At 71.4% G+C, this 56614-nt stretch carries 54 protein-coding genes (1 of these 54 cut by a window edge); 21 read left to right on the forward strand and 33 right to left on the reverse strand.

The features are described 5' to 3' along the window. Nucleotides 1-590: 590 nt before the first annotated feature. Complete coding sequence (gene tyrS, locus ABGB10_RS19060) at nt 591-1883, reverse strand: tyrosine--tRNA ligase (protein ID WP_347662357.1); 1293 nt, start codon at nt 1881-1883, stop codon at nt 591-593. A 106-nt stretch (nt 1884-1989) separates the two neighbouring features. On the opposite strand from tyrS, the gene ABGB10_RS19065 reads away from it, so the two are divergent. Continuing rightward, complete coding sequence (locus tag ABGB10_RS19065; protein WP_347662358.1) at nt 1990-2373, forward strand: PaaI family thioesterase; 384 nt, start codon at nt 1990-1992, stop codon at nt 2371-2373. Nucleotides 2374-2398: 25 nt separating this feature from the next. On the opposite strand, the gene ABGB10_RS19070 is transcribed toward ABGB10_RS19065, so the two are convergent. The 3 genes from ABGB10_RS19070 to ABGB10_RS19080 form a co-directional block, all read right to left on the reverse strand. After that, nucleotides 2399-3724, reverse strand: a complete 1326-nt coding sequence (locus tag ABGB10_RS19070) for a hemolysin family protein (RefSeq protein ID WP_347662191.1) — start codon at nt 3722-3724, stop codon at nt 2399-2401. A 175-nt stretch (nt 3725-3899) separates the two neighbouring features. Next, nucleotides 3900-4541, reverse strand: coding sequence for a hypothetical protein (locus ABGB10_RS19075; RefSeq protein WP_347662192.1), 642 nt, complete (start codon nt 4539-4541; stop codon nt 3900-3902). 9 nt (nt 4542-4550) lie between these two features. Continuing rightward, entirely contained in the window at nt 4551-5051 is a 501-nt protein-coding gene (locus ABGB10_RS19080) for a GNAT family N-acetyltransferase (protein ID WP_347662193.1), read from the reverse strand. 142 nt (nt 5052-5193) lie between these two features. On the opposite strand from ABGB10_RS19080, the gene ppdK reads away from it, so the two are divergent. The 5 genes from ppdK (at nt 5194) to pflA (ending at nt 12600) form a co-directional block, all read left to right on the forward strand. Further along, nucleotides 5194-7854 carry a pyruvate, phosphate dikinase gene (gene ppdK, locus ABGB10_RS19085; RefSeq protein ID WP_347662194.1) on the forward strand — a complete coding sequence of 887 codons (2661 nt, stop codon included), beginning with the start codon at nt 5194-5196 and terminating at the stop codon, nt 7852-7854. An 11-nt stretch (nt 7855-7865) separates the two neighbouring features. Continuing rightward, nucleotides 7866-8318, forward strand: coding sequence for a hypothetical protein (locus ABGB10_RS19090; RefSeq protein ID WP_347662195.1), 453 nt, complete (start codon nt 7866-7868; stop codon nt 8316-8318). 201 nt (nt 8319-8519) lie between these two features. After that, the gene (locus ABGB10_RS19095) at nt 8520-9530 is read left to right on the forward strand and encodes a zinc-dependent alcohol dehydrogenase (RefSeq protein WP_347662196.1); all 1011 of its coding nucleotides are present in this window, start codon (nt 8520-8522) and stop codon (nt 9528-9530) included. Further along, on the forward strand, nt 9527-11818 hold the full coding sequence (pflB, locus tag ABGB10_RS19100; protein ID WP_347662197.1) for a formate C-acetyltransferase: 2292 nt from the start codon (nt 9527-9529) through the stop codon (nt 11816-11818). The genes ABGB10_RS19095 and pflB overlap by 4 nt, the downstream gene beginning before the upstream one ends. A gap of 65 nt (nt 11819-11883) precedes the next feature. Beyond that, a complete protein-coding gene (pflA, locus tag ABGB10_RS19105; protein WP_347662198.1) occupies nt 11884-12600 on the forward strand; it encodes a pyruvate formate-lyase-activating protein in 717 nt (238 codons plus the stop codon). A gap of 67 nt (nt 12601-12667) precedes the next feature. Here the strand turns inward: pflA and ABGB10_RS19110 are convergent, their stop codons facing one another. After that, entirely contained in the window at nt 12668-12916 is a 249-nt protein-coding gene (locus ABGB10_RS19110; RefSeq protein ID WP_347662199.1) for a hypothetical protein, read from the reverse strand. A 62-nt stretch (nt 12917-12978) separates the two neighbouring features. On the opposite strand from ABGB10_RS19110, the gene ABGB10_RS19115 reads away from it, so the two are divergent. The 3 genes from ABGB10_RS19115 (at nt 12979) to ABGB10_RS19125 (ending at nt 17536) form a co-directional block, all read left to right on the forward strand. Next, entirely contained in the window at nt 12979-15570 is a 2592-nt protein-coding gene (locus ABGB10_RS19115) for a cation-transporting P-type ATPase (protein ID WP_347662200.1), read from the forward strand. Between the two features lie 96 nt (nt 15571-15666). Next, the gene (locus tag ABGB10_RS19120) at nt 15667-16554 is read left to right on the forward strand and encodes a universal stress protein (RefSeq protein WP_347662201.1); all 888 of its coding nucleotides are present in this window, start codon (nt 15667-15669) and stop codon (nt 16552-16554) included. A 103-nt stretch (nt 16555-16657) separates the two neighbouring features. Continuing rightward, the gene (locus ABGB10_RS19125) at nt 16658-17536 is read left to right on the forward strand and encodes a universal stress protein (protein ID WP_347662202.1); all 879 of its coding nucleotides are present in this window, start codon (nt 16658-16660) and stop codon (nt 17534-17536) included. Here the strand turns inward: ABGB10_RS19125 and ABGB10_RS19130 are convergent. The 5 genes from ABGB10_RS19130 to ABGB10_RS19150 all read right to left on the reverse strand — a co-directional run bounded on the left by ABGB10_RS19130 (nt 17529) and on the right by ABGB10_RS19150 (nt 21560). Next, on the reverse strand, nt 17529-18164 hold the full coding sequence (locus tag ABGB10_RS19130) for an FMN reductase (protein WP_347662204.1): 636 nt from the start codon (nt 18162-18164) through the stop codon (nt 17529-17531). The two genes, ABGB10_RS19125 and ABGB10_RS19130, sit on opposite strands and share 8 nt — an antisense overlap. Further along, complete coding sequence (locus tag ABGB10_RS19135) at nt 18161-19303, reverse strand: LLM class flavin-dependent oxidoreductase (RefSeq protein ID WP_347662205.1); 1143 nt, start codon at nt 19301-19303, stop codon at nt 18161-18163. Before ABGB10_RS19135 ends, ABGB10_RS19130 begins: the two co-directional genes overlap by 4 nt. Before the next feature lie 163 nt (nt 19304-19466). Next, nucleotides 19467-19742 (reverse strand): ubiquitin-like small modifier protein 1, encoded by a 276-nt coding sequence (locus ABGB10_RS19140; RefSeq protein WP_196922357.1) that lies wholly within the window; start codon nt 19740-19742, stop codon nt 19467-19469. Nucleotides 19743-19744: 2 nt separating this feature from the next. Beyond that, nucleotides 19745-20830: an exo-alpha-sialidase gene (locus ABGB10_RS19145; protein ID WP_347662207.1), complete on the reverse strand. Its 1086-nt coding sequence runs from the start codon at nt 20828-20830 to the stop codon at nt 19745-19747. Nucleotides 20831-20918: 88 nt separating this feature from the next. Next, the gene (locus ABGB10_RS19150; protein ID WP_347662209.1) at nt 20919-21560 is read right to left on the reverse strand and encodes a DNA-3-methyladenine glycosylase; all 642 of its coding nucleotides are present in this window, start codon (nt 21558-21560) and stop codon (nt 20919-20921) included. Between the two features lie 177 nt (nt 21561-21737). On the opposite strand from ABGB10_RS19150, the gene ABGB10_RS19155 reads away from it, so the two are divergent. Both ABGB10_RS19155 and ABGB10_RS19160 read left to right on the forward strand, forming a co-directional pair. Then, nucleotides 21738-22193 carry a hypothetical protein gene (locus tag ABGB10_RS19155; RefSeq protein WP_347662210.1) on the forward strand — a complete coding sequence of 152 codons (456 nt, stop codon included), beginning with the start codon at nt 21738-21740 and terminating at the stop codon, nt 22191-22193. A gap of 90 nt (nt 22194-22283) precedes the next feature. Continuing rightward, nucleotides 22284-22700 carry a DNA-binding protein gene (locus ABGB10_RS19160; protein WP_347662211.1) on the forward strand — a complete coding sequence of 139 codons (417 nt, stop codon included), beginning with the start codon at nt 22284-22286 and terminating at the stop codon, nt 22698-22700. Between the two features lie 58 nt (nt 22701-22758). On the opposite strand, the gene ABGB10_RS19165 is transcribed toward ABGB10_RS19160, so the two are convergent. Then, a complete protein-coding gene (locus tag ABGB10_RS19165) occupies nt 22759-25764 on the reverse strand; it encodes an AAA family ATPase (RefSeq protein ID WP_347662212.1) in 3006 nt (1001 codons plus the stop codon). A 266-nt stretch (nt 25765-26030) separates the two neighbouring features. On the opposite strand from ABGB10_RS19165, the gene ABGB10_RS19170 reads away from it, so the two are divergent. From ABGB10_RS19170 to ABGB10_RS19190, 5 genes are all read left to right on the forward strand, one after another. Then, nucleotides 26031-27362: an MFS transporter gene (locus ABGB10_RS19170; protein ID WP_347662213.1), complete on the forward strand. Its 1332-nt coding sequence runs from the start codon at nt 26031-26033 to the stop codon at nt 27360-27362. Between the two features lie 67 nt (nt 27363-27429). Further along, the gene (locus ABGB10_RS19175; protein ID WP_347662214.1) at nt 27430-28947 is read left to right on the forward strand and encodes a GMC family oxidoreductase N-terminal domain-containing protein; all 1518 of its coding nucleotides are present in this window, start codon (nt 27430-27432) and stop codon (nt 28945-28947) included. A gap of 176 nt (nt 28948-29123) precedes the next feature. Next, on the forward strand, nt 29124-29972 hold the full coding sequence (locus tag ABGB10_RS19180; RefSeq protein ID WP_347662215.1) for a GNAT family N-acetyltransferase: 849 nt from the start codon (nt 29124-29126) through the stop codon (nt 29970-29972). Between the two features lie 40 nt (nt 29973-30012). Next, a complete protein-coding gene (locus tag ABGB10_RS19185) occupies nt 30013-30870 on the forward strand; it encodes a hypothetical protein (protein WP_347662216.1) in 858 nt (285 codons plus the stop codon). Nucleotides 30871-31050: 180 nt separating this feature from the next. Further along, the gene (locus ABGB10_RS19190; RefSeq protein WP_347662217.1) at nt 31051-31404 is read left to right on the forward strand and encodes an MmcQ/YjbR family DNA-binding protein; all 354 of its coding nucleotides are present in this window, start codon (nt 31051-31053) and stop codon (nt 31402-31404) included. A 43-nt stretch (nt 31405-31447) separates the two neighbouring features. Here ABGB10_RS19190 and argH read toward each other — a convergent pair whose 3' ends face one another. The 8 genes from argH to argC form a co-directional block, all read right to left on the reverse strand. After that, nucleotides 31448-32911, reverse strand: coding sequence for an argininosuccinate lyase (gene argH, locus ABGB10_RS19195; RefSeq protein ID WP_347662218.1), 1464 nt, complete (start codon nt 32909-32911; stop codon nt 31448-31450). 76 nt (nt 32912-32987) lie between these two features. Beyond that, entirely contained in the window at nt 32988-34199 is a 1212-nt protein-coding gene (locus ABGB10_RS19200; RefSeq protein ID WP_347662219.1) for an argininosuccinate synthase, read from the reverse strand. Further along, complete coding sequence (locus ABGB10_RS19205) at nt 34196-34711, reverse strand: arginine repressor (RefSeq protein WP_347662221.1); 516 nt, start codon at nt 34709-34711, stop codon at nt 34196-34198. The genes ABGB10_RS19200 and ABGB10_RS19205 overlap by 4 nt, the downstream gene beginning before the upstream one ends. After that, on the reverse strand, nt 34708-35646 hold the full coding sequence (argF, locus tag ABGB10_RS19210) for an ornithine carbamoyltransferase (RefSeq protein ID WP_347662223.1): 939 nt from the start codon (nt 35644-35646) through the stop codon (nt 34708-34710). The genes ABGB10_RS19205 and argF overlap by 4 nt, the downstream gene beginning before the upstream one ends. Beyond that, entirely contained in the window at nt 35643-36938 is a 1296-nt protein-coding gene (locus ABGB10_RS19215) for an acetylornithine transaminase (protein WP_347662225.1), read from the reverse strand. Before ABGB10_RS19215 ends, argF begins: the two co-directional genes overlap by 4 nt. After that, nucleotides 36935-37840 (reverse strand): acetylglutamate kinase, encoded by a 906-nt coding sequence (gene argB, locus ABGB10_RS19220; RefSeq protein WP_347662227.1) that lies wholly within the window; start codon nt 37838-37840, stop codon nt 36935-36937. Before argB ends, ABGB10_RS19215 begins: the two co-directional genes overlap by 4 nt. A gap of 55 nt (nt 37841-37895) precedes the next feature. Then, the gene (gene argJ / locus ABGB10_RS19225; RefSeq protein ID WP_347662228.1) at nt 37896-39068 is read right to left on the reverse strand and encodes a bifunctional glutamate N-acetyltransferase/amino-acid acetyltransferase ArgJ; all 1173 of its coding nucleotides are present in this window, start codon (nt 39066-39068) and stop codon (nt 37896-37898) included. Beyond that, nucleotides 39065-40066, reverse strand: coding sequence for an N-acetyl-gamma-glutamyl-phosphate reductase (argC, locus tag ABGB10_RS19230; RefSeq protein ID WP_347662229.1), 1002 nt, complete (start codon nt 40064-40066; stop codon nt 39065-39067). Before argC ends, argJ begins: the two co-directional genes overlap by 4 nt. A gap of 511 nt (nt 40067-40577) precedes the next feature. Here argC and ABGB10_RS19235 point away from each other — a divergent pair. Beyond that, nucleotides 40578-41252 (forward strand): hypothetical protein, encoded by a 675-nt coding sequence (locus ABGB10_RS19235; RefSeq protein WP_347662230.1) that lies wholly within the window; start codon nt 40578-40580, stop codon nt 41250-41252. A gap of 220 nt (nt 41253-41472) precedes the next feature. Here ABGB10_RS19235 and ABGB10_RS19240 read toward each other — a convergent pair whose 3' ends face one another. Then, nucleotides 41473-41643, reverse strand: a complete 171-nt coding sequence (locus ABGB10_RS19240) for a hypothetical protein (RefSeq protein WP_347662231.1) — start codon at nt 41641-41643, stop codon at nt 41473-41475. Nucleotides 41644-41675: 32 nt separating this feature from the next. Between ABGB10_RS19240 and ABGB10_RS19245 the strand changes: the two genes are divergently transcribed. Continuing rightward, nucleotides 41676-42440 (forward strand): Crp/Fnr family transcriptional regulator, encoded by a 765-nt coding sequence (locus ABGB10_RS19245; protein WP_347662232.1) that lies wholly within the window; start codon nt 41676-41678, stop codon nt 42438-42440. A gap of 46 nt (nt 42441-42486) precedes the next feature. Here ABGB10_RS19245 and pheT read toward each other — a convergent pair whose 3' ends face one another. The 9 genes from pheT to ABGB10_RS19290 all read right to left on the reverse strand — a co-directional run bounded on the left by pheT (nt 42487) and on the right by ABGB10_RS19290 (nt 51207). After that, on the reverse strand, nt 42487-45066 hold the full coding sequence (pheT, locus tag ABGB10_RS19250) for a phenylalanine--tRNA ligase subunit beta (protein ID WP_347662233.1): 2580 nt from the start codon (nt 45064-45066) through the stop codon (nt 42487-42489). A 40-nt stretch (nt 45067-45106) separates the two neighbouring features. Then, the gene (gene pheS, locus ABGB10_RS19255) at nt 45107-46174 is read right to left on the reverse strand and encodes a phenylalanine--tRNA ligase subunit alpha (protein WP_347662234.1); all 1068 of its coding nucleotides are present in this window, start codon (nt 46172-46174) and stop codon (nt 45107-45109) included. A 219-nt stretch (nt 46175-46393) separates the two neighbouring features. After that, nucleotides 46394-47245 carry an RNA methyltransferase gene (locus ABGB10_RS19260; protein WP_347662235.1) on the reverse strand — a complete coding sequence of 284 codons (852 nt, stop codon included), beginning with the start codon at nt 47243-47245 and terminating at the stop codon, nt 46394-46396. A 29-nt stretch (nt 47246-47274) separates the two neighbouring features. Next, nucleotides 47275-47667: a 50S ribosomal protein L20 gene (rplT, locus tag ABGB10_RS19265; protein ID WP_030488429.1), complete on the reverse strand. Its 393-nt coding sequence runs from the start codon at nt 47665-47667 to the stop codon at nt 47275-47277. Nucleotides 47668-47699: 32 nt separating this feature from the next. Next, the gene (rpmI, locus tag ABGB10_RS19270) at nt 47700-47894 is read right to left on the reverse strand and encodes a 50S ribosomal protein L35 (protein WP_007458415.1); all 195 of its coding nucleotides are present in this window, start codon (nt 47892-47894) and stop codon (nt 47700-47702) included. Nucleotides 47895-47913: 19 nt separating this feature from the next. Further along, nucleotides 47914-48564 (reverse strand): translation initiation factor IF-3, encoded by a 651-nt coding sequence (gene infC, locus ABGB10_RS19275; RefSeq protein WP_278138778.1) that lies wholly within the window; start codon nt 48562-48564, stop codon nt 47914-47916. Nucleotides 48565-49256: 692 nt separating this feature from the next. Beyond that, nucleotides 49257-49730: a PH domain-containing protein gene (locus ABGB10_RS19280; protein ID WP_347662236.1), complete on the reverse strand. Its 474-nt coding sequence runs from the start codon at nt 49728-49730 to the stop codon at nt 49257-49259. A 302-nt stretch (nt 49731-50032) separates the two neighbouring features. Further along, nucleotides 50033-50878 carry an ATP phosphoribosyltransferase gene (gene hisG, locus ABGB10_RS19285; RefSeq protein ID WP_347662237.1) on the reverse strand — a complete coding sequence of 282 codons (846 nt, stop codon included), beginning with the start codon at nt 50876-50878 and terminating at the stop codon, nt 50033-50035. A gap of 47 nt (nt 50879-50925) precedes the next feature. Continuing rightward, nucleotides 50926-51207 (reverse strand): phosphoribosyl-ATP diphosphatase, encoded by a 282-nt coding sequence (locus ABGB10_RS19290; RefSeq protein ID WP_347662359.1) that lies wholly within the window; start codon nt 51205-51207, stop codon nt 50926-50928. Nucleotides 51208-51323: 116 nt separating this feature from the next. Here ABGB10_RS19290 and ABGB10_RS19295 point away from each other — a divergent pair, with 116 nt between their 5' ends. Genes ABGB10_RS19295 through ABGB10_RS19305 form a run of 3 tightly spaced genes read left to right on the forward strand, consistent with a single transcriptional unit; the run spans nt 51324 to nt 53775 of the window. Next, a complete protein-coding gene (locus tag ABGB10_RS19295) occupies nt 51324-52187 on the forward strand; it encodes a transporter substrate-binding domain-containing protein (protein ID WP_347662238.1) in 864 nt (287 codons plus the stop codon). Next, complete coding sequence (locus tag ABGB10_RS19300; protein WP_347662239.1) at nt 52184-53029, forward strand: amino acid ABC transporter permease; 846 nt, start codon at nt 52184-52186, stop codon at nt 53027-53029. Before ABGB10_RS19295 ends, ABGB10_RS19300 begins: the two co-directional genes overlap by 4 nt. A 2-nt stretch (nt 53030-53031) precedes the next feature. Continuing rightward, nucleotides 53032-53775 (forward strand): amino acid ABC transporter ATP-binding protein, encoded by a 744-nt coding sequence (locus tag ABGB10_RS19305; protein WP_347662240.1) that lies wholly within the window; start codon nt 53032-53034, stop codon nt 53773-53775. 28 nt (nt 53776-53803) lie between these two features. Here the strand turns inward: ABGB10_RS19305 and ribH are convergent, their stop codons facing one another. The 4 genes in view from ribH to ABGB10_RS19325 are tightly spaced (at most 2 nt apart) and all read right to left on the reverse strand, a layout consistent with a single transcriptional unit that may run on beyond the window. After that, nucleotides 53804-54304: a 6,7-dimethyl-8-ribityllumazine synthase gene (gene ribH / locus ABGB10_RS19310; protein ID WP_278142249.1), complete on the reverse strand. Its 501-nt coding sequence runs from the start codon at nt 54302-54304 to the stop codon at nt 53804-53806. Between the two features lie 2 nt (nt 54305-54306). Then, a complete protein-coding gene (locus ABGB10_RS19315) occupies nt 54307-55572 on the reverse strand; it encodes a bifunctional 3,4-dihydroxy-2-butanone-4-phosphate synthase/GTP cyclohydrolase II (protein WP_347662242.1) in 1266 nt (421 codons plus the stop codon). Beyond that, complete coding sequence (gene pnuC, locus ABGB10_RS19320) at nt 55569-56252, reverse strand: nicotinamide riboside transporter PnuC (protein ID WP_347662243.1); 684 nt, start codon at nt 56250-56252, stop codon at nt 55569-55571. Before pnuC ends, ABGB10_RS19315 begins: the two co-directional genes overlap by 4 nt. After that, nucleotides 56252-56614: the 3' portion of a riboflavin synthase gene (locus tag ABGB10_RS19325; protein WP_347662244.1), read on the reverse strand. 282 nt of this gene lie beyond the right edge of the window; the window shows 363 of its 645 coding nt (coding positions 283-645); its start codon lies off the right edge, out of view — the gene reads right to left on this strand; its stop codon occupies nt 56252-56254. Before ABGB10_RS19325 ends, pnuC begins: the two co-directional genes overlap by 1 nt.

A 56614-nucleotide genomic window follows, 5' to 3' on the forward strand; every position in this document is an offset into this window, starting at 1 on the left:
CAACCAGCCAGCAAAAACTGACCAGTCCGGGGTATAAATCATAATTGGCACTGGCTTTACAAGCACCCTGTTGAGTTCTCAAAGAACAACCACACACCGACCAGAAGCCCCACCTCAGTGGAACCCCAACCGGGGCTTTACCGCTCTGCGTCCCTAGCGCTTTCAGCGCCAGGCACTTTTACTACGTTACCCGCTGGTTTCCGCCGTGTCAAACCGGTGTTTCGCGGTTCGTCGTGCTTTTTCCAGTAGTGCGGGCACCATGTCTCGACCGGCTTTCGCCGCTCTCGTCACGGATTTGACAGGCCGGCCGCTGCGGTGTCCCGCAAGCTCGCCCGGTGCCCTGCCGGTCGCAAACCTTACCCGGTCGGCTTCGCCGCACCAAATCCGCCTCGCGGCCAATCCGGCGAGCTCCGCCCGGCCGTGTCCCACAGGAGCGAACCCCCGTCTGACCCGGTTGCCAGCTCGTTTCGCGGCCCCAGGACTTTCGTCCCGTTTGCCCCGTTCCGCGCTGGCAGAGAGAAAGTTACGCGTCCGGCGGGATAATCGTCAAATCCGCCGGACGCGTCCCCCGTCACATCGTCGACAGCCGGCTATTCGCCCAGCTCAACGCCCGCGAACGAGCGTTTGCCACGGCGCAGGACCAGGTAACGCCCGTGCAGCAGGTCGGCCGGCGACACCTCGGCGTCCACCTCGGTCACCCGGTTGTTGTTCACGTAGGCGCCACCCTCGGCGATCACCCGCCGGGCCTCCTTGAGGCCACCAACGAGCCCGGAATCCCGCAACAGACCAGCCACGTCCGGCAGGTCGCCGGAGAGTCGCACCAGGCCGGCCTCGGTCAGCGCCGCGCGCAGCGTCTCCGGGGCCAGGTCGTCCAGCGATCCGCGCCCGAAGAGCGCCTGACTGGCCGAGATGGCCTGCCGCGTCTCCTCCGGCCCGTGCACAAGGCTGGTCAGCTCCTCGGCGAGCGCCCGCTGCGCCAGGCGGGCCGCCGGCCGCTCGGCGGTCGCCTTCGCCAGCTCCTCCAACTCGTCGCGGCTCCGGAAGCTGAAGTACCGCAGGTAGCGGTCCACCTCCTGGTCCTCGACGTTGAGCCAGAACTGGTAGAACGCGTACGGGCTGGTCAGCGTCGGGTCGAGCCAGACGGCGCCGCCCTCGCTCTTGCCGAACTTCGTGCCGTCGGCTTTGGCGACCAGGGGCGTGGTGAACGCCTGCACCGGCCCCGCGCCCCGTCGGCGTACGTAGTCGACGCCGGCGGTGATGTTGCCCCACTGGTCGGAGCCACCGAACTGGAGCTGACACCCGTGCCGGCGGTGCAGCTCGAAGAAGTCGTTGGCCTGGAGCAGCTGGTAGCTGAACTCGGTGAAGCTGATGCCGGTCTCCAGCCGGGCCCGGACCACCTCCCGCGCGAGCATCTTGTTGACCGGGAAGTGCTTGCCCACGTCGCGCAGGAACTCGACGATCGACATCTCGCCGGTCCAGTCCAGGTTGTTGACCAACTGGGCCGCGTTCTCCCCCGTGTACGACACGAAGGGCGCGAGCTGTTCGCGGATGCGCTCGACCCAGCTGGCGATCACCTCGGGCGGGTTGAGGGTCCGCTCGGCGCTCTCCTTCGGGTCACCGATCTGCCCGGTCGCCCCGCCGACCAGCAGCAACGGGCGGTGGCCGGCGAGTTGCAGCCGGCGGGCCGTGGTGACCTGCATGAGGTTGCCGACGTGCAGGCTCGGGGCGGTGGGGTCGAAACCCACGTAGTACGTGGCGGACTTCCCACCGTCGAGCAGCTCGCGCAGCTCGTCGAGGCCGGTCGAGTCCTGTATCAGGCCACGCCAGAGCAGGTCGTCGGTGAGGGAGTCCCGCCCGGGCGGCGGAGGGCTGCTGTCGGTCACAGTCACCGATTCTCCCCCATCGCCGGCACCGACCCGTACCGGGTTTGCCGCAACCCGCCACGGTTAGGCTTGCGCCAAGTTGATCGAGGAGGGGTGTGCCGTGGAGATGCCGGACCTGACGGGTGGTCTCGTCGCCCTGCTCGGCCTGACGTTCAAGGAGGCGTCCGCCGACCGGGTGGTCATCAGCTGGCACGTTCGACCGGAGCTGCACCAGCCGTACGGCATCCTGCACGGCGGGGTGTACTGCTCGGTCGTGGAGACCGCGGCGAGCGTGGGCGGCGGCCTCTGGCTGGCCGACCGGGGCACCGTGGTCGGTGTGTCGAACCAGACCGACTTCCTGCGGGCCGTCCGGGACGGGGAGCTGACCGCCGTCGGCACCCCGGTGCACCGGGGCCGCAGCCAGCAGCTGTGGCAGGTGGAGATCACCGATGCCGACGATCGGCTGGTCGCGCGGGGTCAGGTGCGGCTGCAGAACCTCTCACGCGACTGAGCGGCGGCACCCGGGCGGCTCAGGCTCAGCTCCGGGCCTCGTCCAGCACCGGCTCCGCGGTCTGCTCGGCGTCGGTGTCCTCGGGTACGCGGCTGAGCCGTACCTCGGTGATCGCCCGGTGGTCGATGCCCGCCACCATCAGCACCCAGCCGTCCAGGGTGACGTCCTCCCCGGCGACGGTGGGGATGTGCCCGAGTCGGGCCAGTACCAGCCCGGCGACGGTGGTGTAGTCGCCGGCGGGCCGCGACGGCAGCTCGACGCCGATGTCCGTCAGGTCGTGCACCGGGAAGGTGCCCGGCAGCAGCAGCGCGCCGTCGGGATCACGGCGCACCGAGTTCACGTCCCGGTCGGTCTCGTCGTAGATCTCTCCGACGATCTCCTCCAGGATGTCCTCCAGCGTCACGATCCCGTCGACGGCGCCGCGCTCGTCCACGACCAGCGCGATGTGCTGACGTTCGGCCTTGAACTGACGCAGCGCGTCCACGACGGGCAGCGAGTCGGGCAGCAGCATGGGGGGCCGGGCGATCTCGTCGACCGGACGGTCGTCGGGCACTCCCACCAGGTCGCGCAGGTGGATCACGCCAGCCGTGTCGTCCAGGCCGCCGTGCCGCACGACCGGCGCCCGGGAGTGCCCGGTGGCGGCCAGCACGAGCCGCGCGGCCTCCGCGGTGGTCCCGCTGTCGAGCGTGAAGACCTGCAACCGGGGTACGAGGACAGCCCGCAACCGCCGATCCGCGATCTCCACCGCGCCGGCGATGATGGTGCGCTGCTCCTTGGTGAAGCCGTGGTTGCCGGCGACGATGTCCCGCAGCTCGTCCGGGCCGATCTCCTCCGGCTCGTGCTTGGGGTTGAGCCCGACCAGGCGGACCACCAGGTCGCTGGTGGCGCCCAGGGCCCAGACGGCCGGGCGGGTGAAGGAGGCCAGCAGGTCGAGTGGGCGGGCCACCAGCAGCGCCCACCGCTCGGCGGACTGCATGGCGATCCGCTTGGGCGCCAGCTCGCCGAAGACCAGGGTGACGAAGGTCAGCGCGAGGGTGACCGCCACGATCGCCACCGTCTCGGCGGCACCGCCGAACACCCCGAGCAGCGGCACGAGGGGCTTGGCCAGCGAGACGGCCGCCGCGGCGGAGGCCAGGAAGCCGGCGAGGGTGATGCCGATCTGGATGGTGGCCAGGAAACGGTTCGGGTCCTTGGCGAGCCGGGCCAGCACCCGCCCTGCGCGGCTGGTGCGCTCCAACCGCTGGATCTGGCTGTCCCGCAGTGACACCAGCGCCATCTCGCTACCGGCGAAGAGCGCGTTGATCACGATCAGGATTCCGACCAGGGCCAGTTGGCTCCCGTAGCTCTGCACGCCCGGTTCGCTCCCTCTCCGGTGGTGGCACCGGCGGGTACGCGCGGCGCCCGCCGGCGGGCGAGCCCGCCCGGCGTAGGCGTGTCTTTGCCCCGTGCCGTGCCGGCCGAATCCTGCCCGGGCGAGCCTACGCCGAATCGGTGACGCCGGGCCGCCGCACCGGGCGTCGGCGACGCTAGACCGAATCGGACGTCGGCGACGTTGGCAGGTCGAGGACGTACGAGTCGCCGTCCGGGCGGAAGCCGAGCCGGTGGTAGTAGGGGGCGACCATCCGGGGCGGACTGACCACCCGGTGGAAGCCCCGTTCGGTGAACAGGTGGCTGCGCCGGTAGACGAACTCACCCGGGGTGAAGTCGCGGAACTTCGGGGTCACGTAGTCCAGGTCGATCTGGGCGACGCCGCGCGCCTCGGCGTGCGACAGCACCACCCCGACCACCTCGTCGGCGGTGACCACCAGGAACGCGGAGCGTCCCGCCGCGTCCGGGTCCCAGTGGAAGCCCGGGTTGAAGCGGGTGATGTCGGCGGCGTGCACCCGCAGCGTGTGGGCGAGGAACTGGTCGCCGACGCCGACCTCCACCACCTGGTAGGTCTTCTCGTCGTGGCGGGTGGCGAGCATCCCGCGTAGGTACCAGATGTTGATCACCGCGAGCACGATGTTGAGGCCGACCATGGGCCAGACCTCGATCGCGGCGTTGTAGCCGATCAACACGACGCAGCCGACGAGGTTGAGCGCGCGCAGCCGCAGGACGCGCGACTGCAGCAGCGACCAGACCAGCACCGCGGAGCCGGCCCAGCCGACGAGATCCAACCAGTTCACTCCGCGAGACTAGTGCCCGCCCAGGTCAGCGCCATCGGCGGGCAGCTCCAGCAGCCACTCCTCGACGTCTTCGCCACGGCCGTTGGCGTACCCCGAATCCTCACCGACCACCACGAACCCGCACTTGCGGAGCACCGCGAGGGAGGCGGCGTTGTCCTTGGCGGCGCGGGCGTGCACCGGTCGGGGCAGCTCGCGCAGCAGGGCGGCCAGGGCGGCCGTGGCGTGCCCCCGGCCCCAGCGCTGCGGGTCGATCCAGTAGCTGACCTCGGTCTGGTCGTCGGCCGGCCAGGCACTCACGTAGCCGACCACCTCGCCGTCGACCTCGACGGTGCGGACCAGGTTCGCCGGGTTGGTCAGCACCCGTGCCCAGTGCCGGGCGAACTCCCGACGGTCGGAGGGATCTTTGGGGCCGAAGGCGGCCATCCGGTTGGCCTCCGGGTCCTGCTGGTGCAGGAAGAACTCGACGAGGTCGTCCTCCTGGACCGGGCGCAGCCGCACGTCGGAAGTCATCGGCTGAGGGTACGCACTGGCTGTGACAGTGCGGGCCCTCTGGCCCTCGGACCGTACCGTCCGGCCCTGCCGACAACCCTCGACACATTGGTACGAACAGACGGAGAGGTCCGTGCGGTAAACGGAAGTGGAGGCCGGAGCCATGCCCAAGTACGTCTACGACTTCATCGAGGGTGACCGGGGCAGGGCCGACCTGCTGGGCGGCAAGGGCGCGAACCTGAGCGAGATGACCCGGCTGGGGTTGCCGGTGCCGCCGGGGTTCACGATCAGCACTGACGCCTGTCGCGCCTACCTGCGCACCGGTACGCCTCCGGACGGGCTCTTCACGGAGGTCAACACGCACCTGCGCGACGTGGAGGCGCGCCTGGACCGCCGGCTCGGCGACCCGCACGACCCGCTGTTACTAGCGGTCCGCTCCGGTGGCCGGTACTCGATGCCGGGGATGATGGAGACGGTCCTGGACATCGGGCTCAACGACACCACGGTCGGTGGTCTGGTCGAGCACAGCGGTGACGCCCGGTTCGCCTGGGACTCGTACCGGCGGTTGATCCAGATGTTCGGTCGTACGGTGCACGGGCTGCCGGCGGAGGATTTCGAACGGGAGTTGGCGGCGCTGCGCGCGACGGCCGGACCGGCCGGACCGAACGCCGAGCAGTTGCGCGACCTGGTGGAGACGTACAAAAAGATCTTCGCCGCGCAGGTGGGGCACGAGTTTCCGCAGGCCCCGCACGAGCAGCTCTACCTGGCCATCCGGTCGGTTTTCGAGTCGTGGAACTCCCAGCGGGCACGGTTGTACCGTCACCAGGAGCACATCCCGGACGACCTCGGCACGGCGGTCAACGTCATGGCGATGGTCTTCGGCAACCTCGGCCCGAACTCCGGCACCGGTGTGGCGTTCACCCGCGACCCGGCCACCGGCGCGCCCGGCGTCTACGGCGACTATCTCGCCAACGCCCAGGGTGAAGACGTGGTGGCCGGCATCCGCAACACGGTCGGCCTGCCCGAGGTGGCGCGCATCGACCCGGTGAGCTACCGCCGACTGCTCGAGATCATGGCGACGTTGGAGCGGCACTACCGGGACCTGTGCGACATCGAGTTCACCATCGAGCGGGGGCGGCTCTGGATGCTGCAGACCCGCGTCGGCAAGCGGACCGCCGCAGCCGCGTTCGTGATCGCCGCGCAGCTGGTCGACGAGGGACTGATCACGCTGGACGAGGCGTTGCACCGGGTCACCGGTGCCCAGCTGGCCCAGCTGATGTTCCCCACGTTCGACCTGGCCGGCGCGCCGCGACCGCTCGCCCTCGGCCTCGGTGCCTCCCCCGGCGCCGCGGTGGGGCGCGTCGTCTTCGACTCGGCAGCCGCCGAGGCGGCCGACGGGCCGGTGATCCTGGTCCGCCGGGAGACCAACCCGGACGACCTGCCCGGCATGATTGCCGCGGCGGGAGTGCTCACCTCGCACGGCGGCAAGACCTCACACGCCGCCGTGGTGGCTCGGGGCATGGGGCGTACCTGCGTCTGCGGGGCGGACGCGCTGCGCATCGACGCCGAGCGCGGCGAGTTCACCGTCGGCGACCAGGTCGTCCGGGCCGGTGAGGTGGTCTCGATCGACGGGACCACCGGAAAGGTCTACCCCGGCGAGTTGCCGGTGCAGCCCTCGCCGGTCGCCCGCTACCTCGCGGGTGAGCTGGCACCAGAGGCCGACCCGCTGGTCGCGGCGGTGCACCGGCTGCTCGGGCACGCCGACGCGGTGCGCCGGCTGGGCGTACGGGCCAACGCGGACACCGGGGCGGACGCCCGGCGGGCGCGACGCCTCGGTGCCACCGGCATTGGGCTGTGCCGCACCGAGCACATGTTCCTCGGGGCCCGTCGGGAGCTGGTGGAGCGGCTGATCCTGGCCGAGGGCCCAGACGAGGTGACCGCGGCGCTGGACGCGTTGCTGCCGTTGCAGCGGGCCGACTTCGTGGAGATCCTGGCCGCGATGGACGGGCTACCGGTGACGATCCGCCTCATTGACCCGCCGCTGCACGAGTTCCTGCCGCCGCTGCACGAGCTGACCGCGCGGGTGGCCCGCGCCGAGGCGCTCGGCGAGGATCCGGGCCGCGACGGTCGGCTGTTGGCGGCCGTACGCCGGATGCACGAGGCCAACCCGATGCTCGGGCTGCGGGGTGTGCGGCTCGGGCTGGTGATCCCGGGACTGTTCGCGATGCAGGTCAGGGCGATCGCCGAGGCCGCGGCGCAGCGGACAGGCGACTGCGGTGACCCGCGCCCGGAGATCATGGTGCCGTTGGTGGGGGACGTGCGGGAACTCCGCGCGGTGCGCGCCGAGATCGAACCGGTCCTCGCCGGGGTGCCGGACGCGCCAGAGATCCCCATCGGCACGATGATCGAGGTGCCCCGGGCGGCGCTGACCGCCGGGGAGATCGCCGGCGCGGCGCACTTCTTCTCCTTCGGCACCAACGACCTGACCCAGACCGCCTGGGCGTTCTCCCGCGACGACGTGGAGGGCTCGTTCTTCAGCGCCTACCTGGAGCGGGGGATCTTCAGCGTCTCGCCGTTCGAGAGCATCGACGTCGTCGGCGTGGGCCGCCTGGTCCGGATGGCCGTCGCCGAGGGTCGGGCGGCCCGGCCGGACCTCACCATCGGGGTCTGCGGTGAGCACGGCGGCGACCCCGACTCGATCGCGTTCTTCGCCGACGCCGGCCTGGATTACGTCTCCTGCTCGCCGTACCGGGTGCCGATCGCCCGGTTGGCCGCCGGGCGGGCCGCTGTCGACGCCACCACCGGCACGTCCGACTCCCGCTAGGAGGCAGCGCCATGACCGCGATCCTCAACCCCACCGGCCCCGCACCGCTGGGCCCACCCCCCGCCCGGCGGACGCCCGAGCCGGCGTCCGCGCCGGTCACCGTGGGACCGGTGGGGCCGGTGCTGGAACTGCCGGGCACACCGGCGTCCGCGCTGGTGCCGGTGGTCCGCGACGGCCGGGCGATCGGAGCGTACGTCCTCTCCGGCGGGCGGGTCCGGTACCGGCCGGTGACCGACCCGGACCGGCTGCTCGCCGCGGCGACCGGCGCGTTCGCGGTCGCCGTGCTCACCGCCGCCGTGGCGGTGGTGGGTCGGCGCAAGCCGCCGGCGATCGGCGTGGTGACGATGGGGCCGGGCGGCTGGGTCAGCCTGCGCGGCGTACGTCCGCCGGCGCTGCGCTCCGCGACTCCGCGCCCGTGGTGGGCGCGGGCGCTGCGGGCCCGCCGGCTGGTCGTCGAACGCTGACCGCCGGAGCCGCCGGGGCCAGTTCCGCGACCCCGGCGGCCCGCGACGGGCGGTGCCGAGCAGGGAGAGGCCGCCGAGGAAGGCGAGGAGCGGAATCCGTGACTTTGGTCCCGGCCGGTCGCGGTCTCGTGCCCCTGCCCCGCCCCGGCACCGCGGCCCAGGCTGGTCCTGTAAGCGGAGAAACGACCCAGGAGGTCCCCGATGCGCGCCACAGTCGTCACCGCGTTCGACCGTCCACTGGAGATGCTCGACCTGCCCGTGCCGGAACCCGGCCCCGGCGAGATACTGGTCCGGATCGAGGCGAGCGGTCTGTGCCACACCGACATCCACGCCGCTCGCGGTGACTGGCCGGTCCGGCCGAACCCGCCGTTCGTGCCCGGCCACGAGGGCGTCGGCATCGTGGAGCGGGTCGGCCCCGGCGTCACCGAACACGCCGTCGGCGACCGGGTGGCCCTGCCCTGGCTCGGCTGGGCCTGCGGCACCTGCTCCTACTGCGTGACCGGATGGGAGACCCTCTGCGAATCGCAGCGCAACACCGGCTACAGCATCGACGGCGCGCACGCGGAGTACGCCGTCACCTCCGCCCGCTACGCGGTACGCGTACCCGAGGGTGTCGATCCGTTCGAGGCGGCACCATTGACCTGCGCCGGGGTCACCACGTACAAGGCCGTGAAGGTGGCCGGGGTACGCCCCGGCGACCGGGTGGCGATCTTCGGCATCGGTGGTCTCGGCCACCTCGCGCAGCAGTACGCGCAACTCTTCGGCGGCGAGACCGTCGCCGTCGACGTCACCGCCGAGAAGCTCGCGCTGGCCACCGCGCTCGGCGCCACGCACACCGTGAACGCCGCCCAGGTCGACCCGGTCGACGCGATCACCCGCCTCGGTGGAGCCGACGTGGCTGTCGTCCTCGCCGCGAACCCCACGGTGATCGAGCAGGCGCACCGGTGCCTACGTCGCGGCGGACGGCTCGTGCTGGTGTCCCTGCCCAAGGAGAACACGATCAGCCTGCCGGTCTTCGAGACGGTGCTCAAGGGGATCACGGTGGTCGGCTCGATCGTCGGCACCCGCGCCGACCTCGCCGACGTGTTCCGGCTGCACGCTGCCGGACGAACCCGGGTCGCCTACGAGATCCGCAAGCTCGACGAGATCAACACGGCGATCGAGGACGTCCTCGCCGGCCGGGTCACCGCCCGTCTGGTTCTCCAGCCATGACCGCCCTCCGACCGTCACCCCCGAGCGCTCGGGCGGGAGCAGCCGCGTTCGGCACCGCCCCCCGCGCACCCTGGCGGGGGTTCACCCACGGCACGTGGCAGGACACCATCGACGTCGCCGACTTCATCCGGGTCAACCACGAGCCGTACACCGGCGACGGCAGCTTCCTCACCGGGCCGACCTGCCGCACGCTGGAGGTCTGGGGCGCGTTGGCGAAGCTCTTCGTCGAGGAGCGCCGACGCGGTGTCCTCGACATCGACACCGCCACCCCGTCGACGATCACCGCGCACTCCCCCGGCTGGATCGACCGCGACCGGGAGCTCATCGTCGGCCTGCAGACCGACGCGCCACTGCGTCGCGCCATCATGCCGAACGGCGGCCTGCGGATGGTGGAGACCGCACTGCTGGCGTACGGGTACCAACCCGACCCGGGTGTGCACCAGATCTTCACCGACTACCGCAAGACGCACAACGACGCGGTCTTCGACGCGTACCCGGCCGACGTGCTGGCCGCGCGGGGCTCGCACATCATCACCGGGCTGCCCGACGCCTACGGGCGCGGAAGGATCATCGGCGACTACCGTCGGGTCGCGTTGTACGGCGTGGACCGGCTGATCGCCGAGCGCCGAACGGTCCGGAAGGCCCTCGACGACCGGCCGTCGACCGACGACGTGATCCGCGACCGGGACGAGGTGGCTGAGCAACTCCGGGCACTGGACGAGCTGAAGCGGATGGCGGTGAGCTACGGCTACGACATCTCCGGACCGGCCACCACCGGCCGGGAGGCCATCCAGTGGTTGTACTTCGCGTACCTCGCCGCCACCAAGGAACAGAACGGCGCGGCGATGTCGCTCGGGCGCACCGCCACATTCCTCGACGTCTACCTGCGGCGAGACCTCGCCGAGGGGCGGCTGACCGAGATGGCCGCCCAGGAGCTGATCGACGACTTCGTGATCAAGCTGCGAATCATCCGGTTCCTGCGCACCCCGGAGTACGACCAGCTCTTCTCCGGCGACCCCACCTGGGTCACCGAGGCGCTCGGCGGGATGGGCGCGGACGGCCGGCCGCTGGTCACCCGCACCAGCTTCCGCTACCTGCAGACCCTCTACAACCTGGGTCCTGCCCCGGAGCCCAACCTGACCGTGCTCTGGTCGCCGCGGCTGCCCGCCGGCTTCAAGCGGTTCTGCGCTCAGGTGTCGTTGGACACCAGCGCCATCCAGTACGAGAACGACGAGCTGATCCGCCCGGCGTACGACGACGACACCGCCATCGCCTGCTGCGTGTCCGCCCTGCGGGTCGGCCGGGACATGCAGTTCTTCGGGGCGCGGGCGAACCTGGCCAAGGCGTTGCTCTACGCGATCAACGGCGGTCGGGACGAGTTGAGCGGCGAACAGGTCGCCCCGGCCGCGCCACCGGTGGGCGGCGAGGTCCTCGACTACGACACCGTGCTGGCCGCGTACGACCGGACGCTGGACTGGCTCGCCGAGACGTACGTCGACGCCCTGAACGTGATCCACCACCAGCACGACCGGTACGCGTACGAACGGCTGGAGATGGCGTTGCACGACCACCCGGTGCGCCGGTTCATGGCCACCGGCATCGCCGGCCTGTCGGTGGCGGTGGACAGCCTCGCCGCGATCCGCTACGGACGGGTGACGGTGCTGCGGGACGCCAGCGGCCTCGCGGTCGACTACGTCGTGGAGGGTGCGCCCCCCACCTACGGCAACAACGACGACCGGGCCGACTCCATCGCCGTGTGGCTGACCGAAGCGTTCGCGGCGAAGTTGCGCCGGCAGCGCACCTACCGCGACGCCGAGCTGACCATGTCGGTGCTCACCATCACCTCGAACGTGGTGTACGGCAAGCACACCGGCAACACCCCGGACGGCCGACGCGCGGGCGAGCCCTTCGCCCCCGGGGCGAATCCGATGAACGGACGCGACAACCACGGCCTGGTCGCGGCGGCGCTGTCGGTGGCGAAGCTGCCGTACGACGCCGCCCGCGACGGGATCTCGCTGACCGGAACGGTCACCCCCGACGGGTTGGGGCGCACCCGCCAGGAGCGCATCGACAACCTGGCCGGGGTGCTCGACGGGTACACCGACGCCGGTGGGTTCCACCTCAACGTCAACGTCCTGGACCGGGCCACCCTCGTCGACGCGATGGCGCACCCGGAGCGCTACCCGCAGCTGACCGTGCGGGTCTCCGGGTACGCGGTGAACTTCGTCCGGCTCACGCCCGAGCAGCAACGCGACGTGGTGTCGCGTACCTTCCACGGGTCGCTGTGACGACGCGGCCGGTGTCGCCGCCCGGGCGTCGGCCCGGGCGGACCGACGTGGCGACCGTCGGGAGCGTGCACTCGTGGGACATCTCCGTGGGGGTGGACGGGCCGGGGGTCCGCTTCGTGGCGTTCCTCGCCGGCTGCCCACTGCGCTGCCGTTACTGCCACAGCCCGGACACCTGGTATCGGCGCAGTGGTCGAACCCGCACGGTCGACGAACTGATGGCGGAGATCGAACGGTACCGGCGGTTCATCGGCATCGCCGGCGGCGGGGTGACGCTCAGCGGCGGCGAGCCGCTGCTACAACCCCGGTTCACCCGCGAGGTGCTGCGCCGCTGCCACGACCTCGGTCTGCACACCGCTCTGGACACGTCCGGCTTCCTCGGGGTACGCGCCGACGACGCCCTGCTCGACGCCACCGACCTGGTGCTGCTGGACGTCAAGTCGTGGGATCCCGCGACGTACCGGCGGGTCACCCGGACCGGGTCGGTGAGCCCGACCCTGCGCTTCGGCCGCCGCCTGGCGCAGCGGGGCACGCCGATCTGGATCCGGTTCGTGCTGGTGCCCGGCCTGACCGACGCGGTGGACAACGTGGCGGGCGTCGCCGACTTCGCCGCCGGTCTGGCCTCCGTGCAGCGGGTCGACGTGCTGCCCCTCCACCGGCTCGGCGCACACAAGTACGCCGAACTGGGCCTCACGTTCCCACTGGCCGACACCGAGCCGCCCGACCCCGAGTTGCTGGCCCGGGTCCGCGGTCAGTTCGCCGAACGCGGGCTGGCCGTCCACTGAGGCGACAGCCGCACCGGCCACTGAGGCGGCAGCCGCACCGGCTACTGAGGCGACAGCCGCGCCGGCTCTACCGAGTCGGGTAGCCGTACAGCTCCAGCAGCCGGCCCCGCGATGCCTGGAGACGGTCGACGACCACGGCCATGAGCCGCAGGGTGAGCTGCTGCCCGAGGGCGTCGGCTGACCGGCGCGGAACAGCCGTCCTTCCGTCGCGGCCGTCGCCGGCCCTGACCCCATCCGACCGCTCCCGGGTACGCGGCGCGAGGGTCGTTGGTCCCGGGCCGCACGGGCGCAACGCCTCTGCCCGGCGCGGTCGCACAGCCCCATGGTGGGACGAGACGGCGTGCGGGCAGACGCACGCGCAAGACGGGGAGGTCACGGGTGACGACGACCGGAGGACGAGGCGGCATCCTGGAGGACCCCGTCGACCTGGCCGTACCGGTCGGGCTCGACGCGGCCGAGGCCGCCGCCCGGCTGCGCGCCACCGGCCCCAACACGGTCACCCCGCCACCCCGCCAACACCTGGCCGTACGGATCCTGCGCCAGCTCACCGACCCGCTGGTGGCACTTCTGCTTGCCGCGGCGGCCGTCACCACGGTGCTCGGCGACTACCCGGACACCGCGGTGATCGTCCTGGTCGTGCTGGTGAACACCGTCATCGGGGTGGTGCAGGAGGTCCGCGCCGACCGCGCGATCGCCGCTCTGGACCGGCTCGCCGCGCCCGCCGCCCGGGTGGTGCGCGACGGCCGGGAACTGGCGGTGCCCGCCGCCGACCTCGTCCCCGGCGATCTGGTCCGCGTCGAGGCCGGCGACATCGTCCCGGCCGACCTGCTGCTGATCGAGGCGAACCGGCTGCACCTGGACGAGTCCGCGCTGACCGGTGAGTCGGTGACAGTGGGGCGTACCCCCGGCGGGGAGGCGCTGGCCGGGACCGTCGTCACCACCGGAAGGGCAGCCGGCACCGTGCTCCGCACGGGAGCAGTGAGCGCCCTGGGCCGGATCAGCGCGCTGGTGGCCGGCACCCGTCCCACCACCACACCGCTGCAGCGCCGGCTCGCCGCCCTGGGCCGGGTGCTCGGGTTGGTCGCGGTGGCCCTGTCCGGGCTGGTGTTCGCCATCGGCGTGGTCGGTGGCCGGCCGGTGGTGGACATGGCGATCACCGCGGTGAGCCTGGTGGTCGCGGCGGTGCCCGAGTCGCTGCCGGCCGTGGTGACGCTGGCCCTCGCGCTCGGCGCCCGCCGGATGGCCGCCGCGCACGCCATCCCGCGCCAACTGCACGCGGTCGAGACACTCGGCTCGGTGACGGTGATCGCCTCCGACAAGACCGGCACCCTCACCGAGGGGCGGATGACGGTGCAGCAGGTGGTCACGTCCGACGGTGCCCGATATGGAATCACCGGCACCGGGTACGCCCCGTACGGCACGGTGCACCGCGACGGCGCGGCGGTGGCCGTACCGGAAGGGCTGCGCCGACTGGCGCGCGCCGGGCTGCTCTGCAACGACGCCGCCCTGTCGCCGCCGGACGACGAGCGATCCGACTGGGCTGCGGTCGGTGACCCCCTGGAAGCGGCGCTGGTCGCCTTCGCGGCCCGGTGCGGCCTCGACCCGCAGCCGACTCGCGCCGCCTGGCCCCGGGTCGCTGAGCACCCCTTCGACCAGGCGCAACGCCGGATGATCACGGTGCACCGCTCCTGCGACCAGCGTTACCTGGTGGTCTGCAAGGGCGCACCGGAGAGCGTCCTCGGCGCGCCGCTGGTGGACGCGACCGCCGAGGAGATCGACGAGTTGACCACCACCGCGCGGCGGCTGGCGGCCGAAGGGTTACGGGTGCTCGCCGTCGCCGCCGCCCTGGTGGACCGGATGCCCGACCTCGCCGCACCCACCGGGCTGCGTCCGGTGGGGCTGGTCGCCGTCGGTGACCCGCTGCGCGTCGGCGCCCCGGAGATCGCCGGCAGCTTCGACACCGCCGGCGTACGGCTGCTGCTGATCACCGGAGACCACCCGGCCACGGCTGCGGCGATCGGTGGTCAGCTCGGTCTCTGGCGCGTGGGCGACCCCCTCGCCACCGGCGACGACGACCAGACGGCGCACCCGGACACGCGGGTCTTCGCCCGGACCCAGCCGGAACAGAAGCTCGACATCATCGCCGGCCTGCAGGCCCGTGGCGAGGTGGTGGCGATGACCGGTGACGGGGTGAACGACGCCCCGGCGCTTCGGCGCGCCGACATCGGGGTGGCGATGGGTAGTGGCACCGAGGTCGCCCGGCAGGCCGCTGACCTGGTGCTGGTCGACGATGAGCTGTCCACCGTGGCCACCGCCATCGGCGAGGGCCGCCGGATCTACGACAACATCCGCCGGTTCCTGCGGTACGCCCTCGCCGGTGGGGTGGCGGAGATCATCGTGATGCTGACCGGCCCGCTGTTCGGGTTGGCCGTACCGCTGCTGCCCGCCCAGATCCTCTGGGTCAACCTGCTGACCCACGGGGTGCCCGGCGTGGCGCTCGGCGCCGAGCCGGCCGAACCCGGCACCCTGCGCCGCCCGCCGCGCTCACCCCAGCAGTCGGTGCTCGGCGCCGGGCTGGGTCGGGACGTCCTGGTCACCGGCGCGCTGATCGCCGCCGTGGTGCTCGGCGCCGGCGTGTTCGCCGCACATCGGGGCCTGCCGTGGCAGTCGGTGGTCTTCGTGGTGCTCGGGCTCGCCCAGCTCGGTGTGGCGCTGGCGGTCCGAGCGCCCCGGCTGCCCGGAGCCCGACACGGCAACCCCGGCCTCCTCGTCGCGGTGGCGGTGTCGGCGCTGCTCCAGGTCGGTGGGGTGCTGTCCGCTCCGCTGCGGGAGTTGCTCGGCACCGACCCGCTGGGGCCGAGCGTGCTGCTGGCCTGCGCGGCGGTCAGCGTCGTGCCCGGGCTGGCGCTGCGGCTGGCCCGTCGCCGGCCGTCGCTGGCAGCGTCCCGCCCGGACGCTGACGGGGCGTGACGAGTGACGGGACCAACGGCCCCCGGCCCCTTGCCGTACGCCCCTGACCGCCGGGACGACATCGCACGAGGATGGAGACGGATGAAGGAGGACGTGATGACCATCAGATCCGGTGCTCCCGTTGTGGTGGCGGTGGACGGCTCGACCTCGGCGCTGGAGGCGGTGCGGGTCGCCGCCCAGGAAGCGACGGTGCGGCGGCGCCCCCTGCGGGTGGTGCACGCGTTCATCTGGCCCCTGTACGACGTACCGCTGGTTTCGGCGCCGGGCGCTCCCGTCGACGCCGGGCTTCGCCACCAGGCTGAACTGATCGTCGCCGAGGCGGTGACCGAGGCCGGCAAGACCGCGCCGGAGCTCGCCGTCATCGGCGCGGTGATCGACGGCGCAGCCACGCCGGTGCTCCTGGGCGAATCCCGCGACGCGGCGCTACTGGTGCTCGGCAGCCGGGGTCTGGGAGGTTTCGCCGAGCTGCTGATCGGCTCGGTGGCCGTGCAGGTGTCCGCCCGCGCCGAGTGCCCGGTCCTGGTGGTCAAGGGTGAGGCGCGCGCCGACGGCCCCGTGCTGGTCGGCGTCGACGGCTCGGCCCTGTCCACCGAGGCCCTGGCATTCGCCTTCGAGGAGGCCGCGCTGCGCGGCACCGACCTGGTGGCCGTGCACGCCTGGCTCACCCCCACGCCGACCGGCCCCGGCGACATCCTGCCGCTGGTGTACGACGTCGACGCGCTGGCCGCCGACGAGAAGCGGGTGCTCGCCGAATCCCTGGCCGGCTGGTCGCAGCGGTATCCCGAGGTGCCGGTACGCCAGTGTGTGGCGTACGGCGCAGCAGCGCGGGTGCTGGTGCAGCAGTCCGCCGGCGCGCAGCTCACCGTGGTCGGGGCACACGGTCGGGGCGCCCTCGCCGGTGCGCTGCTCGGCTCGGTGAGCCACGCGGTGCTGCATCACTCGCACAGCCCGCTGGCGATCGTCCGGCACCGCCGGGACGCCTGAGCGCCGTACCCCCGTCCGTGCCGGCCGGCTCCCGGCCGGCGCGTTCGGCGACGCGGCTTCGGGTACACGGTCGACAATGACCTGACCAACCCAGGGAGCGCCGATGAACCGACCCGTCGTGGTGGGCGTGGACGGATCGCCGTCCAGCCTCGTCGCCGCCGAGCACGCGGCCCGCGCTGCGCTGCTCCGGTCCAGGCCGTTGCACCTGGTGCACGGCTTCCTGCACCCGCTCGGCTACGGCGTGCCGCTCAACCCGTACGACCTCGGGGTGCCGGCTCCCTCCGAGGAGGCGCAGAAGATGTTGGAGCGTACGGCGGCTGAGCTGGCCGACAGGTGGCCCGGCCTGGTCGTCGAGGTCCGCCAGGTCGCCGGCGGTCCCGGCATCACCATGGTCGAGGAGTCCCGTCGGGCCGACCTCGTCGTGGTGGGCAGTCGAGGGCTGGGCGGGTTCGCCGGGCTGCTGCTCGGCTCGGTCGGCGCGCAGGTGGCCGCGCACGCGCACTGCCCGGTGCTGGTGGTCCGCCCGGACGAACAGCCGATCCCGGTGGACGCCCCGGTGCTGGTCGGCGTCGACGGGTCCGAGTCGTCCCGACTCGCCGCGAGCTACGCCGCCGGCGAGGCGGCGCTGCGGGACGTGCCGTTGGTGCTGGTGCACGTCGGCCCGCCGGACGGGGGCCGGACGGTGCCGGAGGAGATCGAGGAGTCGCAGGCCGCGTACCAGGCCGACGCCGTGCGGCTGCTCGCCGACGCGTCCACTGCGGTCCGCGCCGAGCATCCCGACCTGGTGGTGCGGGAGCATCCGGTCCGGGCGGCCGGCGTGGCCCAGGGGCTCATCGAGGCCAGCGGCACGGCGTCGCTGCTGGTCGTGGGCACCCGGGGCCGGGCCGGATTCACCGGGATGCTGCTCGGCTCGGTCAGCCAGGCGGCGATCCAGCACGCGCACTGCCCGGTGCTGGTCGCCCACCCGTACCCGGTCAGCTGACCGGCGCGCCGTCCCCTCGGCCGAGCATCTGCAGGAAATCGGTGGTGAGGGCGAACGGGTCGGCGGGACCGCTGGTCGGCGGCCGCCGCTCGATCTGGTCGGCCAGCTCCCCGGCGGCGCGCCGGATCCGGCCGCGAAGCGCGCCGTCGGCGGTGCCGTCCGACCAGTCCTCCGGCGCGGCGAACACCGCGGTCGGGACCACCACCGACCGCAGGTACGCGAACATCGGGCGGACCGCGTGCTCCAGAGCGAGGGAGTGCCGGGCGGTGCCGCCGGTGGCCCCGATCAGCACCGGCCGGTCGACGAGCGACTCCTTGTCCAGCACGTCGAAGAAGGACTTGAAGAGCCCGTTGTAGGAGCCACTGAAGATCGGGGTGACGGCGATGAGGCCGTCCGCGCCGGTCACCGTGTCGACGACCTCGCGCAGCGCCGCCGGCGCGAACCCGGTGAGCATGTTGTTCACCACGTCGTGGGCGTACTCCCGCAGGTCGACGACGTGCAGCTCCACCTCGGAGCCGCGCCGGACCAACTCGTCGCGGGTGGCCGCGGCGAGTTGGTCGGCGAGCAGCCGGGTCGACGAGGGCTGGCTCAGCCCCGCCGAGACCACGGCCAGGGTGCGGTGGGTCATCGGGTCGCCCCCTCCGGTGCCTTGCCCGTCACGTCGTCGACGGCGTGCACGGTGCTGTCCTTGGCGCCGCCGGCGGCGGCGACCAGCGAGGCGTGGGTGGGCGCCTCCGGCACGTGCGCCGGACGCAGCGCGGCGAACTCCTTGCGCAGCACCGGCACGACCTCCTCGCCGAGCAGGTCGAGCTGCTCCAGCACCGTCTTCAGGGGCAGGCCCGCGTGGTCCATCAGGAACAGCTGCCGCTGGTAGTCACCGACGTACTCCCGGAAGCCCAGGGTGCGGTCGATGACCTGCTGCGGGCTGCCCACGGTCAGCGGCGTCTCCCGGGTGAACTCCTCCAGCGACGGCCCGTGCCCGTAGACCGGGGCGTTGTCGAAGTACGGACGGAACTCCCGGACGGCGTCCTGCGAGTTGCGTCGCATGAACACCTGCCCGCCCAGACCGACGATGGCCTGGTCGGCGGCGCCGTGGCCGTAGTGCGCGTACCGCTGGCGGTAGAGCTGGACCATCCGCTGGGTGTGCTCCTTGGGCCAGAAGATGTGGTTGGCGAAGAAGCCGTCGCCGTAGTACGCGGCCTGCTCGGCGATCTCCGGGCTGCGGATCGAGCCGTGCCAGACGAACGGGGGCACCCCGTCGAGCGGACGCGGCGTCGAGGTGAACGACTGCAACGGGGTGCGGTACTTGCCCTTCCAGTCGACCACGTCCTCGCGCCACAGCCGGTGCAGCAGGTCGTAGTTCTCGATGGCGAGGGGGATGCCGGCCCGGATGTCCTTGCCGAACCACGGGTAGACCGGGCCGGTGTTGCCGCGGCCCATCATGAGGTCCACCCGACCGTCGGACAGGTGCTGGAGCATCGCGTAGTCCTCGGCGATCTTCACCGGGTCGTTGGTGGTGATCAGGGTGGTCGCGGTGGACAGCAGCAGACGCTCGGTACGCGCCGCGATGTGGCCCATCATGGTCGTCGGTGACGACGGCACGAACGGCGGGTTGTGGTGCTCGCCGGTGGCGAAGACGTCCAGGCCGACCTCTTCGGCCTTCAGCGCGATCGCGACCATCGCCTTGATGCGCTCATGCTCGGTCGGCTCCCGACCGGTGGTCGGGTCGACCGTGACGTCACCGACGGTGAAGACTCCGAACTGCATGACCAGCTCCTCGCGTGTCAACCGGGGGCCGTCGTGGTACCCGGACGCAGCTCTCAACTTATTTGACGACGCAACTATTCCGTCGTCGGGACGCCCCGCAGTGGCGCCGGTCACCTCCACAACCGGACAAGCGGGTCGGGAACTCCCCTCGGTGTCGGCCCGCTCAGCCGCCCGCCACCGAGGGCAGCACCTGCACCTCCGCGCCGTCCTCGACCGGGGTGGCCAGACCGCCGGAGTGCCGGCAGTCTTCCCCGTCGACGAAGACGTTGACGTAGCGGCGCAGCTCGCCGCGCTCGTCGCGGATGCGCCGGGCCAGCCGGGGATGCGCGACGGCCATCTCGTCCAGGACCGCCCGGAGCGTCCCGGCGGCGGTGACGTTCAGCCGACTCGCGCCCCCGGCCTCGCCGCGCAGCGGGCCGGGCAGCAGCACGGTGACCACGCTCAGACCTTCGCGGCGCGAACGCAGAGCACGTCGGGCAGGTGCGCCGCGACCGACGACCAGGAGTCGCCCTCGTCGCGGCTGGCGAAGACCGAGCCGGAGCGGGTGCCGAAGTAGACCCCACCGGGGGTCGCATCGTCGGCGCACATCGCGTCGCGCAGCACCGCCGGATAGAACGGGCCCTCGGGCAGCCCGACCGACAGCGGCTCCCACTTGCCGCCGGCGTCGGCGGACCGGAACACCCGGCAGCGGTGGTCGGTGGGGAACCGCTCGCTGTCGGCCACCAACGGGAAGGTCCACACCATGCCGCCGCGCCCGGGGTGGGCCACCATCGGGAAGCCGAAGTCGCTGGGCAGCCCGTCGGCGATCGAGGACCACGTGCGGCCGTCGTCGTCGGAGCGGTAGACGCCGTGGTGGTTCTGCGCGTACAGCCGCTCGGGGTTGCCGGCGTCCCGGGCGACCTTGTGCACGCACTGGCCGAACTCCGGCCACTCGTCGGGCATGAAGTAGGCGCGGATGCCGGTGTTGCCCGGTGCCCAGCTGGCCCCGGCGTCCTCCGAGCGGTAGACGCCGCCGGTGGACATGGCGACCAGCAGCCGGGCCGGGTCACGCGGGTGCGGCAGCACGGTGTGCACGGCCTGACCACCGAAGCCGGCCTCCCACTGGGGCCGGTGCGGGTGGTCCCACAGGGATCGGACCAGCTCGAAGCTGCGGCCACCGTCGGTGGACTTGAACAGCGCCGAGGGCTCGGTGCCGGCCCAGACCACGTCCGGCTCGTCGGGACCGGCCGGCATCAACTGCCAGACCCGCCCGAGGGAGACGCCGGCGTCGGCCGGAAACGCGACCGGCGCCTGGTCGGGCTCGTCCCAGGACGCGCCGAGGTCGTCGCTGGTGGCGACGCTGGGCCCGAAGTGTGAGCTGGTCACCCCGGCGAGCAGCCGCGGGGTGGAACGACGGGTGTCGACCGCGACCGCGTAGACACCGGTCATCGGGAAGTGCGGACCGGTGATCTCCCAACTGCGCCGGTCGTCGGTGCTGGTGGCGAGAAACAACCCCTTGGCTGTGCCGATCGCGAGCAGTGTTGCCATGACGTCCTCCGAACCGTCGGTGAGCAGGTCCGGTGATTATGGCCACACCCACCGACAGCCTCCGCCGCCCACACGCCGCAGTGCGCGCTCAGCCCCGGATGCGGGGCACGTGCCGGCGGTAGGCGCTGACCGTGGGATCGCCGTCCAGCCAGAACCGCCAGGGCAGGTCGTGCGCGCCGGTCACCCCGACCCGGGGACCCGCCACCACCGTCTCCGGCGGCACCGGCCGCACAGGGGGCCGTAGGCGGACCGGCCCGTCGCCGAGCAGATACGCCCCGTACGCCTCGCGGTCGATGCCGAGCGCGGAGCAGAGCCGGGCGGGCCCGCGGGCCAGATCCACGTCCCGTCGGATGGCCGGCCGACGCTCCCGTGCCGTGGCCAGCCCGTCGACAACCTCCCCGGCGCGCAGCAGCACGGCGGAAGCCTCCCCCTCGACGCCGGTGACCACGTTCATGCACCAGTGCATCCCGTAGGTGAAGTAGACGTACGCGTGCCCGGCGGGGCCGAACATCACGGCGTTGCGCGGGGTGCGGCCCCGATGGGCGTGCGAGGCGGGATCGCCGCCACTTCCCGCGTACGCCTCGACCTCGGTGATCCGGACGGTGACCCCGCCGGCGTGCAGACGGCAGCCCAGCAGTCCGCGCGCCGCCGGCAGCAGTGGGCCGGCGAGCAGGTCCGCCAGCGCCGCCAGGTCAGCGTCGGCGGAGCGGTCGTCCGACACGAGATCCATGGCCCCCAAAGGTACCCAGCCTTGCGCCTGACCATCCCGCCGCCGGATCCGGCCGGGCACCCGGAAGCCCTCCGGTGTTCATCCGTTCGTCATCCACCTGCGGAAACCCGCCGCGCGACCGGCGGGTGTAACGAGTGTCGTCGCAGGGCGCGACGGCGCATCCGGAGAGGAACCACCATGAACGTACGCAGAATCCGTCGGCCTCTCATCGCCATCGTCCTGGCCGCGGCAGGCGCCACGCTTGCTCTCGCCCCGTCGGCCAGTGCCAACGCCCCGCTGAGGGCGGGTGCCGCGGTCGACGGCGCCCCGCTGACCGCGGTCGTGCTCAGCGCCACCAGCAAGATCGACGCCAGCGGCGCGGCGGTCTTCGTCCCGGTCACCCTGACCTGCTCGCAGCGCACCTCGGTCGACCTGACCGTCAAGGTCGCCCAGGCTATCGGGGACACGATGCGGACTGGCACGACCATGCGGAAGGTGGTCTGCGACCCGACCACGCAGAAGGTCCGGATCGCCGTGACCGCGACGGAGCGCCCGTTCGCCCCCGGTGTGGCGTTCGGCGTGGTGACCGGCAACTCCTGCGACGCGTTGTGCAACTCCCTCACCGACGAGCACCGCTTCGAGTTGTCGCTCTGACCATGGCGGGGCGGGGTGGTACGTCAAGACCGCGCCGCCCCGCTTCAACATGTTGTTGACAATCGTTCGTTGATGGGTTGGGATCGGGGTATGACGACGGACGACCTGTTCACCGCGCCGGACCCGGGCCGGGCCCGAGCCCACCGGACGTACGAGGCGTTGCAGCGGATCAGCGAGCGGCACGCCGGCACCGACACCCGGCGGGGCCGCTGGGCCCACCCGTACGTGCTGGACCAGTGGGAGGCCGTCGCCCTGGTCGCCGCTCTGGCCGCCGGCGGGGCCGAGCGCGAGGCCGCGGAGGAGCCGATCGACGCGGCCGACCTCACCGCCGCGCTGACCCTGCTGCCACACGTCCGCGCCGAGCTGGACGCCCTGGAGGCCGGCCTGTTGACGCTGGCCCGCGACCGGGGGCTGACCTGGCAGGCGATCGCGTACGGGCTGGGGCTGGGCAGCGCGCAGGCGGCCCGCCAGCGCTACGAGCGGGTCGCCGCCCGCTCCGCCGGGTAGATGACGTTGGCCTCGTCCAACGCGGCACAGCAGGTGCCGACGACGAGGCGGCCCCGCCTCACTCCGCCCCGGCCAGACCTGCTCGGTGCGCGACCGCCGCAGCCTCGGTCCGGCTGGACGCGCCGAGTTTGGCGAGAATGCTGGAGACGTGAGTGCTCGTGGTCTTCTGCGTGATGAAGAGTTCTTCGGCGATCCGACGGTTGCTGTACCCCCGCGCGACCAGCCGCAACACCTCGGTCTCACGTGGGGTGAGCCCCAGGGAGACGCCGGCGTCGTGCTGAGCGTCCTGCTCGTCCACTGGCCGGCCGTCCGCCACGAACGCCGCCGCGATCCCGGCCCGGGCGGCGAGTACCTCGATGTCGGCAAGGAGCAGTTGAGCGCCGAGCCCGGTGGCGATCCGGTGCGCAGCCGTGAGCCGATCGGCCGCGGCGTCGCGCCGCTGTGCGGCGAGCAGGGCACGCCCCTCGCCGAGGAGTGCGCCCGCCAGCTCGTAGGGACGCTCCAGCGGCTCGAACGCGGCGACGGCCGCGGCCCAACGCCCCGGGTCGTCGTCCCCCTCCGCCCGCGACAACTGGGCCTGCAGGACACGCGCGAACGCGTGCGAGATGGGAAACACGATCTGCAGGTGTTCGGCGGCGTCGCGTACGACGGCGAGCACCTCGGCAGAGCCTGTACCGGCCGAAAACGCATCCGCCTCGATCGCGGCGGCGGCGCAGAGCGCCGGCAGCACATCGCTCACCGGCCCGCTGGCCAGCGCCGCGGCGATACGTAGGAACTCGGCTCGAGCGCCGACGATGTCGCCCTGACGGGTGGCAGTCTCCACGATGTACTGGACCAACGGGATGAGGAACTGCGGCTGGAGATCCTCGGTACCGAAGAGTTCGCGGGCGAGCATCAACTGGTCGGCGGCCTCGCTGACATGTCCCCGCACCAACTGGCCGTAGGCGCGGCGCCCCACGATCGCGGCTCGTGGCTTGTCCGACTGGGCGACCGCCGCGGCTTCGTCGAGCGCCGCCTCCGACTCCGGCCAACGGCCCAGCGAGAACAGGGAGACCGAGCGGTTGCAGTGCACCCACGCCTCGGTATCGGCCAGGCTGAGCGAGCGACACATCTTTATGCCGTGATCGGCCGTCCGGATCGCCTCCTCGGAGCGGCCCATCCCCTCCAGGATCGAGGGAAGGTTCTGGTTCACCCGCCCGATGAGGTCGACCACTCCCAGCTTCTCGGCACGATCTCGTACCTCGTACAGGTCGGCCAGGCTGGTGCCGTCGAGATCGGTCGCGGCGTCGAGCCAGCAGAGCGTGATGCGAGCTCGTAGCTCCAGGTCCTCGGCACCGCAGCCGGCGGCGTACGTCACGGCGAGGTCGGCCGCGGCACGGCTCTGCGGTCCGGGTCGGTGCCGCGCCCCCCAGGTCGCCATGTGCCCCAGGATGTCGGCATGCAGCATCGACGGGGGCAGTTCGGCGACCAACTCCTGCGCAGTCTGCAGCTCCCGCCACCCATCCCCACGGTTCAACGCCTGGACCAGCTGGGAACAGCGCATCCAGAACCACGCCGCACGGACCGGATCTGGCTCGTGTTCTCTCGCGAGGAGTTCCAGCGCGGTACGCGCCAGGTGTAGCGACCGGTCGAGATCCCCGCTGTGCCACCCGGCCGTCGTGGCGGCGGCGAGCAGGTCAAGAAGGCCCGGCCCCACCTCGCCCGCGCCGTGCCCGCGGCGCGGGTACCGCTCCGGCAGGCCCAGGGCGGGCAGGGTGGCGCGTACCCCGTCCGGAACCCGGTCCCACAGCTCGAGCGCGCGTTCCAGCAGGCTCAGCCGCTCGGCGTACGCGTATCGGGTCCACGCCTCGTCGGCGCCGCGGACGCACATGTACAGCGCTTTGGCGTCATCGTGGGCGGCATACCAGTGCTGGGCGAGGCGGCCGGTCAACTCATCGGGCCGCACGAGCGAGGGCTCGGCTTCCAGCGCCTCGCCGTACCGTCGGTTGATCAGGGCTCGCTCGCCGGGCAGCAGGCTGTCGCTGACGGCCTCGCGAACCAGCGAGTGGCGAAATCGGTAGTCCGATCCGTTCGGTTCGGGGACGAGGATCTGGGCGAGCACGGCCGCGCGCAATCCCTCGATCAACTCGTCCTCGGGTAGACCCGTCACGGCCTTCAACAGCGGATATCCGATCGCCGCGCCACTCTCCGCGGCAATCCTGGCGATCCGCTGGCTGGTGTCCGGCAGCGCCTCGAGCCGCGCCAGCAGCACCTCCCGGAGGTTGTGCAGCTCTTCCCCCGCGTGCTCCACGTAGGCGCGGGCGAGCTCTTCGACGAAGAACGCGTTGCCGTCGGAGCGGGCGAAGATGTCGTTGAGGACGACCGGGTCAGGCAGCGCCCCGAAGAGACCGCCGAGTTGCTTGGTCACCTCGACTCGGCTGAACCGGGACAGCTCGACGCGGCGTACCGACCTGAGCCGGTCCAACTCCGCCAGGAGCGGGCGCAGGGGGTGTCGGCGGTGGACCTCGTCGGACCGGTAGGTGCCGACAAGGAGGAGACGTCCGGTGCGCCTGCTGCGGCACAGGTATCCCAGCAGGTTGCGCGTGGAAGCGTCGGCCCAGTGCAGATCCTCGATCACCAGCACCACCAGGCGGCTCGACGCCAGGCGTTCCAGGACCCGCGTGGTGAGTTCGAGGAGCCGTGCGACGTTTTCGCTTCGATGTTCCACGGACGTCCCGGCGTCCAGATCCGGCAGGATCCGGGCGAGCAACGCCTCCTGACCCGCGCTCGCCGCCTGGACCTCATCGGGTAGCCGCTGCCACAGGACGTGCAGCGCCGCGGTGAACGGCGCGAACGGGAACGCGTCGCCGCCGACCTCGATGCAACGACCGACCGCCACGACGGCCTGCCTGTCGAGCGTACGAAGCAGCTCGTCGACGAGGCGGGTCTTGCCGACGCCCGCCTCGCCCCTCACCAGCAGCGCTTGGGGGGCGCCGCGGTCGGCCGCCTCGGCGGCCTGGCGCAGCTCGGCCAGTTCGGCTTCCCGCCCCACGAAGGCAGGGGTGACGGTAGCGGCGAGTCCCACAAGACCAACAATTGCACAAACCACAGAGTGTCGGTTTCGGCAGGCGCCCCGAATCTCCCATCCGGCTCGCGGAAACAATTTCGCGAACCGCTGGCAGGCCACGTTCTAGGAACTTCGTCCGAGCTGTGGCGGCCGCCGCCCGCGAGTCAGGTCCCGGGGCCGGTCAAAGGCCGGAATTTCTCCCGATGCCGCGCCCTTTGCCGGCTGTGATCATCGATAGCGCCCGCCCTGACCTCTGACTCCTGAGCCCTGGAGAAAACTCACCCATGAGGATGTCTCGCTCGCTCTACCGCAGCATGACCGGCTTTCCCAGCGGATTCTGGGTGCTGTGGAGCGCGACCCTGGTGAACCGTATGGCCACCTTCGTCTATCCGTTTCTCGGGATCTACCTGACCACCGAACTCGGGTATTCGGCCACGACCGCCGGGCTCGTGCTGGCGACCTTCGGCATCGGATCCGTCGCCGGATCCCTGATCGGCGGTGAGCTGACCGACCGAATCGGCCGGCGTCCGACGATGGCCGGCGCCCAACTCCTCGCCGCCGTGTCGACCGCGATCATGGGCTTCACCCCGAACGGGGCGACTATCGCCGTGCTGGCGTTCTTCATGGGGCTCGGTGTGAGCGCGTCACGGCCCGCGGTACAGGCGATGATCGTGGATATGGTCCCGCAGAAGGACCGCGTCCGTGCCTTCTCGGTCAACTACTGGGCCGTCAACATCGGCTTCGGGTTCTCCGCCGTGGTGGCCGGTTATCTCGTACACGAGGGTTATCTCTGGATCTTCCTCGGCGATGCCGCCACGACCTTGATCTGCGCCGTGGTCATGTGGGTCCGGCTGCCGGAGACCCGGCCCGAGCGTGCCGACACCGCCTCCTCGGGCACCGAGGCGCCAATCAGTTCTCGGCAGGTTTTCCGAGACTCCCGGTTCATGACGTTCTGCCTGCTCGCCCTCGGCGTGTGGCTGATGATGTACCAGGGGTGGAGCATCCTGCCGGTCGACATGGCCGGACGCGGGATCAGCACCCAGGCCTACGGGTTGATCATCGCCTTGAACGGCGTGGTCATCATCCTGCTGCAGATCCCCGTCACCGCCCTGGTGAAGGGACGCAAACTCGGCCTGGCTCCGGTGCTGACGCTCAGCGCGGTCCTGCTCGGTGCGGGATTCGGCCTGACCGGCCTCGCCGGCACCTCGTTGATCTTCTCCGCGCTGTGCGTGGTGATCTGGACCCTGGGCGAGATCCTGTACGCCCCCGCGTCGTCGGCCGCCGTGGGCGAGCTGGCGCACACGCAGGCCCGAGGCCGCTATCAGGGCGTCTACAGCCTGAGCGGCTCCGTGGCGTCGGTCCTGGCGCCACTTCTGGGCGGACTGGTGCTGGACCACTGGGGCGGATACGCCCTCTGGTCCCTCTGCGCCGCCGTCGGTGTGGTCGCCGCGGCCGGCTTCTGGATCCTGTTCCGCCGGCCCGCCCGGAGCGCTGACGGCTCAGGAGGGGATGTCGGGGACAAGTCCGCGGGCCCACAGGGTCCGGTGTCGAACCCGGCGGTCCGGCTGCCCGCCCGCCCGGTTTCCACCCAGAGCATCACCGCCGGCATCCGCTAGCCGAGCGCGCCGACCCGCCCGGCACCACAGACAGCCCGACACCATTGCAGCTGAAAGAGGATTCATCATGCCTGGTTATGACTACATCGTGGTGGGCGGCGGCTCGGCCGGATCGGTGATCGCGGCACGGCTGTCCGTACGCCTCTCCGTGCGGGTACTGCTCCTGGAGGCCGGGAGCAGGGAATTGCCGCCCCTGAGCGCCGTACCGGCGGCGTGGCCCGCCCTCATGAACTCGCCCGCCAACTGGGGTGACGTTTCGGTGCCGCACGCGCAGACCGGCGCGACGCTCCTGCAGCCACGGGGGCGCGGGCTCGGCGGCTCCTCCGCCATCAACGGCATGATCTTCCTCCGCGCCCACCGGTCGAGCTACGACGCCTGGTCGAAGGCGGGCGCGGACGGCTGGGGCTACGACGACCTGCTGCCGTACTTCCAGCGCACCGAGCGGACGCGGGGCAGGAACGCGGCCAACCGAGGCCAGGAGGGCCCGATGCAGGTAGCTCCTGCGGCTTCCGTGCACCCGCTGATGGCGGCGGCAGGAGAGGCTGCCGTGGAGGCGGGACACCCGCGTGCCGTCGACTTCTCCAACGGACTGGAAGACGGAGTCGGCCTGTTCGACCTCAACATCGTCGACGGCGTACGCCAGACCGCCGCCGACGCCTACCTCCGGCCGATCCTGCACCGGCCGAACCTCCACGTGGTGACGGACGCACTGGTCCACCGGCTTGTCTTCGACGGTAACCGGTGCGTCGGCGTCGACTACACCGTCGCGGGCGAGACGAAGTCGGCGCAGTGCTCCGGTGAGGTGGTGTTGACGGCGGGCACGATCGGCTCGGCACAGCTCCTGATGCTCTCGGGGATCGGCCCCAAGGAGCATCTGCACGAGGTCGGTGTCGACGTGCTGGTGGACGCGCCCGAGGTCGGCGCGAACTACCACGACCACCCCACCACCACCGTCACCTACACCTCATCGCGAGAGGTTCCCGGCAGTGCCGGAAACCACGCCGAGGTGGGTGTACGCCTACGCAGCGACCCCGCCCTGACCGTGCCCGACGTGCAGCTCATCCTCAGCGAGGCGCCGCTGTCGCCGTTGGCTCCGCAGGTCGAGTACGGCCACGGATACTCCTTCCTCGTCTCGCTGATGAACCCACGCAGCCGCGGCACGATCCGCCTCTCCGGCCCCGACCCGGAGGCGCCGCTGCTGCTCGACCCCAACTGCTACGCCGACCCCCGCGACCTCGACGCCATGATCGGGGGACTGCGCGCGGCCCGTCAGATCGGTGCGGCACCCGCGCTCGCCCCGTGGCGAGGCGAGGAGGTGGTCCCCGGACCGATCAACCATGACGCGACCCTGCGCCGGTACATCCAGGAGAGCCTCGTCGTCTACTGGCACCCGGTCGGCTCCTGCCGGATGGGGTCGGACCCGACCTCTGTGGTGGACGAGGAGTTGCGGGTCAGGGGAGTCACTGGGTTGCGTATCGCCGACGCGTCCGTCATGCCCTCCATCCCGGCAGCCAACACGCACGCGACCGTGCTGGCCGTGGCCGAACGGGCGGCGGATCTCATCAGGGGCCTTACCCGTCCGTGAGCCGAGCCGTGGGCCGACCCTGGTCCCTACCGCCACGCCGCCCGCACACCGGGCCCGCTCTGCCGTCCGGCCGGTTGTCCCGATCCCACTGGGACGCCGACCCGCTCCCCTGCCGCCGCCCGGTGGATTCGACGAACCCTCGTGCCAGTGAGTCCAACCCTTGACCGGAGCACCGCATGTCACCAGCTGACCTGACCAGGATCGCCGAACTCGTCGAGGCGGAGGTGAACTACCGACTGGACGCCGCCGTACCCGAGCCGACCCGCCGGGCGCTCGGCATCACCACCGGGCGGATCGGCGGAGGAACAACGGTCTCCGTTCGCAACGACCCGACGGGTGGCATCTTCAACAAGTCCCTGGGGCTCGGTGTCACCGAATCGATCACCGACAAGGTGATCAGCGAGGTGCTCGACTTCCACCGGGCGCACGGCAGCCCGATGGCCCACATCCAGATCGCCCCGGAACTCCTGCCGAGCGACTGGGCCGAGACAAGGGCCGTCCACGGCCTCGAACCGGGCGGCGAGCTGGTCCGATTCGCGGCGGAGGTGGACGACGTCAAGCCCGCCGGCACGGATCTGCGCGTCGGGCTGGTCGGTGCGCAGGAGACCGACGAGTGGGCGGCGCGGCTCTGGGAGTTCTTCGGCGTGCCCGACCAGCACCTGATCGAGGTGTTTGCCGCCGTGGCCCGGACCGACGGCTTCCAGGCGTTCGCCGCCTGGGACGGCGACCATATGATCGGCGTGGCCAACCTCTTCCTGCACGGGAAGTCGGCCCACCTCAACTCCGGAGCGACCCGGGAGAGCCACCGCCGCCGTGGCGTGCAGTCGGCCCTGATCGCCGCCCGAGCCGAGTACGCGGCGGCAGCCGGTTGCCGCTGGCTCGTCAGCGAGGTAGGCAAGCCCGAGGTCGAGGGTACGAACCCATCACTGAACAACATGGCCAGGGCCGGATTCACCCGGCTCTACGACCGCCGGAGCTGGATCTGGCGGCCGGCGAGCACCCGCGTGACGACATCGCGCTCGTGAGCCGTTCACCGGCCCCGAGCGCCCTGACGATTGGTAGGACATGAGCACGAAAGCCGGCGAGACACCGCCGCAGCGGCCTGAGCGGCCCGCTCCGGACCTCAGCGGACTGCACGAGGTCACCGGATTCCCATTCCCCGTCCATGTCAGTCAGGGCGGGGCCGAGCGGGGTGTGCTCGTCGCGCAGCGCGCCCAACAGGTGGCTTCCTGGTTGTCCGAGACGGTCGGCGCCCCGCCGACACCGCCGCTCTTCGTGGTCGGTCCGCAGGACTGGGCGAAGGTCGCCATCTTCCCGATCTACGGCGTGGTGCACGTGTCCCGTGATCGAATGGTGATCAACCAGGAGCTTCCTCCCATGTGGGACGCATTCCTGGACAACGTCATCCCGGAGCTGCCACCGCAGACCAAGGGGCAGTTGAATGCCCGCTTCGGCGACCCGATCGATCTCGCCCCGCTGAACGACCTGTTCGTGGCCCACGAGATGAGCCATCTCTCGCACGACTTCGCGGGCTGGCAAGACCCGGGCAACCTCTGGCTCCGGGAGTTGATCGCGAACGTCGGCATGGTCGGTTACCTCGCGGAGGCCGAGACGGAGATGCTGCCGATCCTCGACGCGGCGGCGGCCTGCTGGTCGGCACCGGTGCAGTGGCCGATACGCGAGCTTGCCCGCATCCGGGAGCCGGCAGACGGCCACGGGCTCGACGGGGTGGCCAACTACATCTGGTTCCAACTCGGACTGATCATCGTGGCCCGGCGGCTGTGGGACAGCCATGGGCCGGCAGCCTTCCAGCGCCTGTGTGAGGTGTCACGGGGCCCGGAGCTGACCCGACCGGACGTTCTCGCGATGCTCGACGAGATCGACCCTGAGGTCGGACAGGCGGTAAGGAACTGGCCCACCTGATGGATCGCCGTCCCGCTGCCGCACTGCGGTAGCGGGGCGGCCGGCGCTCTTCCAGGAGCGACGGCCTGAACCGCCGTGGCGCCGACGGCATGCGCCGACGCCACGCCGGGATCAGCCGGCCAGGTCCCCTGCGGCTGCGCTCGGGGCGGGGCACACTGTGCGCAGGACGAGGAGGCACCCATGGAGCGCGCGGAGATGCTGGCGTACTGCCTGGCCAAGCCGGGAGCATGGCTGGACCGGCCGTGGGAGGGCGACGAGGTGGTGAAGGTCGGCAGCCGGATCTTCGCGTTCCTCGGCAACGGTGCGGGCGAGCCGACGGTCGGCGTCAAGTGCGGGCCGACCCGGGAGGTGGCCGACGAGTGGCTGCACCGGCACCCCGACGACGCCAGCGTGATGGCCTACATCGGCCGGTCCGGGTGGAACACGCTGCGTCTGAACGGCGCGATCGACGCCGAGGAGTTGACCGAGGCGGTCGACGGGTCGTACGAGATGGTGGTTGCCAAGCTCCCGAAGCGGGAGCGCCCGACGGTCTGAACCGACCGCGGCGCCGGCGGAACGCGCCGACGCCGCAGCGGGGTCAGCGCGGTACGACCGACTCGGTGGCCCACTCCCGCCAACTGGTCAACCGGTCGGCGGCGTCGGCGAGCTGGTCGGCGACCGGGCCGGGGCCGGTGGAGCCGGGGGTGGTGCGAGCCGCGAGGGCCGAACGGACCGAGAGCACGTCGCGCACCGACGGGTCGAGGTGCCCGCTGATCGCGGCCAGGTCGTCGTCGGAGACGTCCTCCAGCTCGCATTCCCGGGCCGCGCAGAGCGCCACCAACCGGCCGGTGATCTCGTGCGCGTCGCGGAACGGCACGTTGCGCCGGACCAGCCAGTCGGCAACCTCGGTGGCCAGGGAGAACCCGACCGGGGCGGCGGCGACGAGGCGGTCCACCCGGACCGACATCGTGGAGATCATTCCCGCCAGGGCCGGCAGCAGCAGCTCCAGGGTGTCGACGGCGTCGAAGGCCGGCTCCTTGTCCTCCTGCATGTCCCGGTCGTAGGTCATCGGCAGGCCCTTGAGCATGGTGAGCACGGTTACCAGACCACCGACCAGCCGCCCGGACTTGCCGCGCGCCAGCTCCGCGATGTCCGCGTTCTTCTTCTGCGGCATGATCGACGAGCCGGTGGCGAACGAGTCGTCCAGCTCCACCCAGCCGAACTCGTGCGACGTCCAGAGCACCACCTCCTCGCCGAGTCGGGACAGGTGCACCCCGATCATGGCGGTGGTGAAGAGGAACTCGGCGACGAAGTCCCGGTCGGCGACCGCGTCCATGGAGTTGGCGAACGACGTACGGAAGCCGAGCTCCTTGGCCACGGCCACCGGGTCCAGGGGCAGCCCGGAACCGGCGAGGGCGCCCGCGCCGAGCGGGCTGACGGCCGCCCGGTGGTCCCAGTCGCGTAGCCGCTCCAGGTCCCGCAACAGCGGCTGCACGTGGGCGAGCAACCAGTGCCCGAAGGTGACCGGCTGGGCGTGCTGGAGGTGGGTCATGCCGGGCGCGGCCGTGTCGATGTGCCGTTCGGCCTGCTCGACCAACGCCTCGGCCAGCTCGACGAGGCGGCTGGCCACGCCCCGGGCGTGATCACGCAGGTAGAGCCGCAGGTCGGTGGCGACCTGGTCGTTGCGGGACCGACCGGCCCGCAACTTGCCGCCGAGGCTGCCGAGGCGCTCCAGCAGACCGCGCTCCAACGCGGTGTGCACGTCCTCGTCGTCGACGGTGGGGCGGAACGCCCCGGAGGCGCAGGCGGCTTCCAGGTCGTCCAACGCGGCCAGGATCCGACCCAGCTCGTCCGGGTCGAGCAGGCCGGCGCCGGCGAGGACCCGGGCGTGCGCCCGGGAACCCGCGATGTCGTACGGGGCCAGGCGCCAGTCGAACTGCACGCTCACCGACAGTCGGGCGAGCGCCTCGGCGGGACCGCCGGCGAACCGGCCACCCCACAGGCTCGTCCGGTTGGTGGCTGCGCTGTTCTCGGTCAGGCTCTTGTCGTCCACGTCGCCCATCATTGCTCTGCTCGCCTTTCGGTCGCGACTGCGGGGCTCACTCGCTGCGCTCGCTCACCGCTCGCGCTCGCACATGTCACTGCGCGCCACCGCCCAGCCGGGCGTCCCGTGCGGCGGCCAGCCGGCTCGGAAGCCCCCACAACTGCACGAAACCCTTGGCCAGGGACTGGTCGAAGGTGTCGCCGGTGTCGTAGGTGGCCATCCCGAAGTCGTAGAGGCTCGCCTCGGAGCGCCGGCCGGTGACGGTGGCCCGGCCGCCGTGCAGGGTCATCCGGACCTCGCCGCTCACGTGTCGCTGCGCGTCGTCGATGAACGCGTCCAACGAGTCCTTCAGCGGCGAGAACCACAGGCCGTCGTAGACGAGCTCGCCCCACCGTTGGTCGACGCTCTTCTTGAACCGGGCCAGGTCCCGCTCCACGGTCACCGCCTCCAACTCCTGGTGGGCGGTGATCAACGCGATCGCGCCGGGCGCCTCGTACACCTCGCGGCTCTTGATGCCCACGAGGCGATCCTCGACCATGTCGAGCCGGCCGACGCCGTGGGCGCCGGCACGCCGGTTGAGCTCAAGGATCGCCTGGTACGGGGTGACCGTCTCACCGTCGATCGCCACCGGTACGCCAGCGTCGAAGGTGATCACGACCTCGTCGGCGTCGCGGTCCTGCGCCGGATCGGCAGTGTACGAGTAGAGGTCCTCGACCGGGGCGTTCCAGATGTCCTCCAGGAAGCCGGTCTCCACCGCACGACCCCACAGGTTCTGGTCGATCGAGTACGGCGACCTGGCCGACACGTCGATCGGCAGCCCCTTCTCCTCGGCGAAGGCGATCGCCTTGTCCCGGGTCCAGGCGAAGTCCCGAGCCGGCGCGATGATCTTCAGGTCGGGAGCGAGCGCGTTCAGGCCCACCTCGAAGCGGACCTGGTCGTTGCCCTTGCCGGTGCAGCCGTGCGACACGATCGTGCCGCCGTGCGCGCGCGCCGCCGCCACCAGGTGCTTCACGATCAACGGCCGGGACAGCGCCGACACCAGCGGGTAACGGTCCATGTAGAGGGCGTTGGCCCGGATGGCCGGCAGGCAGTAGTCGGCGGCGAACTCGTCCCGCGCGTCGACCACCTCCGCCTCGACGGCGCCACAGTCCAGGGCACGCTGCCGGATCGCGTCGAGATCCTCCCCGCCCTGACCGACGTCGACCGCGACCGCGATCACCTCGGCGCCGGTCTGCTCGGCCAGGTACGGAATGGCGACGGACGTGTCCAACCCCCCGGAGTACGCGAGGACGACCCGCTCACTCATGACGTGGTGTTCCCTTCGACGTTGTCGTCCCGTCGGGCCCAGCCGGCGAGCTTCTCGCCGAGCGCGGCCCCACCGACGGCCTCGCGGGCCACGACGAGGATGGTGTCGTCGCCGGCGATGGTGCCGACGATCTCCGGCAGGCCCGCTCGGTCCAACGCGCTGGCCAGGTACTGGGCTGCGCCCGGCGGCGTACGCAGCACGGCGATGTTGCCGCTGGAGTCGACGCCGTTGAGCAGCTCGTGCAGCAGCCGCATCAGCCGGGCCGGTGCGGCCTCGGCGTCGCGCAGCGGTCGTTTGCCGTCCTCGGGGATCAGGTAGACGGCCGGGCCGTCGCCGCCGCGCACCTTGACCGCGCCCAGCTCCTCGAGGTCCCGCGAGAGGGTGGCCTGGGTGACGCCGACACCGTCGGCGGCGAGCAGGTCGGCAAGCTCGGTCTGCGACCGGATGGCCTTGTCGCGGATCAGCTCCACGATCCGGGCGTGCCGGGCGGCCCGGGTCAGCGGGGCGGTCATCGCGGCTCTCCCGTCGCGACGTCCAGCAGGAACGTCAGCAGTGCCTTCTGCGCGTGCAGCCGGTTCTCCGCCTGGTCGAAGACCGCGCTCTGCGGGCCGTCGAGCACCTCGTCGGTGATCTCCTCGCCGCGGTGCGCGGGCAGGCAGTGCAGCACGATCGCGTCCGGCGCGGCCTGGCCGAGCAGCTCCTTGTTGACCTGGTACGGCAGGAACGGGGTGATCCGGTCCAGTCCGTCGGACTCCTGACCCATCGAGGTCCAGGTGTCGGTGGCGAGCACGTCGGCGTCGCGTACCGCCTGGGCCGGGTCGGTCAGCACCCGTACCGACCCGCCGGTCTCCGCGGCGATCTGCGCAGCCCGTTCCAGCACGGCCGGGTCAGGCGCGAAACCGGCCGGCCCGGCGACCCGGACGTGCATGCCGGCCGTCGCGCCGGCCAGCAGGTACGACTGCGCCATGTTGTTCGCGCCGTCCCCCACGTACGTCAGGATGCGACCGGCCGTGCCGCCACACCTCTCCCGGATGGTGAGCAGGTCGGCCAGCAGTTGGCACGGGTGGAAGCCGTCGGTCAGCGCGTTGACCACCGGCACGCTGGCCCCCGCCGCCACCTCGGCGATCCGGTCGTCGCCGTGGGTGCGCAGCACGATGGCCGCGACGTAGCGGGACAGCACGCGCCCCGCGTCGGCGAGGGACTCGCCCCGGCCGAAGTGGGTGACCTGCGTGTCCACGACGAGGGGGTGCCCGCCCAGCTCGGCGATCCCGGCGTCGAACGAGATCCTGGTCCGCAGGCTCTGCTTGTCGAAGAGCACCGCCACCGAGCGGGGGCCGACCAGCGGCCGGTGGCCGAACCGGTCCGCCTTCATCCGCGCCGCCAGGTCGAGGACCGTGGACTGCTCGGCGGGCGAGAGGTCGTCGTCGCGCAGGAAGTGCCGGGTCATGCGGTCGTCCCCGTCGTGGTCGTGGTGATGGGTGTCGGCGTGGGTGTCAGCGTCGAGATCTTGGAAGATTTCGGCCCCTGGAGGGGCGCTTTCCCTCCAAGATCTGCGTCGGTTCCGGCGGCGGCCACGGTGGTCGCGTTCAGGGCGGCGGGCAACGCGGCGAGGAAGGCGTCCGCCTGGGCGGCGGTGAGGATCAGTGGCGGGGCCAGCCGGAGCACTCCCGGCTGCACCGGGTTCACCAGGAAGCCGGCCTCCCGCAGCGCCTCGGCCAGCACCGACGCCACCGGCGCGGTCAGCGCCACGCCGAGCAGCAAGCCTGTGCCGCGTACGTCGGCGACCAGTGGGTGGCCCAGCGCCTCGACGCCCCGGCGCAGCCGCTCGCCGACCCGCTTGACGTTGTCGAGCAGCCCCTCGTTGGCGATGGTCGCCACCACTGCGAGCGCCGCCGCGCAGCTGACCGGGTTGCCGCCGAAGGTGGTGCCGTGCGAGCCGGGGGTGAGCAGGTCGGCGGCCGGGCCGAAGGCCAGCGTGGCGCCGATGGGCAACCCGCCGCCCAGACCCTTGGCCAGGGTGACGACGTCCGGCTCCACACCCTCGGCCTGGTGCGCGAACCAGTGCCCGGTGCGCCCGATGCCGGTCTGCACCTCGTCGAGGACCAGCAACGCCCCGTGCCGGGCGGTGATCCGCCGCGCCGCGGCGAGATATCCGGCCGGCGGGACGACCACACCGTTCTCACCCTGGATCGGCTCCACGATCAGCATCGCGGTGGCGTCGGAGACGGCCGCCTCCAGTGCGGCGACGTCGCCGTAGTCGACGTGGGTCACGTCGCCGGGCAGCGGCCGGAACGGGTCAGCCTTGGCCGGCTGGCCGGTCAGGGCGAGCGCGCCCATGGTGCGTCCGTGGAAGCCGCCCCTGGTGGCCACCACGTGCGTGCGGCCGGTGCGCCGGGACAGCTTGAACGCCGCCTCGTTGGCCTCCGCGCCCGAGTTGGCGAAGAAGACGCGGCCGGGCCGGCCGGCGAGCGCCAACAACAGCTCGGCCAGGGCGACCGGCGGCTCGGCGACGTAGAGGTTGGAGACGTGCCCGAGGGTCGCGACCTGCTTCGACACCGCTGCCACCACCGCCGGATGGGCGTGCCCGAGGGCGTTGACGGCGATGCCACCCACCAGGTCCAGGTACTCCCGGCCGGCGTCGTCGACCACGACGGCACCCGCGCCGGAGACCAACGCCAACGGCGGAGTGCCGTAGTTGTCCATCATGGACTGCTTCCACCGCTGCGCCAACGTGCTCACGACGCGACCATCCCGTCTCCCGGCACCACCATCGTTCCGAACCCTTCCGAGGTGAACACCTCAAGCAACGTGGAGTGCGCCACCCGACCGTCGACGACGTGCGCGGCGGGCACTCCCCCACGCACCGCCCGCAGGCAGGCCTCCATCTTCGGCACCATGCCCGACTCCAGGCTGGGCAGCAGCTTGGCCAGGTCGTCCGCGCTGATCTCGGAGACCAGGCTGGTGGTGTCCGGCCAGTCCGCGTACAGGCCGGCGACGTCGGTGAGCACGACCAGCTTGCGAGCCTGCAACGCGATGGCCAGCGCCGCGGCGGCGGTGTCCGCGTTGAGGTTGTGCAGCACCCCGTCCACGTCCGGCGCCACCGTGGAGATCACCGGGATCCGACCGGCCTCGATCAGGTCGGTCACCGCGGAAACGTCGACCGACTCGACGTCCCCGACCTGACCGACGTCGACCGGCAACCCGTCCACGTACGCCGGACGCCGCACCGCCGTGAACAGCCGGGCGTCCTCGCCGGAGAGACCGACGGCGTACGGACCGTGCGAGTTGATCAAACCGACCAGTTCGCGGCCCACCTGCCCGACCAGCACCATCCGGACCACGTCCATCGCCTCGGCGGTGGTCACCCGCAGGCCGCCCCGGAACTCGCTGGCGATGCCGAGCCGGCCCAGCATGGCGGAGATCTGCGGGCCGCCGCCGTGCACCACCACGGGCTTCAGACCGGCGTAGCGCAGGAAGACCATGTCGGCCGCGAACGCCCGCTGCAACTCCGGATCGGTCATCGCGTTGCCGCCGTACTTGACCACCACCGTGGAACCGGAGAAACGCGCCAACCAGGGCAACGCCTCGATCAGCGTCTCCGCCTTGACCTGGGCGCGAGCCAGGTCGCTGCTGAGACTCACCGTGCCGGCCTTTCGTTCGCGACTGCGGGACTCCGCTGCGCTGCGTTCCTCGCGCTCACGTGGAGTACGCCGAGTTCTCGTGCACGTACGCGTGGGACAGGTCGTTGGTCCAGATCGTCGCCGCCGCCGTGCCCGCGTGCAGGTCGATCCGGATGGTCACGTCCCGCCCGGTCAGGTCGACCTTCGAGCGGTCCTCGGCGGCGGCGCCGCGCCGGCACACCCACACCCCGTTGACCGCCACGTCCACCTCGTCCGGCTCGAACGCCGCGGCGGTGGTGCCGACGGCGGCGAGGATCCGACCCCAGTTGGGGTCGTTGCCGAACAGCGCGGTCTTGACCAGGTTGTTGCGCGCCACCGTACGGCCCACCTCGACCGCGTCGTCCTCGTCGGCGGCGTTCACCACGTCGATCGCGACCTGCTTGGTGGCACCCTCGGCGTCGGCCACCAACTGCTGGGCCAGGTCGTGACAGGCGGCGGTGACCGCGGCGCTCAGCTCGGCCGGTGTCGGCTCGATGCCGCTCGCACCGCTGGCCAGCAGCAACACCGTGTCGTTGGTGGACATGCAGCCGTCGGAGTCGACCCGGTCGAAGGTGACCCGGGTCGCCGCGCGCAGCGCCTCGTCCAGCGTCGCCGGCCCGGCCACCGCGTCGGTGGTGAGCACGCAGAGCATGGTGGCCATCCCCGGAGCGAGCATCCCGGAGCCCTTGGCCATGCCTCCGACCGACCAGCCGCTGCCCCGGGCCACCGTGGTCTTCGGCCGGGTGTCCGTGGTCATGATCGCCTCGGCGGCGGCCGCGCCACCGTCGCGGGACAACCCCTTGATCGCCGACCGGACGCCGGGCAGCAGCTTCGGCATCGGCAGCCGCTCACCGATCAGGCCGGTCGAGCAGACCGCGACCTCACCGGCACCGAGGATCAACCGTGGGCTCACCGAGGTCAGCGCGGCGGCGGTGTGCTCGGCGGTGGCGTGGGTGTCCTGGAAACCGGCCGGGCCGGTGCAGGCGTTGGCACCGCCGGAGTTGAGCACCACCGCGCGGACCACACCACCCTGCACGACCTGCTGGCTCCAGAGCACCGGCGCGGCCTTGACCCGGTTGGTGGTGAAGACACCGGCGACACCGGCGTCCGGGCCGTCGTTGACCACCAGCGCGACGTCCGCGCCGCCGCTGGCCTTGAGGCCGGCGGCCACCCCGGCCGCCCGGAACCCCCGAGGGGTGGTGACACTCACGGGCTGACCCCCCAGATCGACAGGCCCGTCGTCTCCGGCAGGCCGAGCATGAGATTGGCGTTCTGCACAGCCTGACCAGCGGCACCCTTGCCCAGGTTGTCGAGCGCGCTGAGCACGATCAGCCGACCCGAGTCGACGTCGACGGTGGCCTGCAGGTGACACGAGTTGGAGCCCAACGTGGCGGCCGTGTGTGGCCAGCGGCCCTCCGGCAGCACGTGCACGAACGGCGCGTCCGCGTACGCCTGCGCCAGCACCTCCTGCGGGTCGACGCCGCGCGCCGGCACCGCGGTGACCGTGGCCAGGATGCCGCGCGGCATCGGTGCCAGGACCGGGGTGAACGACAGGCCGGTCGCGCCGGTGGCCTGCTTGATCTCCGGCACGTGCTGGTGGGTGCCCACCCGGTACGGCGACAGGTCCCCCATCACCTCGCTGGCCAGCAGGTGCGCCTTGGTCGACCGGCCGGCGCCGGAGGTGCCGGAGGCGGCGACCACCACCACGTCGGCCGGGTTGGCCGCGCCGTCGGCGATCAACGGCGCGAGCGCCAGGGTGATCGCCGCGGCGTAGCAGCCGGTGTTCGCCACCCGGGTCGAGCCGGCGATCAACTCCCGCTGACCGGGCAGCTCGGGCAGGCCGTAGGTCCACTGCCCGGCGTGCGTGCCGCCGTAGTACTGCGCCCAGGCGTACGGGTCGGCCAGCCGGTGGTCCGCGCCCAGGTCGACGATGCGCACCTCGGCCGGCAACTGCGCGGCGAGGGCCGCCGACTCGCCGTGCGGCAGGGCCAGAAAGACCAGGTCAGCGTCGGCCAGGCTGATGGGGTCGGTCGTGCCGAGCACCAGGTCGAGGCCGGTGAGCTGAGGGTGCACCGCGTCGACGCGGTGCCCGGCCTGGCTGTGCGCGGTGGCGGCGACCAGGTCGAACTCCGGGTGCCCGGCGACCAGACGGAGCAACTCACCGCCGGCGTAGCCGCTCGCACCGGCGACCGCGACTCGGATCCCCATACTCACCTCCGCATGACTATGCAGAGAAGATTAACAAGGACGACTCGCGAGTGCAAGTTCATGCAGTGCACTGCATCGACATAAGGAAGCGATCTGGATTGTAGGTGCGCTGCGATCAGCAACCGAAGCGCACTCTGACCTCTCACCTCCCAGTCCGGCAACGCCCGATCGCCAGCTCACCCGCTGCCCCGCCGGCAACCGATCGCCAGTCCATCCCGCTTGCGGATGGGGCGACAGGCGTCTCGAGGAACCTCGCCGCAGCGGGAGGGCGCTGGCGGGTGACTCCGTCATTCAGCTCTGGGTTCCAAGTCCGACACAGCTGGGCACGGCAAGGGTGCTCGCAGCAGCCCTTGCTCCAACTGGGTACCGTCGCCGCAGAAGGTGCCGCTCCGACGTGTAAGGGCAGATATTGGAACTGACCCGGCTTGTATTCGGGCTTCTTGTCGCAGTCCTGTTGCCTCTGAGCCTAAACGTCCTGCGTCCTCGACCATGGGCCGCACAGATCTTCACCATGCTCTACGCGACCTATGCGGTTCTTCCGGTACTGGACGGCTGGAAAGCCGCATTCGTATGGGCTGCGGCGGCACTGTCGGGACTCCTCCACAACGTCCCACCACGACGCCCCGATCGATGGTCCGTACTTCGTGGCTGGGCGAGCCTACGGCTGAGGAGCCGGCCATCGCTCACCGAATCTCTTCGCCCCGTGATGTCACACCGAAACCTTGCGACGGTGTTAGGCGTTTTGCTCTTAGCGGTAGTGGCGTTTTATGGCACGACATGGATACAAAAGGTAGCCACGTTGTGGAACGATGACAGACTCAGCGTGATCCTCTCCGGCTTCCTGCTGGCCGTATTTGCCGGAAATCTCATCGTGGCACGTGTCGTAAGACCGTATTTCAACGCCCTAACCGAGCCCGAGCACGATGGGGGAGCTGGGCTATTGCCCCTAGGCACGTACCTCGGCTGGATCGAGCGAGCGCTGGTCTTCATCTTCATCGCTACAGGCCAACCTGAGGCGGCAGCACTAGCCATCACGGTCAAGTCCCTCGTCAGATTACCCGAGGTGCGGGAACAGAGAGACAGCAGCTTTAGTCAGTACGTCATGATGGGCACATTGACCAGTCTTCTCGTCGCGGTCGGCGCTGGAATAGCGGTCCGCATCGCACTGGGCCTGCCGGCACTTTAGGACATCGATGAACACTCTGCTTGATCATCTGTACATCCGAGAGCTCTTGTCCCTCGGGCTGCCGCAGCAGCACTATGCGGTGGCCGGGAGTGGGCCGTTGTTCGCGAGAGGATGGATAGATGATCCGGGCGATGTCGACGTTGTCGCTAGGGGTCCCGCCTGGGCTGCTGCCTGCCAACGTGGCACCACGTCCTCAGCCCCTTACTCGACGGTCCATCGGCTACAACTCTTCCAAGGTCACGTCGAGATCCTCGACGGCTGGTTTCCGGAACTCTGGCCGACCGATCGGCTGATCGACGAGGCAGATGTCATCGAAAACATCCGCTTCGTTCGACTTGCTGTCGTTGCTGCTACCAAAAAGATGCTTCAACGGCCTCGCGATCGAGAACACCTAGCAATCATGACCGCACATGGCTGTCCCACATGACGGATGCCGACCATCGGCCAGAGGGTGACCCAACTCCTAACAGCAACCCCGCGAGACCTATCAGCTATGCAGTCCTGAGGCGACCGTACGAGACGTTTTTGCAACGGCTCGCCGCGCCGGTTCGTGACGAGCTACTGGGGCTGGGCGTTCGCCGTCAGGTTCCCGCCGGGCAGATCGTGATCCACGAGGGCATACGGGAATCTCACCTGGTGCTCCTCGAAGAGGGTCTGACAAAGGTGACGGCGTCCCTGCCGGACGGTCGGTCCGCTCTGCTGTCCCTCCGGGTGGGCGGTGATCTCGTGGGCGAGATGTCCGCGCTGAACGACGCACCCCGCTCTGCGACCGTCACGACCTGCGGGCCCGCAAGGTACAGCGTGATCCAGCCGGACCGGTTCAAGCGGTTCCTGAAGGAGCATCCCGACGCCGCCGTCGAACTCGCCGCGATGGTGTCCGACCGGCTGCGCTGGTCCAATCGACGGCGGATCGACTTCACCTCATACCCGGTGAAACTGCGTGTCGCCCGAGTGGTCGCGGAACTATGCCGGACCCACGGTCGACAAGGGACCGACGGCATCATCATCGACGTCCGACTCACGCAACCCGACCTGGCCACCGTCTGCGGCGCCTCCGAGACCTCCATCCAGAAGGCCCTGCGGGAGCTACGGACAGACGGGCTGGTCGACACTGATTACCGCCGGATCACCGTCCGCGATCTGGCGAGCCTGCGGAAACTCGGCAACCTGGAATCCAGCGACGACTGACGGGCCCCTCTGCTGCGTTGCACAGGAGAGGAGCCCGTCGACTCCGTCAGGCGCCGCGCAGGGTGGCGCCGAGGCGTTCCGCCGCGACGGCGACCGCCGCGTCCCGTGCCGCGACCGCCTCCTCGACGGTCAGCGTCCGGTCCGGCGCACGGAACGTCAGCTTGTACGCCAGCGACCGACGACCGGCACCGAGCTGCGCACTGGAGTAGACGTCGAACAGCCGCACGTCCTCCAGCAGCTCACCGGCACCCGCCTCCAGCGCCCGGCGCACCTGCTCCGCCGGCACCGAGTCGTCCACCACCAACGCCACGTCGATCAGCGCCGGCGGGAAGCCGGACACCGTGGGCGCGGACGCCACCGGGGCCGCTGGCAACGCGTCCAGGTCCAGCTCCATCGCGCAGGTACGACGGGGCAGCTCCAACGCCCCGACCACCACCGGGTGCAGCTCACCGGCGTGCCCGACGACCGTGCCGTCGACCCGCAGCTCGGCGCAGCGGCCCGGGTGCCACGGCGCGTACTCGGCCGCCCGCACCTCGACCCGCTCGCCGGAGACACCGGCGGCGTCCAGCGCGTCCCGGGCCGCCTCGATGGCGTCCGCCCAGCCGGCCGGTCGACCCGCACCCCACCAGCCGGCCGGGTCGAGGTCGCCGGAGAGCACCGCCGCGACGTGCACCGGCTGCGCCGGGACCACCGCGTCGGCGGCGGCGAACTCCTCGTCGGTGGGGCGTCGGTCCACGCCCATCGCCGGCGGGCTGCCGGCACCGACGCGCGGGTGGAAGACCGCGCCGATCTCGTAGAGGGCGAGGTCGCGGTGACCCCGGCCGAGGTTGCGCTTGAGGATGCCGAGCAGCGGGCCGAGCAGCGTGGTGCGCAGCAGCGGCTCCTCCTCGGACAGCGGGTTGGCCAGCCGCACCACGGGCCGACGCGGGTCGTCGGCCGGCAGGCCGAGCTGGTCGGCCAGCTCCGGCGACACGAACGGGTGCGCGAGCACCTCCACGTACCCCCGCTCGGCCAGCGACCCGGCGACGGCCCGGCGCCGACGCTGCCGCGGGGTCAGGCCGCGACCGGGAGGCGCGGTCGGCAACACCGACGGCACCTTGTCGTACCCGTCGAGGCGGACCACCTCCTCGACCAGGTCGGCCGGGTCGGTGAGGTCGGGCCGCCAGGTCGGCGGGGTGACGCTCAGCGTCGTCCCGACACCGCTGGCCACGCCGACCGCGCCCGGGTCCTCGGACAGCCGATCGGAACCCTGCGCGACGGTGCAGCCGACCTGCTCCAGCAGGGCGACCACCCGCGCCGGCGGGTACTCCACGCCGACCCGCCGGGTGGGCAGGTCCGCCGGCAGGGTGATCGGGGTACGCGGGCGGACGTGGTCGATGTCCAGGATCTCCGCGCTCGGCGTGCCCCCGCCGTGCTCGGTGAGCAGCCGCACGGCACGCTCCAGCGCGACCAGCGCCACGGCCGGGTCGACGCCCCGCTCCCAGCGCTTCGCGGCCTCGCTGAACAGCTTGTGCCGGCGGGCGGTACGCCCGACCATCGCCGGGTCCCAGTGCGCCGCCTCGAAGAGCACGGTGGTGGTGCCGGCGACGACCTCGCTGGTCTCGCCGCCCATCACCGCCGCGAGGGAGATGGGGACGCCGGCGCCCTCGCCCCCGAGGGCGTTGTCCAGCCCAGCGTCGCAGATGACCATGTCGTCGGCGGTGAGCACCCGGTTGACGCCGTCCAGGGTGGTCAGCTTCTCCCCCGTCTCGGCGCGACGGACCACCAGCGGCCCGACGATCCGGTCGGCGTCGAAGGCGTGCATCGGCTGGCCCAGCTCCAACATCACGTAGTTGGTGATGTCGACGGGCAGCGAGATGCTGCGGATACCGGCGGTGACGAGCCGCTGCTGCATCCAGGACGGGGTGGGCGCGGTCGGGTCGACCCCCCGGACCAGGCGGGCGGTGAACCGGTCGCAGCCGACCGTGTCGCGGACCTCCACCGGGTACGCCGGCGTGTCGGTGCCACCCGGCGCCGGCACCAGGGCCGGGTCGCGCAGCGGCACCTCGAACGCGTGCGACAGCTCCCGGGCCAGGCCGCGCAGGCTCAGCGCGTACCCCCGGTCGGGGGTGATCTCCAGATCGAGCACGACGTCGTCGAGGCCGACCACCGGGCGCGCGTCGTCGCCCGGCTTCGCCGTCACGTCCGGCCCCAGCACGATGATGCCGGAGTGGTCGTCGCCCAGACCCAGCTCCTTCGCCGAGCAGATCATGCCCGCCGAGTTGTGCCCGTACGTCTTGCGGGCGCCGATCGCGAACCCGCCGGGCAGCACACCACCAGGCAGGATCACCACCACCCGGTCACCGGGGGCGAAGTTGCGCGCCCCGCAGACGATCTCCTGCGGCTCCCCGGTGCCGTTCGCGTCACCCACGTCGACCCGGCAGAACCGGATCGGCTTCTTGAACCCGGTGAGCTCCTCGATCTCGCGGACCTCACCGACGACGAGCTGACCGGTGACCGACTCGGCCAGGTCCACCACGGACTCGACCTCGATGCCGAGGTCGACCAGGGCCTGCTCCAGGTCACCGGTGGGCAGGTCGGCGGGGAGGTCGACGTACTCCCGCAGCCAACTGACAGAAACTCGCATGACTTCAGACCACCGTTCCCGTGTCTCGTACCCGCATCGCCTACGCCCCGGTCCCGAGCGCGCGGCTGAACCGCACGTCGCCCTCGAAGAGATGGCGGATGTCGCTGACGCCGTGCCGGATCATGAGGGTCCGGTCGATGCCCATGCCGAACGCGAATCCGGAGTAGACCTCCGGGTCGACGCCGCAGGCGCGCAGCACCCGCGGGTTGACCATGCCGCAGCCACCCCACTCGACCCACTGCGGGCCGTCGCGGTGCTCCGGGAACCACACGTCGAACTCCGCCGACGGCTCGGTGAACGGGAAGTAGTGCGGCCGCCACCGGGTCTTCGCCTCCGGGCCGAACATCGCCCGGGCGAAGTGGTCGAGCGTGCCCCGCAGGTGCGCCATCGTGATGCCCTTGTCGACCACCAGACCCTCGGCCTGGTGGAACACCGGGCTGTGCGTGGCGTCGATCTCGTCGGTCCGGTAGACGCGGCCGGGCACGATCACGTAGATCGGCGGCTTACGGCTGAGCATCGTGCGGGTCTGCACCGTCGAGGTGTGGGTACGCAGCACCAGGCCGGAGCCCTCCGGTGCGATGTGGAAGGTGTCCATCAACCCGCGCGCCGGGTGGTCGGCGGGGATGTTCAACGCGTCGAAGTTGACCCACTCCAGGTCGACCTCGGGCCCCTCGGCCACCTCGTAGCCCATCCCGACGAACAGGTCGCTGATCGACTCCATCAGGACGCTCAGCGGGTGACGGGCGCCTCGCGGACGCCGGTCGTAGGGCAGGGTGACGTCCACCCGCTCCTCGACCAGCACCCGCTCGGCCTGCTCGCGTTCCAGCACCTCGGCGCGCTCGGCGTACGCGGACTCGATCGCCCGGCGGGCCTCGTTCACCCGCTTACCGGCGTCGGACTTCGCGGCCGGCGGCAACGCGCCGATCTCCCGGCGGGCCAACGAGACCGGGGACCGGTCACCGAGGTGCACCGAGCGCAGCGCGGTCAGCGCGTCCGGGTCGGCGGCGGACTCGAACGCCTTCGTGGCGTCCGCGACGGCCTCGGCCAGGGCGGCGGGGTCGAGCAGGGCGACCTGCTTCGGGTCGTACGGATCGTTGCGGTAGCTCATGGCGTACGGGCACTCCCTCACGGCGGCGCCAGCCCTCACCGGGGCGGCGAAGCGAGTCTACGGACGCGCGGCTGTGCCGCAGCCCGCCGGTAGGAGTTGTGCAGGGAGCAGGTCAGGCCCGCCGCCCGCCGACACCGGCGGGCTGGCTAAACGAACGCCGTGTCGCGTTCATGGGCGGACGCTCTCCCCTGCAGTCGGTCGCGCCGGGTGTGGACACCGTCAGCGCTGTGCTCTCGCTGAAGCGTACAGGCACACGGCCGCTGCGGCAGCCAGGTTGAGGCTCTCCGCGCGCCCGTACAACGGCACCCGCACCCGGGCGTCGGCGGCGGCGGTCAACTCCTCGGGCAGGCCGTGCGCCTCCGAGCCGAACAGCCAGGCGGTGGGCCCGACGAGCCGGCCGTAGTCGGTCAGGTCGTCCAGGTCGCTGTCGCCGTACCCGGTGGTGGCGAAGATCGACAGCCCGGCGGCCCGGAGCGCCTCGACCACCTGGGCAGGGTCGGCGGCGCGCACCACGTCGACGTGGAAGAGGCTGCCGGCCGAGGCGCGCACACACTTGCCGTTGTACGGGTCGACGGCGTCGCCGGCGAAGACCACCGCGCCCGCCCCGGCCGCGTCGGCGGTACGCAGCACCGTGCCGGCGTTGCCCGGGTCGCGGATCTCGGCGAGCACCGCCACCAGCCGGGGTGCGCCCGCGAGGGCCTGCGCCAACGGCACGTCGAGGTGCCGGCAGACAGCGACCAGCCCTTGCGGGGCGACGGTCTCGGCCAGCGCGGCGAGGGCCTCGTCGGTCACCTCGGACACCGGCACGTCGGCGTGGGCCGCCGCGGCGGCCAGCTCCGGATACCGGTCGAGGGCGGTGGTCGTACCAAACAACTCGGTGACCACCCCCGGCCGGGCGAGGGCCTCGCGGACCGCCTGCGGGCCCTCGGCCAGGAAACGGCCGGTGGCGTCGCGGTCCCGGCGGCGCTGCAACCGGCGGGCGGCGACAATCCTGGGGGTACGCGGGGTGAAGGCCATGGTGTGCGCTCCTCCGGCACGATCGAGGCGCCCCCCGGACGGCGATGCCGACACGGGAGACGCCTCGCTCTGGTGCGTGGGGATCAGGCGGCCTGAGCCGCCGCGCCGCCGGTGCCCTCGGCCGTGACCGCAGCCCGAGCCAGCTCGACGATCGCCGCGAAGGAAGCGGCGTCGTTGACAGCCATGTCGGCCAGGATCTTGCGGTCGACCTCGATGCCAGCCAGACGCAGGCCCTGGATCAGACGGTTGTAGGTCATCCCGTTGGCCCGGGCGCCTGCGTTGATCCGCTGAATCCACAGCTGCCGGAAGTCGCCCTTGCGGTCGCGACGGTCCCGGTAGGCGTACTGCATCGAGTGCAGCACCTGCTCCTTGGCCTTGCGGTACAGGCGGGAGCGCTGACCGCGGTAACCACTCGCGGACTCCAGCAGGGTACGACGCTTCTTCTGGGCGTTTACAGCCCGCTTGACGCGTGCCATCTCAACTCCTAATTACGTAAAGGTGGCGCGCGTCAGCGGCCGAGCAGCTTCTTGATGCGCTTGACGTCGGCCTTGGCCAGCACGACCGTGCCGGTCAGCCGGCGGGTCTGGGTGGAGGGCTTCTTCTCCAGGTTGTGGCGGAGGCCGGCCTGCTGGGCAACGATCTTGCCCTTGCCGGTCACCTTGACCCGCTTACCCATACCCGTGTGGCTCTTCATCTTCGGCATGTGGAACGTCTCTCCCCTGTTACTCGCCGCTGGTGTCGGCGGCGGTGCCGGTGTCACCGGCTGCTGCGGTCTCGCCGACCGCCGCGGTCTCATCGGCTGCCGGAGCGGCGGACTCGTCCGCTGCCCGGTCCCGAGGGCCACCGCGAGACGCCGTGGCGGCGACCGCGGAAGCCTTGACGGCCCGGTGCGGAGCGAGAACCATGATCATGTTTCGGCCGTCCTGCTTCGGAGCGGCCTCGACGTATCCCAGGTCCGTGATCTCGGATTCGAGCCGACGCAGGAGCCGGTAACCCAGCTCCGGGCGACTCTGCTCGCGACCGCGGAACATGATCGTCACCTTGACCTTGTCGCCCGCCTTGAGGAACCGCACCACGTGACCCTTCTTGGTCTCGTAGTCGTGCGGGTCGATCTTCGGCCGAAGCTTCATTTCCTTGATGACGGTCTGCTGCTGGTTACGCCGCGCTTCGCGCGCCTTGAGTGCGCTCTCGTACTTGAACTTGCCGAAGTCCATGAGCTTGCACACCGGCGGGCGCGCCATCGGCGCAACCTCGACCAGGTCCAGATCGACGTCCGCGGCCAGCTGAAGAGCGCGCTCCAGCGGGACGATGCCCACCTGCTCACCCTCTGGGCCGACCAGTCGGACCTCACGTGCCCGGATCTGCTCGTTCACGCGTGGTTCGACGCTGATGGGGCCTCCTCGAGTCGTTTCTGCTCAGTAGCCGACCCCTGCGGCTCCCGGATGGGAACCGACCCGAAAAGCAGAAGGCCCCGGCGCATGCCAGGGCCCGCTCGACCGGTCAGCACGATCACAAGGATCGCGCACCCGACGCCGGGACGTGCCCGGAACCGGTGACCGGACCCGGCCACCGTAGCGGCGACTCGGGTGGGAGCAGGCGCTCCGCTTTCAAGGCTGTCTGCTCGCACGCGGAGACAGCCTGGTCGACTCGATAACACTACACCGACGCCCCGGCCACCCCCAAACCGGGACACCCGGGGCACCAGCTCAAAGCTTCCCCCGGAGTCCTCGCCGCGCCGTCTCACTCCCTGGGGCACCATGTGCCCCTCCTGCGCCACGTCGATCGCGTGCCCTCTCGCGCCACCTGGCCCCCGTGCGCCACTCGGCACGCTGCGCACTTTCTCGGAAACTGCTGCCTCCGGGATCTCGGAGGCAGCAGTTTCACCGAAGTTGCCCGGATCTTGCGGGCCGGGCGCGGGCTCAGGACCAGTGGCGAGCGCAGGTCGGCCCTTGGCGCACTGCTGAACGGACACGGCGCAGGTCGACCGACAGCGCGGCTTCAGCAGCCGACGGCGCGGCACCCAACAGACGACGGGGCGGGCCTTCAGCAGCCGACGGGGCGGCCCTCAGTGGCCGACGGCGCGTTCGGCGAGGCGGTCCTGGTGTGCCTGGTGCAGTCGCCGCAGCGCGCGGACCCCGTCGACGGCCAACTCCTTGTCGGCAGCCTGCAGGGCGACCATCGGCAGCAGGTCGTCGTCGTGCAGTTCCAGGCTGGCCCACGGCGCGCCCCGGTCGAAGCGGACTCCCCGCACGACCTCCCAGGGCAGCTCGTAGGAGCTGATCACGTTGCGCACCCGGATGCCACGTGCGTCCGCCTCCACCCGCGGACGGGTGAACAGCAGGAACCCCAGCGCACCGAAGACGCCCAGACCGATCATGGCCACCTGGTCGCCGCGCTGGAAGCTGCCGTAGCCGTCGCCGGTCGGCCCACTCAGCGAGGTAGCGACCAGGCCGAACACCACCACCAACGCAACCGCCGCCGACCAACAGACCACGCGGATGCGGCGGGGCTTCAGGCGGACCAGCTCGGCTTCACTCACCCCACCAGTCTGCCATCCGCACCCAGCCCTTCAAACGCACCACCCACTGACCAACGCCTCAAACCTCATGATTGGGCCCCAGGCCCACGGTGCGAGGCGTCCGGCCAAGACCCTCGCCAACCGGCCACGCTTGAGGCCGACGGGTGGGGATAGATCCACTCCGGATCAGGGAAATGGGGGTGTCGCAGCGAGCCGGACACCCCCATTTCAGGGAGACCGAGTTGATCAAGGCGCGAGGCGCCAACCCCAGCCACAGCGCAGGCGCGCACCCGAGCCACAGCGCGGCGCGCGGATCTGGACGGTCAGAGGCGACAGGCGTGGATGTTGGTGACGAGGATGGCGCGGGCGCCCAACTCGTACAGCTCGTCCATGATCCGGTGGACGTCGTCGCGGAGCACCATCGCCTGCACCGCCACCCAGCCCTCGCGGTGCAGGGGCGAGACGGTGGGCGACTCGATGCCCGGGGTGAGCCCGCTGGCCCGGTCCAGCAGGCCGGCGGGCACGTCGTAGGCGAGCATCACGTAGCGGCGGGCGACCAGCACACCGTGCAGGCGACGCAGGAGCTGCTCGGCCTGTGGGTGCGCGGGCGCGTCGGCACGACGGACCAGCACCGCCGATGAGCGCAGCAGCGGCTCGCCGAAGACGACCAGGCCCGCCTGGCGCAGGGTGGCGCCGGTTTCGACCACGTCCGCGATCACGTCGGCGACCCCGAGGCGTACGGCGTTCTCCACCGCACCGTCGAGGCGGATGACGTCGGCCTTGACCCCCGCCTCGCGCAGGTGCCGCTCGACCAGCCCCGGGTACGCGGTGGCGATCCGGTGGCCGCCCAGGTCCTGGACGGAGGCGATGTCGTCGGGGCGGGCGGCGAAGCGGAAGGTGGCCCGCCCGAAGGCGAGGTCGACGACCTCTTCGGCCGGCGCGGCCGAGTCGATCAGCAGGTCCCGACCGGTGATGCCGAGGTCGAGGTCACCGGAACCGACGTAGGTGGCGATGTCCTTGGGGCGCAGGTAGAAGAATTCGACGTCGTTGGCCTCGTCCCGGCAGACGAGGTCCTTGGGGTCGGTGCGCTGGCGGTAGCCCGCCTCGCGCAGCATCTGGGCGGCCGGCTCGGCCAGGGTGCCCTTGTTGGGAATGGCGACACGCAGCATGACGGAGTGCTCCTTCGATCCGGATGGCGATCAACGGGTGAGGGCACTCACAGATGTCGGTAGACGTCCTTGAGCTCGAGACCGCTGGCGAGCATCAGCACCTGGACCTGGTAGAGCAGTTGGGAGATCTCCTCGGCGGTGCGCTCCGGCCCCTCGTGCTCGGCGGCCATCCACGACTCGGCGGCCTCCTCGACGACCTTCTTGCCGATGAAGTGCACGCCCTTGTCGAGAGCGGCGACGGTGCCCGAGCCCGGGGTGCCGGCGGCGGCCTTGGCCTGCAGCTCGGCGAACAACTCCTCGAACGTCTTCACGGAAAACGATTCTTCCAGCTACCCGACCAGCGCCCCACGCCCGGGTCCGCCGGCACCCAGCCATCGGGACAATTCCCTACCAACATGGTAGGACAGTTGTCGATCGACGCCCATCAAGCTCTACGCTGTCCGCCATGGCCAGCAGCTCACGTCTCCTCGCGCTCACCCTCGCCGGTGCCGCCGTCGTAGCCACCGCCGGATGCGCGCCACAGAAGGAGCCACCGACCCCGGTCGTCACCGCGCCGCCGTCCTGCGCCAAGGACAGCCTGCCCACCCGTACGCCGGGCAAGTTGACCATCGCCACCGACCAGCCCGCGTACGAGCCGTGGTTCTCGAAGGACAAGCCGGACAACGGTGAGGGCTTCGAATCCGCGGTCGCGTACGCGGTGGCCGAGAAGCTCGGCTACGCCCGCGCCGACGTCAGCTGGACCCGGGTCAAGTTCGACGCGGCGATCGCACCCGGACCGAAGAACTTCGACTTCGACATCAACCAGTTCTCCATCACCGAGGAGCGCAAGCAGGCGGTCGACTTCTCCGCGCCGTACTACCTGGTGCGGCAGACCGTCGTCGCGTTGAAGTCCTCGAAGATCGCCGGTAAGACGTCGCTGGCCGATCTTCGCGACGCGCGGCTCGGCGCCCAGGTCGGCACCACCAGCTACCAGGCGATCACCGAAGTGCTCAAGCCGACCGTCGAGCCGCAGGTCTACAACAGCAACGACGACGCCAAGAAGGCCCTGCAGAACGGGCAGCTGGACGGTCTCGTGGTGGACCTGCCGACCGCCTTCTACATCACCGGGGCGGAGATCACCGACGCGACGATCGTCGGGCAGGTGCCGCAGGTGGGTACGCCCGAGGCGTTCGGGTTGCTGCTGGACAAGAACTCCCCACTGACGTCCTGCGTGAGCGGGGCGGTCGGTCAACTCACCACGGCGGGCACGCTGAAGCAGCTGGAGCAGAAGTGGCTCGCGCAGGTGGCGGGGGCGGCCGAGCTGCGGTGACGCTTCTGGATCACGTTCCCTCCGAGGCGCAGCGGCGGCGCTCGGCGTACCGGCGTCGGCAGACCGTCAACAGCGTGCTGGTGGCGGCCTCGTCCACGGCGGTGCTCGGCACGCTGCTGGTCGTCGCGGTGACCGGCGCGCCCGGGTGGGCCCGGGTCCGGCAGTCGTTCCTGGATCCGGAGATCGCCCGGGACGCGCTGCCGGCGGTGTTGACCGGGCTCTGGCTCAACGTACGACTGCTGGTCTGCTGTGCGGCCGGCGCGCTGCTGCTCGGGTTGGTGATCGCGGTGCTGCGGACGTTGCGCGGCCCGGTCTTCTTCCCGGTCCGGGCGCTGGCCGCCGGCTACACCTACACGTTTCGCGGCCTCCCGCTGATCATCGTGCTCTACCTGCTCACCCTCGGCGTGCCGGGGCTGCGGTTGCAGGGCATGCCGCCGGTGTTGGTGCTCGGTGGTATCGCGTTGGTCCTCACCTACGGCGGCTACCTCGCCGAGGTGTTCCGGGCCGGCATCGAGTCGGTGCACCCGAGCCAGCTCGCCGCGGCCCGCTCGTTGGGCCTGACCTACCGGCAGACGATGCGGCACGTGGTCCTGCCGCAGGCCGTCCGCCGGGTGGCGCCACCCCTGCTCAACGACGTGGTGGCGTTGCAGAAGGACGTGGGGCTGGTCTCGCTCGCCGGGCCGATCGACGCGGTCCGCGCCGCCCAGATCGCCACCGCCCAGTCGTTCAACTACACGCCCTACGTCGTGGCGGGGGTGCTCTTCGTGCTGCTCGCGATCCCGCTGATCGCGGTCACCGACTGGGCGACGCTGCGGGCGGCCCGCCGCCAGTCGGGAGGCTGACGATGGTGCTGCTGCGCTGCCGGGGTCTGCGCAAGGAGTTCGCCGACCACGTGGTGCTCGACCAGCTCGACCTGACCGTCGCCGAGCATCAGGTGGTGGCGCTGATCGGTGCGTCCGGGTCCGGCAAGTCGACCCTGCTGCGGTGTGTGAACCTGTTGGAGGAGATCGACGACGGGACCATCGAGTTGGACGGGGAGGACATCTCCGATCCCCGGGTGGACGCGGACCGGGTTCGTCGGCGGATCGGCATGGTCTTCCAGGCGTACAACCTCTTCCCGCACCTGAGCGTGTTGGAGAACATCACCCTCGCGCCGCGCCGCGTACACCGGCGGGCTCGTGCGGAGGCGGAGGCCCAGGCCCGGGACCTGCTGGACCGGGTGGGGCTCGGCGCCAAGGCGGACGCCTACCCGGACCGGCTCTCCGGCGGTCAGCAGCAGCGGGTGGCGATCGTCCGGGCGTTGGCGAACTCGCCTCGGCTGATGTTGCTGGACGAGGTCACCTCCGCGCTGGACCCGGAACTCGTCGGTGAGGTGCTGACGATGATCCGGGACCTGAAGGCCGACGGCATGACCATGGTGCTGGCCACCCACGAGATGGGCTTCGCGCGGGAGGTCGCCGACCAGGTGTGCTTCCTCGACGCGGGCCGGGTCGTCGAGAGCGGCCCGCCCGGGCAGGTGCTCGGCGAGCCGACGCAGCCTCGGACCCGGCAGTTCCTGCGCCGGATCATCGAGGCCGGTCGGCTGTGAGGGCGCGCCTTCAGAGGCGACGGCGGCGTCAGCCGCCGAAGCCGACCCGCTGGGCGTTGCCCGCCGCCACGGTCCGCACGGCCAGCGCGGCGTCGAGCGCGGCGACGGTGGCCGCCCAGCCCTTGTCCTCCGCCGAGCCGGGCAGACCGGCGCGGTCCCGGGCCTGTTCGATGGTCTCCACGGTGAGCACGCCGTGCGCCACCGGCTTGCCCTCGTCCAGCGCCACCCGGGTCAGACCGTCGGTGACCGAGCGGCAGACGTAGTCGAAGTGGGCGGTGGAGCCGCGCACCACCACGCCCAGAGCGACCACCACGTCGCAGCGGCGGGCGAGGGCCTGGGCCACCACCGGCAGCTCGACCGAGCCGGCGACCCGGGCGACCACGGAACGCGCCCCGCACGCCTCGGCTGCCGCCACCGCACGTTCCAGCATGTGGTCGGTCAACTCGCCGTGCCAGCGGGCGGCAACGACCCCGACGGTCAGCCCCGCGGCGTCCACCGCGTCGATTCCCGGCTCACCGAATCCCGCCATCGTCATGCTCCGATCTCGTCGTTGGCGACCGGACGCCCAAGCGGCGCCTCGGACACCTCGTCCAACTCGTCCAGCAGGTGACCCATCCGGTCCCGCTTGGTGCGCAGGTAGCGCATGTTCTCCGGGTGTGCCCCGGCCGGCAGCCCCTCGCGGCCGGTGATGGTCAACCCGTACCCCTCCAGCCCGGCCCGCTTGGCCGGGTTGTTGGTCAGCAGCCGCATCGAGCGCACGCCCAGGTCGTAGAGGATCTGCGCGCCGGTGCCGTAGTCGCGGGCGTCGGCCGGCAACCCCAGGTCGAGGTTGGCGTCGACGGTGTCGCGGCCCAGGTCCTGCAACTGGTACGCCTGCAGCTTGTGCAGCAGCCCGATGCCGCGCCCCTCATGCCCACGGACGTAGAGCACGACGCCCCGACCCTCCCGCGCGACCCGGGCCAGCGCGGCGTCCAACTGCGGCCCACAGTCGCAGCGCAGCGAGCCGAACACGTCCCCGGTCAGGCACTCGGAGTGCACCCGGACCAGCACGTCCTGGCCGTCACCGAGGTCACCCAGCACCATCGCGACGTGCTCGGCCGGGTCGTGCTCGGCGCGGTAGCCGAGCGCCCGGAACACCCCGTGCCGCGTCGGCATCCGGGCGTCGGCGACCAGCTCGACCTGCTTCTCGGTACGCCGCCGGTAGGCGATCAGGTCGGCGATGGTGACCAGGACGAGGCCGTGTTCGGCGGCGAACTTCTCCAGGTCCGGCAGGCGCATCATGGTGCCGTCGTCGTTGACCAGCTCGCAGAGCACGCCCGCCGGGCGCAGCCCGGCCATGCGGGTCAGGTCGATCCCCGCCTCGGTGTGCCCGGGCCGGCGCAGCACCCCGCCCTCCCGGGCGCGCAGCGGCACCACGTGCCCGGGCCGGGCCAGGTCGGTCGGATCGGTCGCGGCGTCGGCGAGCAGCCGACTGGTGTGCGCGCGGTCGGCCGCCGAGATGCCGGTGCTGATCCCCTCGCGGGCGTCCACGGTCACCGTGTACGCGGTGCCGCGCCGGTCCTGGTTGGTGTGGTGCATCGGCGGCAGGTCGAGGCGGTCGGCCTCGCTCTCGGTCAGCGCCACGCAGACGTAGCCCGAGGTGTAGCGCACCATGAACGCCATCAGCTCCGGCGTGGCCAGCTCGGCCGCGAAGATCAGGTCGCCCTCGTTCTCCCGGTCTGCGTCGTCGACCACGACGACCGGCCGACCGGCCGCGATCTCGGCGACCGCCTGCTCGATGCTTCCAAAGCTGGTCACGCGACCGCCTCCCGGTAGATGGGCGTACGAACTGCGGCCGTGGCGCGCGAGGTGCGCCACCAGGCGGCGAAGCCCCAGACGCACAGCGCGCCGTAGATCAGGTACATGACCGCCGACGGGTAGAAGCCGCCGCGCAGCAGCAGCGGCACGCCGACCGCGTCCACCGCGATCCACAGCAGCCAGAACTCCACCCAGCCGCGGGCCATGCCGTACGTGGCCAGCAGGCTGCCGGTGAGGATCCAGGCGTCGGGCAGCGGGCCCCACGAGCCCAGCGCCTTGAGCACCGGGTACGCCGCGGCGGTGCCGACAACGGCGGCCAGCAGCAGCATCAGCCGTTCCCGGCCGGTGGCCCACCGGGGCACGACCGCCGCCTGCCCGGCGTCGGCGCGACGGTTGCGCTGCCAGCGCCACCAGCCGTACACGCTGACCGCGAAGAAGAACACCTGCCGGCCGGCCTGCCCGTACAGGTCGTGCTCCTGCGGGGTGGTGAACACCCCGCCGAGGAAGACGGTCAGGAGCAGCGCGTTACCGATCATGCCGACCGGCCAGGCCCAGACGACCCGGCGCAGCCCGAGCAGCGCGGAGAACAGCCCGAACGCGTTGCCGACGATCTCCCGGACCAGCACCGGCGAGCCGGCCACCTGCACCTGTGCGTCCAGCAGCCAACCGAGCGGACCCATCAGGCCACCCCGTCCGTGATCGAGGCCACCCCGGGACCGTCGGTGCCGGCGAGCCGGTCGCCGAGCAACCGCTCGACGTACTTGGCCAGCACGTCGACCTCCAGGTTGACCGGGTCGCCGGCGCTCTTCGCGCCGAGCGTGGTCAGCTTGAGCGTGGTCGGGATCAACCCGACGGCGAACTCGTCCGCGCCCACCTCGGCCACGGTCAGCGAGACACCGTCGATGGTGATCGAGCCCTTCTCCACCACGTACCGGGACAGGGCGGCAGGCAGCCGGAACCGGACCGTCTCCCACTGCTCGGCCGGCTCCCGGGAGATCACCTCGCCGACCCCGTCCACGTGGCCCTGCACCAGGTGTCCGCC

This window comes from Micromonospora sp. B9E7 (assembly GCF_039871815.1).
GTDB lineage: Bacteria > Actinomycetota > Actinomycetes > Mycobacteriales > Micromonosporaceae > Micromonospora.

Excerpts from the sequence above, each read along its gene's own strand:
- rplT (WP_030488429.1), bottom strand. The coding sequence starts at position 47,667 with ATGGCACGCGTCAAGCGGGCTGTAAACGCCCAGAAGAAGCGTCGTACC.
- pflB (WP_347662197.1), top strand. The coding sequence starts at position 9,527 with ATGACCGCCCTCCGACCGTCACCCCCGAGCGCTCGGGCGGGAGCAGCC.
- ppdK (WP_347662194.1), top strand. The coding sequence starts at position 5,194 with ATGCCCAAGTACGTCTACGACTTCATCGAGGGTGACCGGGGCAGGGCC.
- ABGB10_RS19160 (WP_347662211.1), top strand. The coding sequence starts at position 22,284 with ATGACGACGGACGACCTGTTCACCGCGCCGGACCCGGGCCGGGCCCGA.
- rpmI (WP_007458415.1), bottom strand. The coding sequence starts at position 47,894 with ATGCCGAAGATGAAGAGCCACACGGGTATGGGTAAGCGGGTCAAGGTG.
- ABGB10_RS19120 (WP_347662201.1), top strand. The coding sequence starts at position 15,667 with ATGACCATCAGATCCGGTGCTCCCGTTGTGGTGGCGGTGGACGGCTCG.
- ABGB10_RS19125 (WP_347662202.1), top strand. The coding sequence starts at position 16,658 with ATGAACCGACCCGTCGTGGTGGGCGTGGACGGATCGCCGTCCAGCCTC.
- ABGB10_RS19170 (WP_347662213.1), top strand. The coding sequence starts at position 26,031 with ATGAGGATGTCTCGCTCGCTCTACCGCAGCATGACCGGCTTTCCCAGC.
- ABGB10_RS19155 (WP_347662210.1), top strand. The coding sequence starts at position 21,738 with ATGAACGTACGCAGAATCCGTCGGCCTCTCATCGCCATCGTCCTGGCC.
- ribH (WP_278142249.1), bottom strand. The coding sequence starts at position 54,304 with ATGGCGGGATTCGGTGAGCCGGGAATCGACGCGGTGGACGCCGCGGGG.
- ABGB10_RS19205 (WP_347662221.1), bottom strand. The coding sequence starts at position 34,711 with ATGACCGCCCCGCTGACCCGGGCCGCCCGGCACGCCCGGATCGTGGAG.
- ABGB10_RS19245 (WP_347662232.1), top strand. The coding sequence starts at position 41,676 with ATGACGGATGCCGACCATCGGCCAGAGGGTGACCCAACTCCTAACAGC.
- argF (WP_347662223.1), bottom strand. The coding sequence starts at position 35,646 with ATGACCCGGCACTTCCTGCGCGACGACGACCTCTCGCCCGCCGAGCAG.
- ABGB10_RS19095 (WP_347662196.1), top strand. The coding sequence starts at position 8,520 with ATGCGCGCCACAGTCGTCACCGCGTTCGACCGTCCACTGGAGATGCTC.
- ABGB10_RS19080 (WP_347662193.1), bottom strand. The coding sequence starts at position 5,051 with ATGACTTCCGACGTGCGGCTGCGCCCGGTCCAGGAGGACGACCTCGTC.
- ABGB10_RS19130 (WP_347662204.1), bottom strand. The coding sequence starts at position 18,164 with ATGACCCACCGCACCCTGGCCGTGGTCTCGGCGGGGCTGAGCCAGCCC.
- argC (WP_347662229.1), bottom strand. The coding sequence starts at position 40,066 with ATGGGGATCCGAGTCGCGGTCGCCGGTGCGAGCGGCTACGCCGGCGGT.
- ABGB10_RS19145 (WP_347662207.1), bottom strand. The coding sequence starts at position 20,830 with ATGGCAACACTGCTCGCGATCGGCACAGCCAAGGGGTTGTTTCTCGCC.
- pheS (WP_347662234.1), bottom strand. The coding sequence starts at position 46,174 with ATGAGCTACCGCAACGATCCGTACGACCCGAAGCAGGTCGCCCTGCTC.
- pnuC (WP_347662243.1), bottom strand. The coding sequence starts at position 56,252 with ATGGGTCCGCTCGGTTGGCTGCTGGACGCACAGGTGCAGGTGGCCGGC.
- ABGB10_RS19305 (WP_347662240.1), top strand. The coding sequence starts at position 53,032 with ATGGTGCTGCTGCGCTGCCGGGGTCTGCGCAAGGAGTTCGCCGACCAC.
- ABGB10_RS19090 (WP_347662195.1), top strand. The coding sequence starts at position 7,866 with ATGACCGCGATCCTCAACCCCACCGGCCCCGCACCGCTGGGCCCACCC.
- ABGB10_RS19190 (WP_347662217.1), top strand. The coding sequence starts at position 31,051 with ATGGAGCGCGCGGAGATGCTGGCGTACTGCCTGGCCAAGCCGGGAGCA.
- argH (WP_347662218.1), bottom strand. The coding sequence starts at position 32,911 with ATGGGCGACGTGGACGACAAGAGCCTGACCGAGAACAGCGCAGCCACC.
- hisG (WP_347662237.1), bottom strand. The coding sequence starts at position 50,878 with ATGCTGCGTGTCGCCATTCCCAACAAGGGCACCCTGGCCGAGCCGGCC.
- pheT (WP_347662233.1), bottom strand. The coding sequence starts at position 45,066 with ATGCGAGTTTCTGTCAGTTGGCTGCGGGAGTACGTCGACCTCCCCGCC.
- ABGB10_RS19200 (WP_347662219.1), bottom strand. The coding sequence starts at position 34,199 with ATGAGTGAGCGGGTCGTCCTCGCGTACTCCGGGGGGTTGGACACGTCC.
- ABGB10_RS19065 (WP_347662358.1), top strand. The coding sequence starts at position 1,990 with ATGCCGGACCTGACGGGTGGTCTCGTCGCCCTGCTCGGCCTGACGTTC.
- ABGB10_RS19185 (WP_347662216.1), top strand. The coding sequence starts at position 30,013 with ATGAGCACGAAAGCCGGCGAGACACCGCCGCAGCGGCCTGAGCGGCCC.
- ABGB10_RS19135 (WP_347662205.1), bottom strand. The coding sequence starts at position 19,303 with ATGCAGTTCGGAGTCTTCACCGTCGGTGACGTCACGGTCGACCCGACC.
- ABGB10_RS19180 (WP_347662215.1), top strand. The coding sequence starts at position 29,124 with ATGTCACCAGCTGACCTGACCAGGATCGCCGAACTCGTCGAGGCGGAG.
- ABGB10_RS19150 (WP_347662209.1), bottom strand. The coding sequence starts at position 21,560 with ATGGATCTCGTGTCGGACGACCGCTCCGCCGACGCTGACCTGGCGGCG.
- ABGB10_RS19295 (WP_347662238.1), top strand. The coding sequence starts at position 51,324 with ATGGCCAGCAGCTCACGTCTCCTCGCGCTCACCCTCGCCGGTGCCGCC.
- ABGB10_RS19235 (WP_347662230.1), top strand. The coding sequence starts at position 40,578 with ATGCTCTACGCGACCTATGCGGTTCTTCCGGTACTGGACGGCTGGAAA.
- ABGB10_RS19175 (WP_347662214.1), top strand. The coding sequence starts at position 27,430 with ATGCCTGGTTATGACTACATCGTGGTGGGCGGCGGCTCGGCCGGATCG.